Origin of the sequence: Brevibacillus sp. HB2.2 (genome assembly GCF_013284275.1) — a bacterium.
Lineage (GTDB): Bacteria > Bacillota > Bacilli > Brevibacillales > Brevibacillaceae > Brevibacillus > Brevibacillus brevis_D.
On sequence record NZ_JABSUV010000049.1, the window covers coordinates 1 to 43,358 of the forward strand.

Here is a 43,358-nt window from a genome sequence, read left to right on the forward strand (position 1 = left end):
ATGTTTACGAGAAACGAGAAACCGAAATGGTTGCTCGTTTTTTTGTGTTTTTGACAAAGCTTGTCCGACAGGTTATTTATGCAAAATCATGTCGAGTTGAGTCATTTTGCTTTCCGGGGCTACAATATAGGAGTAGAGAATGAAATGGACGAAGGAAAGGGTGGCACTTTTATGAACAAAAACATGAGCATTGTTGGTGTACCGATGGATCTAGGTGCAGACCGCCGCGGAGTTGATATGGGACCTAGCGCAATCCGTTATGCAGGTGTTGTAGCACGCCTGGAAAAGATGGGCTTCAATATTGAAGACCGCGGAGATATTTTTGTAACGCGCCCTCATCACTTCACCGAGACGGAAAACCATAAATACCTGGATGAAGTCGTGGAAGCCAATGAAAAGCTTGCCAATGTTGTAAGCGATATCATGACTGCTGGTCGATTCCCACTCGTATTGGGTGGAGATCACAGTATTGCCCTTGGAACCATTGCGGGTGTGGCTAAGCACGTAAAAAACCTGGGTGTCATTTGGTTTGACGCTCATGGTGATTTGAATACGGGTGCCACTTCTCCATCGGGAAATATTCACGGTATGCCTTTGGCAGCGAGCTTGGGTTATGGACACGAGCGTCTGACGAACATTGGGGGATATACACCAAAGGTAAAGGCAGAAAACGTGGTCATCATCGGAGCGCGTGATCTGGATCAAGGTGAGCGTGAATTGATCAAGCGTATCGGGATGAAGGTTTTCACCATGCATGAAATTGATAAGTTGGGTATGGCTCGAGTCATGGATGAAGCAATCGCGCATGTGTCCAAAAACACAGATGGCGTGCATTTGAGCCTCGACTTGGATGGACTTGATCCACACGATGCTCCGGGAGTAGGGACGCCAGTAATAGGTGGTATCTCCTATCGTGAAGGGCATGTCTCATTGGAAATGCTGGCAGATGCAGATATTCTTTGCTCGGCAGAATTCGTAGAGGTCAACCCGATTCTTGACCGAGAAAACATGACAGCTCGCGTTGCGGTCGCTTTGATGAGTTCCGTTTTTGGTGATAAATTACTATAAAATAAATGAAGAAGATCATGAAAAAAGAGAGGCTTTTGGCCCTCTTTTTTTGTTTTACCGCATCTTTACTTTGATGAGGGAAAGCTGTACATTCTAAGGATGGAGACGCAGTTTATTTAATAGCTGATCCAGTTGTACACTTAGTGTAACTAATTCTGGAGTAATGCAGGCTTGTTTTTTGTATTGATCGTTGAGTTCTTTTCGCAGCATTTCAATCTCGAGGAGAACGTTTTTTTTTGACAATCGTTGCACTCTCCTTTCCACCCGTGAGATAAATGAGCTATCATTACTTATATATAGAAGAAAGCAATACGCTTATTCCTCTATTTCCCAACAAATTATCCGCACAAACACAAGATTAAAAATGAAACCATATGTAGTATCATCCGTATATAGGATTACGGTATTGTGGGGAGGATCGCATGGATTTTGTAGAGAAACGGTTGACTCAGCGGGCTAAACGCGGAGACCGTGAAGCTTTTGCGGAGTTAATCGAGATTTATAAAGATAAGATATTTCAGCTCGCATATCGTATGGTGGGAAACCGTCAGGATGCAGAGGACATCGCGCAAGAAACATTTTTGCGTGTCTATGCCAATTTGCATTCATACGATGACAGCTATAAGTTCTCCACGTGGATCTACAGGATCGCGACCAATCTATGTATCGACCGTGGCCGGAAAAAACGACCTGACTTTTCATTGGATGAAGAAACCGAACCAGGGCAAGGCTTGGACTGGTATTCACGCCTGTCTTCTAACGAGCGAACACCGGAGGACAAAGTCGTAACGCAGGAGCTGCAAGAGACTGTGCAAGATGCTTTGTCTCACTTACAGCCCAAATATCGCTCGATTATGATCTTGCGTTATATCGAGGATTTGTCGTTGCAGGAGATCAGCGATATCGTAAAGCTTCCCATAACGACAATCAAGACGCGTATTCACCGAGGAAGGGAAGCATTACGCAGCAAGTTGCGATTGATGTGAGAAAGGAGAAAATCACGATGGAATGCCGGGATATGATTTGCCTCATCCACGAATATCTAGATGGGGACACTGATGAATTAGCCAATCTGCAATTGCAAGCACACATAAAGACTTGTGTGAGTTGTCGTCAGCATATGCATGAGTTGCAGAGAGCCATCGCTTTTGTTCAAAGCGCTTCACATATTCATGTCTCTTCTGATTTTACAGCTCGTGTACTTGCGCAATTGCCTGCGCCGACGAAAGCGAATCTGTTATCAGGATGGCTTCGTAATCATCCGTTTTTGACAGCTGCAGCGGTATTTCTCTTTTTGATGACCGGCAGCGTACTCAACAGTTGGTTTGATCAGGATGACACTCTACAGGTATCCTCTGCTAATTTGGATAAATTAAAAATAGATCGTGAACGCAATGTCGTAGTTGTACCAGCAGGAACCAATATTGATGGAGACTTGGTTGTACGCAACGGAAACGTAGATGTTCAAGGCCATGTAACAGGAAATGTTGTGGCTATTGAAGGAAAAGTGTTCGTGGCATCTACCGCCCAAGTCGTGGGAAATACCGAATCGATCGAAGCGATCGTAGATTGGATCTGGTATGAGGTGAAAAATATTGGAAATGACTTGCTTCCGATCTTGCCATAAGAGAAAATAGAGAGTACAGCTATCAGAGCACGGCAGTGGAGCCGTGCTTTTTCCGCAGGAGATAGACTGACTTCATTAGATGGAGCGAGATATGGGGGCTTCGTTATGATATCGATATCCATGGATTATGGGGATTTGCTACGGTATGCAACGGATATTTTACTCGTTACATACGTGTTCTATAAAATCATTATGCTTATTCGCGGGACGCGCGCTGTACAATTGCTGAAGGGGATTATGGTCATCGTCATCACATGGTTCCTCAGCAAATACTTCCAGCTCACGGCACTACACGCGCTGATGAATCAAGCATTTACATTCGGGGTTTTGGCCGTCGTCATCATCTTCCAGCCGGAATTGCGTCGAGCACTGGAGCAGCTTGGGCGAGGCAAGCTTTTTTCCCGTTCAAGCAGTACGCAGGATGAAGAGGTAGTTAGCCGCTTGGTTCAAGAGGTGGGCAAATCGGTTACGTACATGGCCAAGCGTCGCATTGGTGCATTGATCGTCATTGAGAGAGAGACGGGTCTGAATGACTACGTGGAAACGGGTATTGGCATTAACGGGCGAGTCAGCTCGGAGCTGCTGATTAATATTTTCATTCCAAATACACCGCTGCATGACGGTGCAGTCATTATGCGAAAAGACATGATTATGGCTGCTGCCTGTTATCTTCCACTGTCTGAAAACAATTCCATCTCCAAAGAGTTGGGGACGCGCCATCGAGCGGCAATAGGGCTAAGTGAGGTTTCCGATGGCATTGCGATCATCGTATCTGAAGAGACTGGACAGGTGTCCTTTGCCGCGCATGGAGCAATGAATCGCAATCTGACGGAGGCGCAACTGGCAGAGATGCTGACAGAACAGCTTCAGCCTCTGTCCAAAGGCAAATCCATGGGAAGTCGTTGGCAATGGAGGCGAAAACATGGATAAATGGTTAAACAGTCATTGGTTTGCACGTGCTGTTGCGTTGCTTTTGGCTATCATGACGTGGATGATTGTCAATCTGGAAGCCGAACAAACGACGACTCCTGAGGCAAGTCAGCCCACTTTTATTGACAGTGTTAATTTGCATGTGAAATACGATACCGATCGTTACCAGGTGGTCAAGCAGCAACGAACGGTAAAGGTTGCCTTGGAAAGTAATAATCCTTTTTATCGACACAATTTCTTCCCAGAAGAATCGTGGGAAGTGTATGTCGATGCGACGAGCCTAGGCAAAGGAACACATCGTGTACCTGTCCAGTACAAGGGATTCCCGGATGAAGTCAAGGTAGGGATCATCCCGAATATCGTGGAAATTACTTTGGAAGAGAAGAAGACAGTTGAGCGTGAAGTCTCTGTGGAGAAATTGGGACAGGTCGCCCCCGGTTACACGGCTGGAGAACCTATTGTAAAGCCGTTTAGAGCACTGGTAAGGGTACCTGAAAGCCAAGTGAATAAGGTAGCAGCTGTTAAGGCATCGGTTGACCTGGAAGGGGCTACTTCCGCAATCAAAACAACGGTTCCGCTCAAAGTCGTGGACAAGTCTGGCAACGTGATTCAAGGTGCCGATGTAGTGCCACTTACGGTAGAAGTGAACATTCCCGTAACGAGTCCGTTTGCCAAAGTGCCAATCAAATTAAACTTGACGAATGAATTGCCGAATGGCTATAGTTTGGCTAGTATGGGTATGAATGTGGAAGAGGTCACAGTCTATGGACCGAAGGAAGTCATTGATGGCATCAAATCCAACACTTATCCAGGGCCGGAAATCGATCTCAGCAACATTACATCAGATCGCGATATAGAGCTAAAGATACCGTTAATGGATAATATTGTGAAGGTGGAGCCGGAGTATTTGACCGTATCGCTAAAAGTCGTTCCATCAACGACCAAGCGTTTGGATAAGATTCCGATTCGCATTAGCGGGCTATCAGAAAGCATGGAAGCAAAGGTACTATCCACCGATGGCCAGGAGATGTCTACAATCGACTTCGACGTAATCGGCGCTCCAGTAGTGCTGAATCAGTTGAGGCATGAAGACTTGCAGGTCGTAGCAGATGTCAGCAATATGCCGGCGGGTGTGTACGAAGTACCATTGAATTATATTTTCAATCAGTCGGAGTATATCAAGACTTCTGCGGGCGCACCGAAAAAGGTCACAATTCAAATCACGAACAAGCAAAGGTAGACATAAGCTGTTGTGTGCACAAGGAAGGAAATGAGGGACAATCATGGGGAAGTATTTCGGAACAGACGGTGTACGTGGTGTAGCAAATACACAACTGACACCCGAACTGGCATTTAAAATCGGACGCGTTGGCGGTTACGTTCTCACCAGACACAAGCAGGAAGGGAAACCAAAAGTGGTGATTGGGCGCGATACGCGCATTTCCGGTCAAATGCTGGAAAACGCGCTTTTGGCTGGACTGTTATCGGTTGGAGCAGAAGTGGTCAGATTGGGTGTTATCTCCACCTCGGGGGTAGCGTATCTCACACGTGCACTTGGTGCAGATGCTGGAGTTATGATCTCCGCCTCTCACAATCCGTTTCCGGATAACGGAATCAAGTTCTTCGGCAGCAACGGTTTTAAACTGTCCGACGAAGTGGAAGCTGAAGTAGAACAGTATTTGGACGCGGCAGAGGATACGATGCCTCGACCAACAGGCGAACAAATCGGGACGGTTCTGGAATTCCTGGAGGGTGGACAAAAGTACCTCTCTCACTTGAAGAGCACTGTATCCGAGCGATTTGACGGTCTGAAGGTAGTTCTGGACTGTGCAAATGGTGCTGTCTCATCATTGGCAGCTCGTCTGTTTGCGGATGTGGACGCTGAAGTCATTACGATTGGTGCGAATCCGAATGGAATCAACATCAATGACCAGTGCGGTTCAACGCATCCTGAACGCTTAGTAGAAGAAGTTTTAAAGCATAAAGCTGACTTGGGTCTATCCTTTGATGGGGACGCAGATCGCTGCATTGCAGTGGATAATAATGGTGAAATCATCGACGGCGACTATATTATGGCGATCTGTGCTCGAGCGCTCAAGGCTAAAGGAAAGCTCAACAACAATACAGTTGTCACGACCGTAATGGCCAACATGGGCTTCTTCAAAGGGATGGAAGAGTGCTCCATTAATACAACGAAGACTGCTGTTGGGGATCGCTATGTAGTAGAAGAGATGCTGCGCGGCGGCTATAATCTCGGTGGCGAACAGTCGGGTCATATCGTCTTCCTGGACTACAATACGACAGGAGACGGTCTGTTAACGGGTCTGCAGCTCTTGAACATCATCAAGGAGTCTGGCAAGCCGTTGTCCGAGCTCAAACAAGTGATGGTCAAGTATCCGCAGCTTCTGATCAATGTCCGTGTAGAGGACAAGTCAAAGCTGAATGGTAATGAAGCTATTGCGCAGGCGATTCGTGAAGTAGAAGAAGATTTGGCTGGCAATGGTCGCGTTCTGGTTCGTCCGTCTGGAACAGAGCCAATCGTACGTGTCATGGCAGAAGGTCCAGATGCGGCACAATTGGAAGGGCTCGTGAATCGGATCGTTGACGTGGTCAAACAACAATTAGTGTAAAAGTAGTGTAAAAAGTTTCAGGGAGCGGTTTCGATGCCGCTCCCTTTTGCATACAACTAAAATACGACGACGACATGTTGTCGCTCTTCACAATCTGTGGTACAGTGTTCATGTGCGCTAGCACCAAGAAAGAAAAACTTGGGAGGGGTTGTGCAAAAAAGAACAAGCACGTAAACCAAATGCATACCATTGGAAAGCGCCAGCACTGAGGCTGCCCGACATGGAGCCCAGTGGACGAGGTGGAGGTTTATCGAAGGATTCGGCGGATACCTCCCGGCAGCAGTATCACTGCCGCAGAGCGCAGGGACAAAACATCAGGGTGATCTGATGGACAAAACCTTGTGTGTGATACGTTTTTTGCCATTGCCGAAATAGAAGAAACAGTATGATCATAGAAAAAACATGGAATGGCGGGGGACTCACCCCCGTACCATTGTTCGGGTGGAAGTCCCTCGCCAAATTGGAAGGGGACCATACACTTATGTGCGGAATCGTTGGATATATTGGAAATAAACAAGCGCAAGACATCGTTATCGGAGGACTACGCAAGCTGGAGTATCGCGGCTATGATTCAGCAGGGGTTGCTGTCGTGAATGAAAACGGCTTGGATTACTCAAAAGCGCAAGGCCGTCTGGCTGTTCTGGAAAGTCGTTTGGAGTCGAAGCCATTGACTGGTTCTATGGGAATCGGGCATACACGTTGGGCGACACACGGAAAACCGTCTGACGAGAACTCCCACCCACATACAGACGAGAAAGCGGCTTTTGCAGTCGTTCACAACGGGATTATCGAAAACTTCCTGCCATTGAAAGAAGAGCTGCTGGCAAAAGGCTACAAGTTTACCTCTGAGACAGATACCGAGGTTATCGCTCACTTGCTCGCTGACATGTACGATGGCGATATCGTTTCTACAGCGCGTCGTGCTGTACAACGTATGCGTGGTGCCTATGCATTGGGAATCATGACGGAACACGAGCCAGATAAGCTGGTAGCGATTCGTTTGGCTAGTCCGTTGGTAGTTGGTGTGGGTCAAGGCGAGAGCTTTATCGGCTCGGATATCCCAGCTATTTTGGAACATACACGTGACGTGTACATTTTGAACGAAGGCGAAATGGCTGTGTTGACTCGCGATGGTGTGGAACTGATGAACGCAGAGACCGGCGAGAAAATCGAGCGGGAACTGTTCCATGTCGAGTGGGATCTGGTACAAGCGGAAAAAGGCGGATATGATTCCTTCATGCTCAAGGAAATGCACGAGCAGCCTCAAGCTGTTCGCGATACCATGGGTGCCCGCATTGACGAGGAAAACAAGCGAGTGATTTTGCCTGAGCTGAAAATGAGCGATGCGGAACTGGCGACATACGATCGCATCTACATCGTGGCATGCGGTACTTCCATGCACGCGGGTCTCGTCGGTAAGGATGTTATCGAAAAATGGACACGCGTACCTGTAGAGGTAGCAGTTGCTTCCGAGTTCCGTTACCGTGATCCGATCTACACAGACAAGACACTGATGATCGTCATCAGCCAATCTGGTGAGACAGCAGATACGCTGGCTGCTCTGCGTGAGGCGAAAAAGAGTAACGTGAAGGTGTTGGCTATCACCAACGTGGTAGGCAGCTCCGTAGCTCGTGAAGCTGACGAAGTGATCTTTACGTGGGCTGGTCCAGAGGTAGCGGTAGCATCTACGAAAGCATACACCTCCCAAGTCGTTGCCCTGTACTTGTTCAGCCTGTATTTGGCTCAAGTAAAAGGCACCATGGCGGCTGCTGAGGTTGCTGAAGTGGTTGAGCACCTGAGCGAGATCCCTGGCAAAATCGCTTCCATGCTGAATGACGATGATCAAATTCGTCGCTTTGCAGAGGGCACGAAAGAGGTAAGCAGCCTGTTCTTCATCGGCCGCAGCCTCGACTATGCGGTATCGCTGGAAGGCTCTCTGAAGCTGAAAGAAATCTCTTACATTCACTCCGAAGCGTATCCAGCTGGTGAGCTGAAGCACGGTACTCTTGCGCTGATTGAAGATAATGTTCCAGTTGTAGCTTTGGCTACGCAACCAGACATCTACGAAAAAACGGTAAGCAACATCGTGGAAGTAAAAGCTCGCGGGGCTCATGTACTGGGCTTTGCGACTGAAGGCAACCACGACCTGGCGAAGAGTGTGGATGAGGTCATTTACATGCCAGCCACTCTGCCAATGCTCACACCGATTCTGACCGTCATTCCATTGCAATTGCTTGCTTACTACGCTTCTGTCGCTCGCGGCCTTGATGTGGATAAACCACGGAACTTGGCGAAGAGTGTGACGGTTGAGTAGGGGTTGAAGGGTTAATAAGTCGAGTTGTTCTGAGTAAATAAAGTTTTAGACTAGAAAATAAAGTGTTAGACTGAAAAATAAAGTTGTAGACTGTAAAATAAAGTATTAGACTGGAAGTATAAGGGTATACTGCTGGTGTGGTACTTGAAGATAGAAACTACAGGGATACTACAACTAAGAATAAAGTCTATTGATCGAGCTACCTGTTTAGGGTAGCTCTTTCTTAATTTTAGGGGATGTTGAAAAATGAAACGACTTTTATTTGAAACTGCAGACAGGTTATTAACCAGAGAAGAGCAGGTTCAGTTGAGAGAGCTAAGAATTAATATAGAAAATTTCTACGAAAATCTATTGGTGCTTGATCGTGTGATTGGTGGTATTGGCATTTTTAACATTAATAAAGGTGATATTGGTAGGTATGATGTCCGTGACCGAGAAATTTTAAGACCTTTTCAATACATAGATGCTTATTTCCAGATGGATCATCAGCATGTTTCATGGGTAACAAGAGAAATTGTTCATATGTGTGGTCTTCATTTAGAGTCAATGATAAAGAATATGTTTAGTTTTAGTAGAATGCCCTTGGGCCAGGCATTAACCCAATGGGTCGTTTCTAACAGGCTAGATAATCAATTGATGATAGATCTCAGAGTGATAGTCGGATTGTACAATGATGCAAAGCATCGTGTGAACCATCAGAAGGATACTCATCTATTTGATATATCTGATGCTCTTGTTTGTTATATTGTAACTCGTAAGATATCTATGAGGCTTATGCCAATGGTAAGGCTGTATACACCATTAGAAGTGTGGGAGGGATGCTGATTGACCAAACGAAAACGCGAAACCTCGATAAGCCAGATTGAAAAGCGTATAAAAGAAGGCCGTGGCCAGGGATACGGTCGGGAATATATACCGTGGCTTCTCATTCAAGACGTACCTTCTTCTGGTCGAGCTACTCGTATCCATGGATGGAAAACCAAGCGAATTCACCACGTACATTCAGATCTTGAACGTTCCTACCTGTATATTCTTGAATGGTCAGATAGTGTCACTGATATTCGTGAGCAGTTCCCCCTCCTCCCCATCGAAGAAACTCTCTCTATAGCTGAGGAGCTCAATATTAAGCATCCTACAGATCCTAAATCTAACCATCCAATCGTTTTAACAACTGATTTTTTGATCTCTGTCGGTAATCGTGAGATAGCCAGAACAATCAAACCTTCTTCACAGTTAGACTCTTCTAGAGTAATCGAGAAGTTTGAAATTGAAAGACGTTATTGGGCAAAACGTAATATTGACTGGGGAATTGTTACGGAAGTAGACATCCCAAAGATCTTTGTACAGAACATCGAATGGGTTCATAAAGAACGAAATAATGAAGATGTTCATCATCTTGGCCCTTACATCGTATCTGGGATAGAGAAGGTTGTTCTTGAAAGTCTTTCAGATGCTCACACATCAATGGCTACAGCGACTGCCGTAGCAGACGATAAGTTAGGTCTAGAGCCAGGAACATCATTAGCGATGGTACGGCATTTCATAGCGGCGAAGAGATGGAAAGTGAATATGAGTAAACCAATCTTACCATCACAGCCATTGGACGAAATAATTATTGAAAATGAGCAACTAAGGAACTCGGCAATGGGGGGATAAACATGTTGGAGTGGCTCGTTACAAACACTGTTGTCGAATGGAAAGATATTGATGCTGAGCCATTAGATAATGGCCACATTGAACGGATACTGTGGATCGATTCCCAACATGAAAAGGTCGTTACGATTGCTTTAGATGATGAAAAAGCATTTCCTCAAGTAAGGACTGTCGAAGAGTATGTTAAAAGTGCACTTGAAAAACATCACCGAGTGATCGAATTTATACAATTACCCAATCTGTTTATTGAGGAAGCTTCTATTCCCCAAAAACACAAGGAGATAAGGGACAAGGCTTGGGAAGTAATCTCTTCAATTGTAGAACAAGAACCCGATGTCTTTGATCCCAAGCTGCGAGGAGTCATGGTTGCAGAAGCAGTACAAACAACTCAAATACATAAAAGCACCATTTATCGATATCTAAGAAGATACTGGCAAGCTGGTAAGATGGTTAATGCTTTGCTACCCTACTATAAAAATTCAGGTGGTTTAGGAGCTGAACGCATAGGTGGTGAAGCAAAAAGAGGACGACCTAAAAAATTCTCTGATGAGCCTACAGGAGTAAATATTTCAGAAGAGATGAAGCAATCTTTTCGTTCGGGTATTCGTTTGTTTTATAACACGAAGGAAAAGGCTCCTTTAAGACGTGCCTATCAGAAAACGATGGAGGCATTTTTCAATATTGGATTTAAGAAAAGTGAAGATAATACTAGGATTCCTCTACTACCCCATAAGGATGAATTACCCACGTTTGGACAGTTCAGGTATTGGTATCAGAAGGAGCTGGATTTAGAGGAATCAATAAAGAAACGGCAAGGTAAACGGAATTTTGAACTTAAGCATAGGCCTATATTGGGTAGTTCAACGAAAGAATCATTTGGTCCTGGTTCTCGCTTTCAGATTGATGCCACCGTTGCGGATATTTACCTTGTTAGTCATTACAACAGAGAATGGATCATTGGACGCCCAATCATTTATGTCGTCATTGATGTCTTTAGTAGATATATTGCCGGTCTGTATGTAGGATTGGAAGGCCCAAGTTGGATAGGAGCAATGATGGCTCTTGCAAACACGGCATCTGACAAGAAATCATACTGTGCTGACTATGGCATTGAAATAGAGGCTGATGATTGGATAAGTAGTCATTTGCCACAGAAACTTACAGCAGACCGAGGAGAACTTGAGGGAACGATGCCCAACAACCTGATCAATACACTGGGAGTTGATGTGGAGACAGAGCCACCCTATCGTGCTGACTGGAAAGGGATTGTGGAGCAACAATTTCGTTTATTCAATCATCGAACGATCAAGTGGGTACCAGGGGCAGTTGTTGCGAGAAATAGAGAACGTGGTGAACGAGACTATCGCCTAGATGCAAAGTTAACACTTCATGAATTCACACAGATCATCATCAGAACGATTCTTTATCATAACAATCAACACTACATGGAGTGGTATGACCGAAATGAATTTTTAGTAGCTGATAATATTTCATCTATTCCGCGAGAACTATGGAATTGGGGCATTATGAATCGAACCGGAAGGCTGAAAAAGCACCCAGAAGATATCGTGAAGTTAAACTTAATGTACAAAGGTAATGCTTCCGTTACTAAGACAGGGATTTTATTTAAAGGCATGGCTTATACAAGTGAGATCGCTATTCGAGAGCAATGGTTTACGAAAGCTCGTGCTAAGGGAAGCTGGCTAATCCCGGTCGCTTACGATCCACGAACGACGAATTCAATATATATTTGGCTTGATGATGGACAAAGGTTTGAGAAATGCTATTTGTTTGAGCGAGAAGAACGATATTTCAATAAACGATTTGAAGAGGTAGAAGACTTATTAGAAATGGAGAAGCAAGGGAAGCAAGAAAAAAGTGATGATACTATGCGAGCCAAGATTGAACTGGATGCCTACATAAAGGGTGTCGTTCAAGAGGCTACACGAAAAACTAATGAGGTCTTGGAAAAAAGTGATTCTAGCGATCGTGAGAGAACAAAGCACATCCGTAAAAATCGCAAATTTGAAAAAGAACAAAATCAGTACAAAGAAGTATTAAGTTTGGGAGATCCCCAAAAAGATACACCAAGAGAAAAAACGGATAAAGTTGTTCCCTTTACGAAGAGTGATACAAAGATGGAGACTGGCTACATCCCCCCCGCAGAGAAGACCTCTCGGCTGCGGTCCATACTAGATCCATATGATGATGGTGATGAAAATGAGTAATGATATAGCACCTTCAAATTCAATATTCAGGGGTCTAGCGGTTGAAGCTTACTACCATGATCCCCAGTTAGAGGATTATGCTGGTAATCCTCTATTGGAAGCACTGCCACCAATATGGGATGAAGCATCTGCAGTTAGGAAAATGGCTTCAAGGCCTATATTCAATGCAAATGAAAGAAATTTGCCAACGCACCTACGACTACACTGTGTTCAACGTATTGCGCGAGCTTACTTTCAGCCCTTGTCTACGCATATTGAGCTAGAGCAGAGAATTTCACGACTAATCCGAGATGGATACATCGGTAGGAATCCTTTGGAACCAAACTATGCAATCCGTGCTAGAAATGATGCTCACGATCTTATTACTTATGGAGAAAGCAGACTCTATCCGATTGTTAATCCAAGTTCATCAGGCTTTGCAATTGTAGGTATTTCTGGAATCGGAAAATCGTCAGCTTTGGTACGAGTCTTGTCTATGTATCCACAGGTCATTATGCATAGTAAGTATAAGGACCGTAACCTTAGCCTTTACCAAATCGTGTGGATGAAAATGGACTGTCCGCAAGATGGCTCTATTAAGGGGCTGTGTATTAATTTCTTCCAAGCAATTGATCAGATGCTCGGAACCAATTATCACAAAAAGCATGCGGGTGGTCGCCGTTCTGTGGATGAGTTATTACCGATCATGGCGCAAATCGCGGCCGTACATTGTCTTGGAGTTTTGATTATTGACGAGATCCAAAACCTCAGTGAGGCCAAAAGTGGTGGCGGTTTACGAATGCTCAACTTTTTCGTCCAGCTTGTGAATACCATTGGACTACCAGTAGTTGTGGTTGGTACATTCAAGGCTCTCCCTATTCTGGACGGAGAATTCCGAAATGCGCGCCGTGGAACAGGACAAGGTGATCTAATCTGGGATCGGATGAAAAATGATGATGAGTGGGATTTCTTTTTGCAAGGCTTGTGGAAATTTCAGTGGACTAACAACAGAGCAGAGTTTACAGATGAAATTAAGGAAACCATGTACGAAGAATCTCAAGGAATAACAGACATTGCTATTAAACTCTTTATGTTGTCACAGTGGCGTGCAATCGATACCGACAAAGGATGTCTAACGCCCGCGATTATTAAGTCTGTAGCAAAAGATCGATTGCAGCTGCTTCAACCTGCTCTAACAGCGTTGAAATCCGGTGATAAAAGTAAAATCGCTAAATTTGGAGATGTCTATGCTAGCTTATCCGTCATGGACTACTTAGATGAATTGGAAGCAAAACATAAACAAGAGAAACGTCTCGAAATGATTAAATCGGAGCTAGGTTTTGGTCCTAATGTCCAGATCATAAAACAGATAGCCAACTGGTTAATTGATGCTGGGATTGAATCAGCAGTTGCAAATGCAGCAGCGGAGAAAACGGTTCAGGATCATCAACAGTCACTAGTAGACATTGATTTCAATCAAATAGCACTAAAAATAGCTTTAGGTAGCTCCACAGAAAAAACTGTATCATCTCCACCAAAATCTACTCGCAAAAGAAACCGTAGTATTCGTACAGCCGAGGACCTACGGGAAATCACTTCCCTAGGACAAAGCAAAAAGATTTCTGGTTATGAGTCATTGAAGTTGGCTGGATATATTAAAAATCCGAATGAGTTCTTAGCGTAAGGGAGAGACTGCCTTGCTATCCTTTTTTCCTACTCCTTACCCGGATGAGTTAATGTATAGCGTGTTTGCTCGTTACCATGCTCGAAGTGGTAATGTGAGTTTTAAATCCACCTTGCAGGACTTGTTTGGTTCTGAAGCAATAGTCTCCTCTATTGGTTTCTCTAGCCAGTTATATGCATTAATTCAGAGGCTCCCAAAGGGGGCGGTATATACTGCTGATGATTTCATCAATAAGCACAGTATATTCCCTTTCTACGCCGCATTTCTACCACCAGACCGCCCTAAAAAGATCAAAGATATGCTGAAAGGAAATCAAGGAAGAGCTGTTCAAATGGCAATTGGGATTATGGCAGGTGGTGTGTGTCAAAAGAACAGGTTGTACTTCTGTATAGAATGTCTTTCAGAGGATATCCAATCTTATGGTGAGTCGTACTGGCATCGTATTCACAATACTCCAGGAGTGTTTATTTGCCCAACTCACCACTCTCCTCTAGTAGCGTATCCCACAGCTAAGCTCAACAGACATGGTTTTACTGCTTGTCCACTGACGGGCATAGAGAAATATAAAGTGGAATCCATTTTAGCAAACTATGAAACACTTTCACCAAAAACAAAAGAGATGTTACTAAAACTAGCACGAGACATCCAAAAGCTGTATTCCATATCTGACATTCCAAATCTATATAGCGCGAAAACAGTTTTTTTGCCTGAATTACAATACTCACAATATGCCACTCCTAGCGGCAGGATTCGCCAGGGAATGTTACATCGCGATTTTGAACTTCATTATGGAAACGAATTATTAACACTTTTGGAATCAACAATAGAAGACGAATTTAGTTGGTTATCTATTGCTACCCGAAAGACAAGACGTACCCTTCACCCCATCCGTTATCTTTTATTGATCAATTTTGTATTTCATTCGGTAGAAGAATTTCTAAACAAAACTAGAGGTTACCATCCATTTGGACAGCCTCCTTGGCCCTGTCTAAACCATGCTGCAGATCATTTTTTGAAGAAAGTGATAGATCATTGTGATGTAACGATTTGCTCTGATACTCGGAGACCAGTTGGGACATTTAATTGCGAATGTGGCTTTGTCTATTCACGAAGAGGTCCGGATAGATCTGAAAATGATCAATTACGAATCGGGAGGATAAAGGAATTTGGTCCCGTCTGGTTATCCTTGCTGGCTAATAAATTACAACATCAAGCAGGTTCCTTTAGGAAAATCGCCCGTGATCTAGGGGTGGATCCGAAGACCGTTATTAAATATGCTCAGTTGTTAGAAAGAGATGTAGCTGAGAAAAATCGGCAGTCTCGGCCTAAGCTAAAAGTAACCAAGAAAGATGCGCCGATAGTTCATAGCCGATCAGATCACAGAAGAACTAAAAAGGACGTCATCCAGAGAGTCAATTGGGAGTTGCGTGATTTAGAAACGAGCGTCAAGGTTGAGGCAGAGTGCAAAAAAATACTTTCAAATGAAATGCAAAAGCCTATTAGGGTCACGATTGCTTACGTTGGCAAACAAATTGGTTTGCAGTCATTACTCGAGAAACACAAAAATAGATTGCCAGTTACCATGAGTGTATTCAAATTGTACACCGAAGACATTGAACAATTTCAAATAAGAAGAATTAGATGGGCTACACAGCTTCTTCACAACCGAAATGAACGGATTTTGCGTTGGAAAATAGAAAGAATTGCGGGCTTGAGACCAGGATATACTTCTCTGATTTCAGATGAAATCGAAGCGCAAATTCTACAATATCACTATGAAGCTCCAACAATTCAAGCGGTACGAGACGGTGGTGAATCACTTTGGATACATTAAAATTTTCAAGTTGGCCATTTACTAAAGGCGAACAGGTATCTATTCACTGGTTTCGCTCTCCCTATCGGAAAGGAAATGGGGAATGGGTTTTTGATGTAGTATTCCGTAGAACCAATGGTGCCATTGATCAGACTGCAACAATTCCTTGGGGGGCGTTGCCATGGCTTCGATTTGGACAATATGTCGTTGATGGTAAGCCAATGAAAAGCATGGGACGCGGCAAAATAGAAAAACTTTCACTTAAGCGGCTACAAAATGGACAAGTGATACCAGCTAGAAAGGCGTTTGGAAAAGAACTATATAAGCTATTTTTCAAGGAAAACTATGAGGAGCTCTGTTGGGTTATTAAGCATGAAGATAAAAATGTGGTCGTCCCTTGTATAGAAATCATAAGGGCATTTCTGACTCCCTCACGTTTTTTGGCAAACGCGATTGTTCATCCCACAGGACTTGATAGCTTGGTATTGGATACAGATGATACAAACGGTGATTACTATATTAATCTTTCCAAAGCGATACCCAAATCATATATTAACAGAGGACTAATCGCTCATCTTGTGTGGCTCTTCAATGACCGTTTAGCTAAAAAAGCATGGAATCAGGTGTATCAGTCTTTTTTTCGTAATGCGATGCAAACTAATCCATTCAACCCTGTTACGCAGTTATCTGCTAACAATAAAGTGAGTGTCCATGTTCCATTACAAGGCAATAGTAATTGGGTTTCCCGGGTTATCGAAAACGACAGAGCGATATTAGTTCTTAACATCTTAGACGCTTCGGGACTTGTACCGCCTTATCGTAATATAACTGTTGAACATGAGGGTGTGGTGATTCGAAGTGCCTCTAGTCAGAATGTCGGTAGCCGAGTTGTTAAAAGATCCAAAACTGGTGACGATCATGAGCTTGATGAATCACTTCTCCCCTCTTTTGATGCGCAAGTGCACCCACAAATTGATGTACAAGCAACTCGATTGCGATTTGATTTTAAACCAAGTGTAACAATAAATGAGACTGCATCTTCCAACAGTGTGCCTCTAAGTAAGGAGATTAAGAATGGTGAGGGTACTCTTAATAACTTGGTTACAACTACTGAATCGGTTCCAGGTGGCCATAGGAGACCAGTAGACTTTCGTAAATTGCAAGTGGAGTACGAACTGCAAGGTACAGGTCTTGAAGATTTTGTGAATGCAATTAAAATATTACAAGAGTTAATGCCTGAGGTCTCAATTGATTTGCAAATTTGTGAGTTACCAGGAGATAAGGGAATTTCTTTTATAACCCACAGTATTCGAAGAAAATATGCAGTCGTTCTTTTTAAAATTCCGAATGGTAATGATGTTATTTGTGTTGAGATTGGCAGACCAGATAATTACTCAATCTCTACAATTTTCATTAGAGCAATCACTAGTTATCATATAGAGAACAAAATAAAAGATGGCGTGGTAATTACTTTACTTAATTTGTTATTAGATAATAACGGTTCGTGGAATAAAGAGTTATTAAAACAGAACCCAAGCTTTGAATTTAAGTATCTAAAGCATATGTCACAAGATTCAATTCAAAGGTGGGCAAATAAAATAAGGATAAAAATTTTGAGCAATTGGAGTATTAATTAAAAAGAAAAAGGAGGGTCTGTCCGAAAAGTTGTATTTCCGCCCGATAACTAAAAAAAGCAAAACCCAAGAATGCCGTTAGTTCAACATTCTTGGGTTTTTAATTTCAGTGCAATTTACTCGAAAATGGACTTTTTGGACATCCTCTAGATCAAAAATAATTAAATATTTAAATTTTGCTGGAATGTATAAATCGTGTTTTTAGTTGAAACTCCTCTTTTCCTAAAATATAGTATACTTTCCCTCCCGTAAGGGAATGATAATCCTCGCCTTGTCATTTTGCGAGCTACTTTAACTTCTGAAACATCAAAACCTGTATTTTTTGCTATTTCTGCTATGATAAGATCTGTTGCAACTGGAGTAAGATTATCATTATTAACTGATCCAAATAATGAATTTGCTACTATGCAAGCTATTGTTACATCAGGAGTTGTAATATTATTCAAAAATTGAAACAAAGTGTACATATCATCGATATAACCTTTGATGGACTTGAAAAAAGGTTCAGGGCTAACTTCTGTATCAATATAACTAATCAATTCTCTTATTATTGTTGAGTCTTTTTCGAGATAATAAGTTGTTGGTTCAAATTTCACACTAGGATGTGATCGAAGAGTTTTAAATCTTAGGGAACGAAAATCGTCATAGTTGCTTACAAAGTCTAACATCCAAAGCTCTATTTTATAAACTTCTGTATAGTCAAAATGATTTAAGTAAGGTGGCGAAAAAACTACCAGATTAAATTTGTTTTCATCACTAATCGGTTGAGTACGAACATCTTGGTTAATCAAAGATAAATTACTTAATTTACTTGATTTGTTGAAATTGGAAATAGTATCTTTAATCATTTGTTTGGTTTTGTTTATAAACAATTCTTTAACGTCATAATCCTTCGCTTCTCTAACAATTTTTAAAGCCCTACCTGACTTTTTCATACAACTGACTTCTTCTAGTAAAGAGGAATAAGCCAGCATAAAAAAATCGTGTTCATAACTACTTTCATGAAAACGTTCTTTAATTAGGAATTTAAGGGAAAGCAACTGTGCTAGTGTGGATGATGAGTATGCTTTCTTTATTGTTGACAATTCTGGAATACTAAAGGATGTTAAATCAAGATTGAAATTATGAGATTTTAGAGATTCAAGAAAGTTAATTGCTATTTCTGTGTTTAGACGTGAGAAGCTTAATTTTGTCTTAGCCATGAAATGGATGTATGGGTTAACTTCAATACCTACTCCAAGATCTAAATCGATATCTAATTCCAACACTGAGGACAGTAGGGTCGTTCCGGAACCACAAAACGGATCTAAAAGTTTAATGCCCTTTTCCAATTTTGAATATTTTAATACTTCCTCTAGTAATCTTGGGGAGTATCCTTCCTTAAAACGATACCAGTTATGAATAGGGTAATTTTCAAGATCATTAGGATGCACTAGTGCACCATACTTCGGATCGTTACATATATCGATGTTCTTTTCTATTTCACGATAGAATTGTAGTAATTTTGAATTCACAGCTTTAACAACCTTTCTTAGGAACACATTTTCTCTTTAATAATAGCAAATGAATTGAAATACCGGTAGCTTAAAAAACGATAAAAAAGTACTATATTAGAGAGGGTAGATTTGTAGAAGATGAGAAATTATAGAAATTTGTTTCGGGCATACTAATATTTATAAGTGTTTTTTTAATTGACTGTAATGGCGATTATATACGTGTGAACAAAAGGAGAATTGAGAAATGGAGACAAAAAAACTACACCTCCCACGATTAAAATCACTTGAACTTAAACATTTTTCCCTATATGAGTCAAAAGATCACTTAATTTTTTTAGATTTTGAAAAGCCTGCAGCGTGTATTATTGGTGCTAATGGACTAGGAAAGTCAACATTATTGAATTGTATTAACTATGGTTTAACAGGAATAATTAATTCACCAAGAAGGAAAATTAGGTCTGTATCAGAGTTCTATAAATCCACAAAATTTGTATCAGAGTATTTTGATGGAAGGATTAATGATATAGACAGAGACTTTGCTAATGTCACGGTTACCTTTGAGTTAAATAATTGTATACTAAGTGTTTCAAGGAATTTCTTTCCTGATAATTCTGTGGTGGCCTTTGAATGTCAGGGAGCAACTTTTTCAAACTATGAAAATGCTGTTGTCGAATTAATGGGATTGAACTCATTTGATCAATTTGCATTTTTACAAGTGAAAATTATGTCATTTGATGAAGATCGTGAGTTGCTGTTCTGGGAACCAGGTATCCTTACACCAACGCTGTTCTTAACGCTCGGTATAAGCCCAGAAACTGCTGCTGAAGCTGATCGACTGGCTATTGAGGTTCAAAAGTCCAACTCACGAATCCGAAATTTACAATTTGAAATCAATAAATTAAACAAACGTATTGAAGCCTTGCAAAATGAATTTGCAAATAAGGAAGAAGAGAACACTGTTGATCAGGAATTTACTGAGGCTGCCCTAAAAGAAAAGTACGAGAGTTTATTAGATGGATTACAAACGGCAGAAAATGCTTATCTAAAGACTAAAGCAGAATTAGATATAATCACGGCTCAAATTGCTGAACTAACTGCACAACAGCATCTTACTAAAAATGAGTATGACAAACTGTATAATTCTCTCTTTTCCTCATTGGACAGTGTTGATTTGAAAAATAGCCCAATTATTTCGGAATTGTTAAAAGGCCATTGCGTGATTTGTAATACTTCAGATTCTGAAGTATGGAAAAGTGCAGAGGCTTATCTTCAACATCATCAATGCCCGTTGTGCCATACAAATTTAACCGAAAATCAGGTTGATGAATCTTCGGTGGTAGAGAAATTAAAGGAAGTTGATGAAGAGTTAGCACAAATAAACTATGGTCTAACTGATAGAGTCACAAGATCCACTCGTTTACGAAATGAATTGGAATCACTCGGCAATTATATTGAACATTCAAAAGCAGAAGTAATGGAAATTGAGCAAACCTCTACATTTATCTCATTACAGAGTAATAAAAAAGAGGTAGTAGACGATGCAGTACAAAAACGAATTCTCTCTCTTCATTCGGCAATTCTTGAAGTTGAGGTTGACAAGGATAAGGAGACAGCTAAAAAAGAAAAATTAAGAGAACAGGTTCTTGAGTTACATTCTTTGCTGAATAAAAAGTATGAGGAAGCACAAAGAATATTTTTGCCAAAATTTAAATCTTTAGCAAGGGCGTTTACCGGTTTAGATGTTGATATTACCTTTACGCAAGAGACAAATGATGCTAAGGAGTTACTCGCATTTCTATTAACACTTAAGGATACTGGAAGAACTGCTGACCATCAATTATCTGAGTCACAGAAGTTTTTTATAGATATTGCTTTGCGTATGGCAATAGTTGATTATATTGCTGACGGTACATCTGAAGGGGCAATGTTAATTGATACCCCGGAGGGCTCATTAGACATAGCTTACGAAGCAAATGCTGGTGAAATGTTTGCTGAGTTTGTTAATAGAGGTCATCAATTAGTAATCACTGCAAATTTAAACTCATCAGGCTTGGTAAAAACATTTGCAAAACAAATGGGGAAAGAACAATTCAATCTTATTAACATGTTGACATGGGCAAACCTGTCCTCAGTACAAAGAGGGCGACTGAGTCTGTTCAACATTGCATTAAAAGAAATAGAGAGTGCTATGATAAGTGGGGATCAAAAGTGAAAAATTGCCCAGAAGCAAGCTTTGATATACTGTATTTATTGATGATTTCACAAAAAAAATATGATGAGTTACATCGGACTGAGATCACTTTGTTATCTTATTTGAGTCTTTTATTAAGTATTTATGATGGGCATAAGTCAAACGAATGGGTCTATCATTTCAGCCATCATAAATTTGGAGGACCTTTTAGCTCTGAAATAAACAACGAGTTGGATTTGCTAATCAGAAAGGGTACTGTTATTTCTTCAACTGGTGAAGACTTTTATACTATTTCAAATAAAGCGGGTACAGTAATAACTACTGGCTTGTTTAATGAGTTTATGCAACTGGATAGGTTTAAATGGCGAATCAAGTATCTTGATGCAAGTATTAGTGCGTGTTTAACGAAATCTTTACCTATTGTTTCAAGAGCTATTAATGAGGAACCTGAGTTATCGTTAGCTCAAGAACATGGAATAAAAACAACTTTACATAGTAAAGATTCAAATAGTTTATATGAGCAGTTTGGTGCATTAAAAAATGCTATTGGTGACTTTAGAAATGACATTTTTATACCCGCATCTATATGGATCGACTATTTATTACTTTTATCTGAAAAGAAAACAGGTGAACCCAATGATAGACCCAACACTTCTAAATAAAGTCGTATCAGAGAATTTAGAGTTGAAAATTAGCAGGGCGTTTTCGCAAGAGCAAAGTATGCCAGATATAGTTATTTTTACTTCTTTTATTTCTGAGCTTTTTAAATATCATCCTCCCGAGAAGATTAGTTGGAATTTTGCTTGTGTAGTTACAACTGAAAAGGTGGACTTATCAATAGGAAGACTTGTGCACAGAAAAGAAGTAATGGAAAATTTTCGTGAAGAGACATGCATAATTATTTTGAACGAAAACCAATGTTTACTTTGTACGATGGGACAATTTAATTTACAAGATAAAAATGTAATAAGCTACTTGTTTGAACATAAAATAGAGTTTATTTGGGCCAATGGGATGTCGATCCCTGTTACTAACCCTGATTCAGCTTCTTACAGTATATTTGCTCAACCTACTTTTAAAGATCTACATGCCGCCTTATGGCAATACTATAATAAAAATGCAAGGTATTCGATATGTAGTAAGATTAGTGATAGTTGGATTAATTCGGACAGATTAAGATTTAAGCCAGGTCCAGAACATTCTTTAAGAGATTCATTGTGGATTTTCCTACGTAGTGTATTAAGAGGAAATCCAGAAGTTAAAAGGGAACAAAATGTCGATGATGATAATCCAGTGGATCTTAAGGTAACGTGGAAAATGTCAAAAGCTGTTGCCCTTTTAGAAGTAAAATGGCTTGGGAAATCATTCAACTTAGAAACTCGTAGAAAGACAAGCGATTATTCTGAAAGAAGAGCTATTGAAGGAGCAATACAACTACGAGATTACATTCGTACATCGCATGAGGAAAACACAGATATACATTTTATGGGGTATTTAGTTCTTTTCGATGGAAGGAGACAACGTATTGGAGAATTTGATAGTGTTCCAACTTTAGAGCAGGCAATTTTTTATCGAGATAAAAATATCGAATATCCTGAACATCTAGAAAATGACGAATCATTAAATCTAGAATATAGATTTTTCTTAGAGCCTAACCTTGCATGTTAATTAGGTTTTAGTAACTCGGTCTAAAACTTTATTTTTCAATATAGGGGCTGGTTTCTATCCTCTCTACTCTCCAGTCTAAAACCTATTTTCCGAAGGTAAATGATTATTATTCTTGAAAAGCTTGATAAACTTACACCTTCAGTCTACAACTTTATTTTCTTAGAACACGAGTGAAAAACAGGTATGCACATCTGTTTTTCCTCGGCTTATTTTTATTTTCTAGCCAAATAGAAACAAACCCCGCCACAAGCTCTATCAGAGTCGAGGCGGGGTTTAACGGTATAACGTCCTTTTTAACTTCTATGGCTCCTCATTTGCAAACATCTCCAACGTAGCTATAAGAATGTCTTTCTTTTTAGTATAGTAGTCTAAATAGGGAGAACCTATTATCGCTGCACCTTCAATCATTGAACAAAAATCATAAACAGGTATAGGGCGTCCGATTCCTAGGGCAGCACCTACTGTCGATAGTAATGCCAGTAAACGAACCGGGTTCCATTCCCATTCCAAGAGTTGAAGAAGTTGGATGGCACTAGAAGCTCTTTTCGTTTGCTCGGGCGTATATACTTCGGGGAATCGCCCTTCCGTCTTGTAGGCATGGAAAAACTCGTTGTAGTAAGCTTCTGCTGCGACATCGATATCGCGGTACATTTCTCTAAAATCCGTGTAAGGTTGACGTTCATTCTTCATTACTACCCACAGCAACCTTTCTTATAGGATGAAGTCATTGTATCAGGAAAATTGATAGTAATAGAGTAAAAACAAACCTCAACCCTCACAATTATGTGAGCGGAGAGGTTTGTTTCAGTTTTTACGAAATTAGATTATTCACTTGGAAGAGTAAGTGGACATCCTAATCAAGTGGGGTGTATGGAAAAAAGTGAAGAACATTTTTCATTAAATGCCTTTTTTGATTAATCGTATGCTCAAAATGAGCATGTTAAATAATCTTCCAAAGCAATGATGGAAAGGTCTCACTAATGTACCTTATTGTGAAATGAGCGATATCTTAGCGCTGCATGAGATAAGCTGTCATGGGGAAATCGCTTTTTAGGAAACAAACCCCTTTTGCGCCAGCAAATCTTCTGTAGCCTGCCACAATTTGTGCTGCATTGCAGCATCTCCCCCGGGATGTACCGGTTCAATTGGTTTTCCGGTCCCAACATTAAAGTACCCACCTGTCATTTTTTGATATTCCGGCTCTACAATCAATCGTGTAATAATATCGGCTCCTCTTCGCGGATCTCCAAGGCGAAGGGCTTTCAACAATCGTTCTAATGCGGATGCAAACCAAAGCTCTCGTCCTAGTCCGGTAACATTAAATCCTGGATTTAGCGCATTTGCGCTGATTCCCGTACCTGCCCACCTTCTTGCCAGTTCAGCAGTGAACATAATATTGAACAATTTGGTTTTTCCATAAATGGCGGATGAACCGCGAGCGGTAAAGGGAGTTGTATCTGTTAAATCTTCGGGGAGCTTTAAAACGCCGTGACGGCGTGAAGCTTCAGAGGCAACATTGACAACTTTGGCCTTCCCTGCGTTTTGTAGAGACGGTTTTATCGTATGTGACAACAGCCACGGCGATAAATAATTGACAGCAATCATTTCAGGAAGCCCCTCGGGAGTAATACGGGGCTCGAAGGCATGAATTCCCGCATTGTTCAACAGCACATCAATTTTAGGGTAAGCGGCTGCTATTTCACTGCCAACCCGTTTAACATCCTTTAATAGCGATAAATCTCCATAAAAAAAGTCAACCTTCGCTGATGATGTAATTGCTTCAATCTGTTTTCTAGTAGCTTCAGAACGTTCTTTACTCCTTGCAGTCAAGACAAGGTCAAAATCGCGTCTTGCCAATTCAATCGAGACAAGCTGTCCAAGACCGCTGGTGGCACCTGTTATAACAACCGTTGCTTTTTTAGTCATCATCATGTCTCCTTCATGTGATACAATTTTTTTGAATAAAAATAGGCGAGTTAGGGTGTTTAATTGACATATGTCCATCATATTGAGTTGATTGATATATGTCAATTAAAATTGAATGATTATACGATCGAAAGAAAGGTGAGTGAGGATGAACAATACTCCATCCAAAGATGAATCGAGGGAGAAACTGGAGATTGAGTTGGGCGAGCAGCTGAACGCACTCATCAGCGCTTCACATGCCCTAAATGTCAGATCTGCAGCGAAATTCGATTCCTCCTTACAGCCTGCAGCTTTCCATATTGTTCGCTGGCTGTACTCCTATGGCCCAACTAATGCTGCCACTTTAGCGGAATCAACTGCGATGGACCGAAGCTCGGTCAGTCGCCTTGTCAAACAGCTCCAGGCTCTGGGGTACGTGAGCAGAGCAGCTTCCCCTAATGATGGTCGTGAAATTGTGCTATCTCTTACCGAGCATGGACAACAAAAAATAATAGAAGCGCTTAAGGAGAAAGAGTCTGTTTTTTTTGAACGAATCTCGGATTGGAAAGATGAGGAGCTTCATGATTTCACCCAAATGCTTAAGCACTTTAATGGATATAATCGTCGGATGAGAACGTAATCTTAGCAGCAGCCCTTTTGGAAGAACCCTCAAACAGAGGTGCCAAATCCCATTATGCAAATCCTAGGGTTTCATGGGTATGAATAGACGCACAGTAACAACAGCGGTAGTCTAAGCCTTTACTTTTAGGTCTTAGGTCGCCGCTGTTTCATTCTCCAACAAACAATGACAGTGACTTTAAACGGCTTTCCCCCCGCTTGACTCCAAGGAGTAAGAGAGAGTATAATCATCGCTATAAAGGAACGATCGTTCCGAAAAGAGAGAAACAGACTTGTTTCGGAAATGATGTAGGAAGCAACCATCGAGTCTCAGGGACTCGATTTTTAAAAACCTTTTCGGAACGATCATTCCCGAATGCGTTAAAAATCTTAAACTCGGATAATATAGGAGGATCATTATTATGACTCAAAGATTAACAACAGCTTCCGGTCATTATGTACCGGTGGGAGGCAACGTAACCTTGTATGTGGAGGATATCGGCGAAGGGAAGCCGGTTGTGTTCATACATGGCCTTCCTGTCGGGCAAGCCATGTATGAATACCAAAGAAACGTTCTTCCGTTCAAAGGCATTCGTTACATCGGTATTGATTTGAGAGGTTTCGGGAAATCTGACCGTCCGTTCAACGGCTATTCGTACAATCAGTTTGCGGATGACATTCGCCAGGTGTTTGAGCAGCTGGAGATCGAAAATGCGACACTGGTCGGCTTCTCGATGGGTGGGGCCGTTGCGGTGAGATATATGGCAAGACATCAGGGTTATGGCGTTTCCAAGCTGGTGCTAGCCTCCGCCGCTACGCCTCTCTTCACGCAAAGACCGGATTATCCTTATGGCTTGCCCGTTGAGGTTGTGGAGTCTCTTGTAGAAGCTGCACAGCAGGATCGTCCACAGCTAATTGAAGGATTCAACAGCTCTTTGTTCCATCAAAAGCCGAGCCAGGCTTTTGTCGACTGGTACAACCGGATGTCGCTAGAGACCGATCCTATAGCTCTTGCAATGTCGCTCAAGAGCCTTGCTTATGAAGATTCGCGGGAAGAATTGGCCCAAATTCATGTGCCCGTTCGTATTTTCCAAGGCAAGCATGATACAATGTCTTTTGAGCCTCAGATTAACGGGCTTCCAGATGCGAAAATCATCGTGTTTGAAGAAAGCGGCCATGGACTCGTGTTTGAAGAGAAGGACAAGTTTAACGTCGAGATCCTGAAGTTTGTAGAAGCTTAAGTGAAACCGGACTTTCACGCACCTTCCTAGCCGCTTGAGGTTGTTTTGGGAAGAGGTGGGGTATGAGCAGAAATAAAAGTTTTGAAATTCCAAAAGTATTGGATCTGGCAATCGACGTGTTTTGGGATAAAGGGTACGAGGGTTGTTCTATGCAGGATTTGGTTGAGCAGCTTGGACTTAGCCGAAGCAGCATTTATGAGACGTTTGGAAGTAAAGAGGACTTGTACCTTCAGGCGCTGGAGCGTTACGACCGGCAATCCAAACAGCATCTGGCGGCTATCTTGTATGAACAAAGGCCGGCGAAAGAACTTCTGCTGCGCTATTTTCACGAGGTCATCGAATATACGCGCCGCAGAAGCTGCTTTATGGTGAATGCCTCGTTAGAGCTGGCAGCTTCCCACCCGGAGGTATTTAAGCTGGTCCAAGCCAATATGGCTGAGAACGAGGAAGCCTTTTATCAACTGTTGGAACGTGCGGTGCAGACCGGTGAGTTGAAGGGAACCTGGGATTTGAAAGCATTGGCCCAATACCTGGTTAATGTTATGCACGGGATTACGGTGACCACGGTAACCGCGGAACGTGAAATGCTGGACAACATTGTGCGGAGTTCGCTTTACTTTCTACCGTAAGGCGTAAACAGGATAAAGGGGCTGTACGACTGGAGCTGGGCTTCGGCGTGCAGCTCTTTTGGTTTATATAGATCCGCTTAGCTCGACCTTCTCCCGAGTGGTCCATAGTAACTCTGCTATGTCCCAAAAAGAATCCCAAAATTAGTAAAGCCGGTAATCCTTAGCGTACAAGATACCGGCGTTTTAGTGTTACTGAGGTGTTTTCATGTTTCTAAGTTACTTTGCGGTCTGTGTCAGCTACGCTGGTTTTTGGACATTTTGCTTTGGTACTCCGCTTTTCGTAAAAAATCAACGGCACGGTCAGGGAAGTCCGTAAACACCCCGTCAACTCCTGCTGTGAAGTAGAACTGATCGAGCAGCTCCTCGAAGCTTGCTGCATAGGCAGGGATTTGTCCTTTATCTGCTCGGAAGGTGTATGGATGCACTTCCAGGTCAGCTTCATGAGCTTCTTTGACAAGATTGGTAATGATCAGGTGGTCTCTTGTCGACTCTTCTTTGATGATCATCGGCTTCCATGGCCCTACGCCGTCTGCGTATTTCGCAATTTCTTTCATCGCCCCTTTTTCAAACATCCAATCGTAGTTGTAGGGAACGGCCTTACCGTTTTCATAGTTCATGGTTTCGTTCCAGCCCGTTTCCGCCATGAGCTGTACAAGCTTCACGTTCATATTCAATTGTGGATAGAGTTCCGTGCGAATCCGTTTTGCTTCATTGGGGTCGAAAGTCTGTATGTACGCTTTGTCATTCTTGGACACATAGCCGTACTTTTTCAACACCTGCAGCACTGCGAGGCTGATGTCCTTTCCTTCGTGTCTGTGGAACCAGGGAGCTTTGATCTCCGTATAGATCCCTACGTTACGACCCGTGCTTTTGTTCATACCCTGGATCAGCTCAATCTCTTCTTCCAGAGTGTGAACACTGAAGTTGGATTTCCAGAGTGGGAAGCGATCCGGATAATCTTGTACCTGTTTGCCGTTTTCCACTGTGAAGACCTCTGTTGTCTTCAGTTTCTTGATCTCGTCAAGAGTGAAATCAATAACGTAGTACCTGCCGTCTTTTCGTTTTCGATCAGGGTAGACCTCCGCTACATTGGTTACGCTGTCCAGATAATGGTCGTGCATGATGAGCAGTTTGTTGTCCTTTGTCATGACCACGTCTTGTTCGATGTAGTCGACTCCCATCGCGTAAGCCATCGCTTTTGCGGGCAGCGTATGTTCCGGCAAGTATGCGCTCGCTCCGCGGTGGGCGATGACAATCTTATCCGCTTCGGCAAAAGATACGCTTCCAAAGCTTGTTGTAATAGCGAGAGCGGCTGCCAGGGATGTAACTAGTTTTTTCATGTTCTGCCTCCTCCATTTGGATGAAAAAAAGATCCACAAATTCCATTGGTAGGTTAAACCATACCAAATGAAATATTGTGAATCTCCTGATCTCCATCACAAAATATTATATTGGTTACTAATGTAAGGGATAAAGAAAGCGCTGTCAATAAATTGTTGGCGGCAGCGTCTTTCCTCCCTACAAAAAAACAGCAAGGCTGATCGCAGGACCAACCTCGCTGTTTTTCCGTACATCAGAATGACAACTTACAACTTCACAGGCTCTCCTGCGTATACTTCCAATTCCATAGCTGCTGCAAAAAAGGAGGGAGCTTGCTCCACAAAAGCCTGAAAATGAGCGCTTGCATTGTGGGCTGCTACTGCGGCAGCGTCCTTCCACTTCTCTACCACGGTGTAGTGATATTCTTGCTCTGTGCTTTTCATAAGGGTGTATCCTACATTTCCTTCTTCCGCTTGGCTTGCAGCAACCAGGGCTTTGGCGGCTTGAAGGAAGGCTTCTTCCTGTGCGGGTATCACTTGCAGATGGGCATGTATAATAAGCATGGTTTTCTCCCTTTCTTCCAACGAATTTGAATTATTTCCAGGTTGTTACTGTCTCAACAGGGAGACGGTAAGAGGGGTATCCTTCCTTGGCTGCTTTCCCGATACTGATCAGCATGATCGGTTGATAGCGATCCTTGTCCAAATCCAGCGCTTCTGCTATTTGATCCTTTTCATAGCCGCCGATCGGGTTCGTGTCATAGCCGAATGAACGGGCAACCAGCATCAATTGCATGGATACGAGCCCGGCATCGATAAAATTGACATCGCGCAGGTCAGAAGCTGGTAGATTGGCGTAGTAAGGCTTTACGGCTTTCAGCTGCATGTCCTTCACGTCCTGCGGCATGTATCCGAGCTCGACAGCTTTTCCAAATATCTCGTCCATATATTCCGCATTATTCATGTCGACGAATACGGCAATGACGGCGGAAGAGGTGAGTACCTGCGTTTTGTTGAAGCGTGCCAGCTCTGCAAGCTTTTCTTTCCCTTCTTGACTTTCGATCACCACAAAGCGCCAAGGCTGCATGTTGACTGAAGATGGGGCACGCGTGGCTCCCGCTAAAATTTCAATCATTTCCTCGCGACTGATTTTTATTTCGGGATCATAAAGTTTGACAGAACGACGACCAAACGTGATTTCACGAAAATCATTTGTTCTTTGTACGGTGTTTTTCATGTAAAAAGACTCCTTTCTGGAACAATCAAATGTTGTTTTGCATCCGTTTGAGAAAATCAGTTAAGACCTGCGTTTCATCCTCGCTGAAGCCTTCCAGAATCTGCTGGATAAAATTTCGTTTCTCGCTTTTGTACCCTTCAATCCGATGATGGCCTTCTTCGGATAGACGAACGAAGGTTTCGCGGTTATCATTTGGATTTTTGTGTCGGGTCACCATGCCATCCGCTTCCAGTTGCTTCAGATGGCGTGTAATGGCAGCACTGTCGATATTGATGTGCTTTTGTAGCTGGGACTGATTGATTTCGTTGCATTCGCAAAGGATTTGCAAGATCGCGAGACGAGTAGAGCTGATTCCGGTACAGCGTTCGAACTTGGGACTTATTTTATTGGTTAATCCGATGAGCAGATTCAGTATTTGCTCCTCTTCCAATTCCTTTCGTGTCATGAAAAATGCCTCCCGGGGGCAATATGAATAGGAACTCAGTCATATATCCACAAGCAATGACAACATACGGTCAGTTGAGCATGATACCTTGATGATAATTGACGCATCAATGATTGATACGTCAATTAATATAACACCTTATTTCAGCGTTTGCAACATATGGTCTGCAAAAGTCGCTGGACGGTATGGTCATAGCAGAAGTTAAGTGATTCATACGAAGAGGGAATGGAGTAAGGGAGAGGGGGCATCTTACTCCAATCGCAATTAATGGATAACAGAACGAAAGGAAGCTTCACTTGCTAGGCCCTGATGCGCCGAAATCAGTAGTGGTAAGCTTTACGAAGTAAGTGATGGGTACAGTGCTGAATGTTTGATCCCAATCTTTTTTTACTTTCTCCCACGTTTTTGGATACTCGATTCGCAAACGTTCTCCGAATCCGGCAACATCCGCATGGAAATGGTTTTGCATTTTTGCTGTGACACTCTTGACCAGTTTCCGTACTTCCAATTCAGCCGCTTTTTCCACCCTTTTCAGGAATTCATTTTCAAAAGGATTTGCGTTCAACACCCAATTTTCAGACAAGCGTCCCTTCGAATTGATATGCACATCAAAGGAAATCTTGTTTCCGTCAACAAGGGGAGTGATTTTGCTCTCCATGGTCTCGATCTCATAGATGATGAGTTGACCTGTCTCCTTGTCAAGGCTTCTCACTAGCCCTCCTTTACCTTTTCCGGTTATCCACGTTATGCCCTCCAAATCCAATTCGTTTAAAAATCCCGCCCATTTTTTTGTCTTTCCATTGATCACGGCTGCCCCCTCAAACTTCACTTCCTTGTTAGAAGCGGCAACATTTTGCAAGAGAAAGCTTGATTCGGAATTCAACTTGGCCGTTAATTTGGCGAGTGACACAGGAGGTAAAATTTTGGCTGTTCGGTTTCGGTTATCTACGATTCCAAGCAAATTGAGTGCTGGCAATTCTCCCGGTTTTTTGGTTTCCAAGACATCGCGGGCATTCCCGTTACTAACCAATAACAAGCAACTTGGACGTATTTCATTATCTCGCAGAAATAGATCCAGCAAAGATTCCAAACGATGTGTGTGTAACAGAGCCTCGCTAATCACAATGACTTTTAAGTGTGGGCTGAACAAGGGGGTATCATGACTCAATGAAAATTCACGGATGATTGGAAGGATAGATTCACCAGTTTGGGACGCATTCAAATATGCTTTTTGTTGTGGTCCTGCCGAACTGCTTTCTTTGCTTGTTGCTTTTGGGTTAATAAATTGATAGGTCATGGTGATTGTGTCAACGTGAGGAGGGCCCTTTCCCTGCTTTTCCAGCTTTTTTTCAACATTTGATTTGTTGCTGGCATCCAATGCCAAACCGATGCCCATACCCATCTTGTCGATATCGTTGCTGCTCCAGCATCCGGTCAGTAAGAAGAGCAGGAAAACAGATAACGATGTCAAGAGGAGGAGCCACTCACGATGATGACTTTGCTTCATGCTTACCCACCTTCCAGCCAGAAATAATAAGAAGGAGAAGGGGCATTACACCAAATAAGAAAAAGGCTGCATCGCCCACAAAATCTCCAAGTGCAAATACACTATTGATTTCTTTTGGAGTCATCGTAATGATGTAGATCACAGGCAGCAATCCGAATAGAAACGGCTCCATATTTTTCTTGAAGAGCTGGGCGAGGCCTAGAGCGGCTGAGTAGTAAGCCAACGTGAAAGTAGAAAAGATTTGCATAATCCATAATACGAGCAGCAACGATTCAAACCGTTCAAAGAGTAAACCGGTAATTTCAAAGCTTCGTATGAGATCAATGGTCGGCCATGTCCTTGTGACGACTCCATCTATTGAAAACGCCCCAATGACCATCACGACTGTCATCAGGTAAAAGATCAACGAGGCGCTGATTCCCACCACAACGGCTTTCACGCCTTTGTTTGGCTGTCTCATGTATACCACCAGAATCATCATTATTTCAAAACCGGTATAGGCGAGCGCAGTTGGTTTAATCCCATCGAACACCGGTTTCCACCCCAGCCCCAATACGGGACGAAGATGATCGATTTCAAAAATTTTTATGCTCATCAAGGAAACCACCAAAAAAAAGAGGACAGTAATTGGCAAGATAATCTCAAGCATACGGGCGAGACAATTGATGCCACCTATGACAAGATAAAGAGCAACCCACAAAAATACCATAACAATGGCCCACATTGGGGTTTTCTCCAGCAAGTAAAAGGTTGTTACTTCAGCCATAGATCGGACTTGAAGAGATGAGGTCATACAAAAATAACAGATGATCAAAAGGCTGAGCATCCTTCCAACCCATTCCCCTGCAATTTCCTGGCTGTATTCAAAAAACGTTTTCTCAGGGAACCGCTGGCTTAATTTTACAATGATTATCCCAGCGAGCATCGCGAGTAAACCGCCAATGATGACACTTATCCAAACATCCGGTGTCTTTGCTTTTTCCACTGAGATTCTAGGCAGGGTAAGGATTCCCGCTCCCAATATAAAGTTGATGATGATCACTGCTGTTTGCGAGGTGGTGATCCGATCATTTCGGGTGGGTAACATTTTGGGCTTCACCTACTATACTGAGTGGCTATCCTTTGCGAGTCGGCTCTTTCGTATGCAGCATTTTTGGCCGGCGTTTCATCATCATGAGTGGCATGCGCACCATAAAATCTTTCCAATCCCTTAACCGATAGGGAACAGCAGGAGTAACATAAGGTACACCAAAACTTTTTAGTTTTACCAAATGACTCGTAAGCAAGAGAAAAAACAAAATCACCCCGTACAATCCAAACATGGCTGCGGAGAACATGACCAAAAACCGAATGAGACGTAAGGAAATACCTAGGTTGTATGACGGAATGGCAAAGGAGGAAATAGCAGTGACAGCTACGACGATTACCATAATTGGGCTGACAATACCTGCTTGTACTGCAGCTTGACCAATAATCAGTCCACCGACAATCCCGATGGCAGGGCCGATTGGTTTCGGCAATCGAAGACCGGCTTCTCTCATAATCTCGATAGAAACTTCCATGATCAGTGCCTCCAACAGAGCGGGAAATGGAACTCCTTGTCGAGTGCTGATGATGGAAATAGCCAATTCGGTAGGAATTAACCCTTGATGAAAAGAGATAAAGGAAATATAGAGGGCCGGTATAAGTAAGGAAGAAAAGGCAGTGAAAAAGCGCAACAAGCGAATGAATGTGCTTGGAATCCAGCGCTCATAATAGTCTTCAGGCGATTGCAGGAGCATGCTGAACGTCACTGGAACGATTAAGGCAAAAGGAGTACCATCCAGCAAGATGGCCACTCGTCCTTCCATTAATGCACTGATGACGCGGTCAGGCCGTTCTGTGCTCTGCGCCTGCGGGAATGGGCTGAGATAATTATCTTCAATAAGTTGCTCCACATAACCGGATTCCGGCACATGGTCAATTTTAATTTTCGTAATTCGGTTTTTTACTTCTTCAACCAACGCGGGATTCGCAATCTCTTTCATATAGGCGATAATCAGCTCTTTTTTTGCACGCTCGCCCACCTGAAATTTTAGGAAGAGAAGATCTCCATTTTCACCGTGTCTGCGCAAGAGGGCGGTATTTTCGCTTAACGTTTCCGTGAAGCCTACTCTAGGGCCTCTGACCAAAGATTCTGAGACAGGTTCATCTATATTTCTTGTTTTTACTTTTACGGTATTAAGAAGGAGAGCATTTGCGGTCCCTTCAATCAACAGTGCCGTGAAGCCAGTCAATACTTTTGTCCTCAGATCGTATACATCCCGGCATTCCAGTATTTCATGGATGGAAAGCACATGATTGATGAAAAAATCTTTGGATACAGAAACGTCCCCCGAAGAATTCTCCTGTACCAACACTGCCACAGAATCATCCATGAGTGTTTTCAGAATAGTATTATCGATGAGATCGCGATCGGATAACCCATCTACAAAAATAATGGAAGCACGACTGGCAGTCTGTCCGAAAGAAAATTCGCGGATATGCACATCTGCGTTTTGGGCGATTTCCTGACGGATAAGATTCAAATTCGATAGGTAATCGTCTGTAAATGGAGCGATACTTTCCATCTATATCACTCTTCCTCCGTTGTACGAATCCAATGAAATAATCTTGAAATCGCATAAGGAACAAGAAAAACGACTGCGGCTTGAATAAAAACTGGCCAGGCAGGAAGATTTGAAACAATTGTTTTCCACATGGTTTTCCTCCTTTGCAGCTTCATTACAGTCGTAAAAAGAACTTGTCCTATTTTGTTCTAGCATGACAATTCTTATTCCAATCAGCTGGAAAATGTGGTATTCAATGTTCAGGTTAGGCCATGCTAAAACCACGCAGGTTATTCATTCCATAAAAAAGAAGGATAAAAATCATAACGATTTTCATCCTTCTTTTTGCTATTTTAATGATTTTTAACGACTTCCTGCCCACGCACATTCCACGTAAGGGCATAAGCATTTGAATGCCGCATCGGGCATCATCTGGCTAAAGGATCATTACCTTTCCATGGCGGCAAGGCACTTTATTGAGCAAGTCAGGCAGTAGAACGAGCAGGCCTTCACGATTAATGGTATAATCAGATTGTTCATATAAAATTGTATTCTTACAGTATCGAGGGGGACTCTAGCCCCAACGTGCTTCGCTGTGTTCGGAGGGAATCTTTGTGAAGAAAAAACCGGTAAATGCGATGGAAGTAGCGAGATTGGCAAAAGTCTCTCAGTCTACCGTTTCGCGTGTATTTACCCCCGGCTCAAATGTATCCGAAAAAACAAAGAAAAAAGTGCTGGAAGTAGCGAAGGAGCTAGGCTACCGACCGAATGCCCTCGCTCGTGGCTTGATCATGAACAAGACCAACATCATTGGGCTGGCTATGCGTGATATCGAAAACCCGTTCTACCATGAAGTATTGGGGAAATTCACCAAGGGACTTCGGGAAAAAGGGTATCACGTCTTATTTGTATACACGGAAAACGACGAGATCCAACAGGAAGAAATTACGCAATTTCTGGAGTACAACGTTGAGGGAGTAATCGTGACGGATGCTTATTTGTCGTCCAAAGTCGTGTCCCAGCTGCATGAGAACAACATCCCTGTAGTCCTGTTCAACCGCTACAGCAAAGACATCCCGTGCTATTCGATCAGCTGTGACAACTATGCTGCCGCTCAACAGATCGCGAAGTATCTGTACGAGCAGGAATATCGAAAAATGGCGTATATCACTGGGCGGATCAATACCTCGACGAGTCAGGATCGGCAGAGGGGCTTTTGCGATTTTCTCCAGGAAAAAGGTTTGGCTCCCATCATTGAAGAGGGCGACTACACGTACAAGCGAGCATATGAAGCGACCCTACGCCTGCTGCAGCAAGAAGAGCGACCGGATGTCATTTTTGGGGCGAATGATATCACTGCATTTGGAGCGCTCGATGCGGTAAAGGCGATGAAGCTATCGGTTCCTGAGGACATCGCGATCGTAGGATTTGACAATATCAAGATGGCGTCATGGCCTTCCTATGAGTTGACGACGTGGGAGCAGCCAGTCGACGAAATGATCGAATTAACTATCAATACGCTGCTGAATGAAATGAAAATAAATACGGTAGAACCCGTGGCAAAACTAGTTCATGGCCAATTGATCGAGCGATGTACGACAAAGAAACAAAAATAATCGCTTGACAAATGTAAGCGCGATCATTAGTATTTGCATATAGATTTGAAAATTGTCTGATTTCTTCTCGCTCCTTTTTGCATACGTATGCAAAACAAGGAAGCGAGAAAAAAATTCTGAAAAATGCATACGTATGCTAAAACGGGAGGTCAAGAAAATGGCTAGATTTTTGAAACAAGGAAAAGCAAAAAATGAAATCGCACAAAATGACGCGCAAGTAGCGGAAACCGTACGCCAAACCATTCAGAATATCGAGCAGGAAGGCGATGCAGCCGTACGCGAGCTGTCAGCGAAGTTCGATAAATGGAGCCCCGAGCAGTTTCGCCTGACGTCCGAGCAAATCGCGGAAATCATCAGTGGCGTACCGGAGCAGACCATCGAGGATATCAAGTTTGCGCAGAGCAATGTGAGACGCTTTGCGGAAGAGCAACGCAAATCCATGCTCGACATCGAGGTGGAGACGCTGCCCGGAGTCATTTTGGGTCACAAAAACATCCCGGTAGAAAGTGTAGGTTGCTACATTCCAGGTGGACGCTATCCGATGGTGGCTTCGGCTCACATGAGTGTGTTGACCGCAAAGGTAGCAGGTGTGAAACGCGTCATCGCTTGCACGCCTCCGATTAACGGTGAAATTCCGGCGGCAACGGTTGCAGCGATGCATATGGCAGGTGCCGATGAGATATACATTCTCGGCGGCATTCAAGCGATGGCAGCGATGGCGGTCGGAACGGAATCCATCGAGCCAGTAGATATGCTCGTCGGCCCGGGTAACGCCTTCGTGGCAGAGGCCAAACGTCAGCTGTACGGACGTGTTGGAATCGACCTGTTTGCCGGACCTACAGAGACGCTCGTTGTGGCTGATGAAACAGCCGATGCTGAAATGATCGCCACCGATCTTCTCGGTCAAGGCGAGCACGGTCCAACTTCACCGGGTGCGCTCATCACGACTTCGGAGCAGCTGGCACATGAAACGATCAAAGAAATCGAGCGACAGCTGGAAATTCTCCCTACTGCAGATGTGGCGCGTGTCTCCTGGCGTGACTACGGCGTGATCATTTTGGTAGAGGATCAGGAGGAAGCGCTCGTTGAAGCGAACAAACTCGCTTTTGAGCACGTAGAGATTTTGACGAAAGACCCTGACTTCTTCTTGAACAACATGACCAACTACGGCTGCCTCTTTTTAGGCCCGGAAACCAACGTTGCCTACGGTGATAAAGTGATTGGAACCAACCATACACTGCCTACCAAAGGCGCTGCCCGTTATACAGGCGGACTGTGGGTAGGCAAGTTCCTGAAAACAGTCACGTATCAAAAAGTAAGCGAAGAAGCAAGTGCATACATTGGGGAATATGCAGCTCGTCTGTGCCAGCTGGAGAATTTTGCAGGCCATGCTGAACAAGCGTTGCTGCGCGTACGCCGCTACGGCAAGAAATAAACCCCAGACAATAGAGGGAAAAGGAGCCGCTCCCTAGAGAGTGGCTTCCTCTCTCCCAGTTTGATTCTTGGCAGCTAGATCTATCACCGACAGAATGGAAGTGATTCAGATGATTAGCATGATCGGTTTAATCGGAGGCTTGGCGCTGCTCATTATTTTGACGATGAGGGGTATGAACCTACTGATTGTTGCACCTTTCTCCGCTTTGTTCGTAGCTGTTTTTAATGGATTGCCACTCTTTCCGCAGTTGGTAGGAAAGGGAGAAGCGAACTTTGTCTCCAACTACATGGGCGGCTTCACAGGATTTATCACTTCGTGGTATTTGATGTTTCTTATCGGCGCAATATTCGGAAAGCTGATGGAAGACAGCGGGGCGGCAGACAGCGTGTCCAAATGGATCGTCGAGAAGATCGGCATGAAAAACGCGGCACTCGCAATTGTGATTGCCTGCGCGGTTTTGACATATGGCGGTGTGAGCTTGTTCGTCGTTGCTTTTTCCGTTTATCCGATGGCGATCAGCTTGTTTAAGGAAGCGAACCTGCCGAGGCGTTTTATCCCGGCGGCGCTCGGCTTCGGTTCTACCACCTTTACCATGACATCGGCTGGTTCTCCTGAAATTCAGAACTGGATTCCCATTCAATATTTGCACACCACTCCCTATGCCGGTTGGGAAGTTAGCTTGCTCGTGGCTGTATTCATGATGATTTTTGGCTACTGGTGGTTAAAACGGATGATTATGAAAGCGGTTAAAAACGGGGAGCACTTCACCACACGGGAAACAGACAACCTGAAGGTGCGGGACAATTTGCCCAATCCATTCGTCAGCATGATTCCGCTCTTGGTTGTTCTCGTGATTTCGTTTGTTTTCCATGACTCGTTTAAAGAGTCCGCGCTTATTCTCGCCTTGCTTGGCGGTGTAATAGCGACTTATCTGCTACATCGGAAGTACTTTATCAACTTCTGGCATGCTGTTTCAGAAGGGACGATGGGTGCTCTGATCGCCATTGCGAATACGGCGGCTGTTGTTGGTTTTGGTGGGGTTGCCAAAGCGACGCCAGCATTTGCGACCGCCGTTGACTTTATGACGAGCATTCCTGGCAGTCCGCTGATAGGAAGCGCAGTAGCGGTTTGCGTGATTGCCGGACTCACAGGTTCTGCATCTGGCGGACAGACGATCGCTTTGCCGTTGCTGGCGCCGCACTATATGGACATGGGTGTAAATCCTGAAGCCTTGCACCGGGTTGTGGCGATTTCATCAGGATCGCTTGATTCCTTGCCTCATGGTGGCTATGTTGTTACGACCATTCGCGCGATCGCGGGAGAGACACACAAAGATGCGTATCCTGCATTCGGTGCATTAACCGTGGTTGTTCCGATTTTGGGTGTTATTTTAGCAGTGGTCCTGTTCTCGCTTGGCATGTAAAAAAAGAGGATTCATAGGGTAATCTAGTTCGTTAGCCAGAAAGGAGCGAAGCGTTTATGACTTCTTTTCAAGAGCTGAGAGGAAAACGGGTTCTCATTACCGGGGGCAGCAAAGGACTCGGAAAGGACGCGGCGATGGCATTTGCTCGGCTCGGTGCCGACGTCATGATTACGGGACGCAATACGGCGAATCTGGAAGCAGCGACGCATGAATTGCGGCAGATTCAACCGAATTCTTTCTTTTTGGCGGCGGACATGCAGGATGTTCAGAGCATCTATCAGATGGTAGACGACACAATCGCGACTCTGGGAGGACTGGACATTCTCGTCAACAATGCGGGAATCAACATCGCAAAACCGGCGTTTGAAGTGACAGAAGAGGATTGGGATCGCGTGCTGGATACCAATCTGAAAGGGACCTTTTTCTGCTCGCAGCGCGCCGGCAAGCATATGGCAGCAAATGGCGGGGGCCGCATCATCAACATGGTGTCCCAGATGGCTTTTGTCGGTTATATCAAACGGTCGGCGTATTGCTCCAGTAAAGGCGGTGCGGTTCAATTGACCAAAGCGCTGGCAGTGGAGTGGGCTCCATACGGGATAAAGGTCAACGGTGTGGCACCTACTTTTGTTGAGACTGATTTCACGAAGAAAATGTTTGAGGATCGGGACTTTTACCAGGATGTGCTGAGCCGCATCCCGTTAGGGCAGTTAGCTCAAGTGTCTGATATTACAGGAGCCGTTCTATTCCTCGCTTCTGATATGGCTAACTTTATTACAGGTGAAACGATCAAGGTGGATGGAGGGTGGACCGCGATATGAGTACGTTGCCGAAACGCGTAGCGATCATTGGGGCGGGAACGATGGGCCATTCCATCGCCCTGTCGGCAGCCATGGCAGGATTTGATGTGAACATCTGGGGAATGGATGAGCGGGATGTCCAGCGCGGGAAGGGTGGCGTCGCTGAAAAGATCGGACTGTTGTGCGATTACGAAGTCGTTCATCCTGATGAAAAGGAAACAATCCAAAATCGTATTCGGTTCACCACTGTTCTGCAAGAGTGCGTCCAAGGAACTCCCTTTATTATTGAAGGTATTCCAGAGAATCTGGAACTGAAGCAAAAGATGTTTCAAGAACTGGAGGCATTGTGTTCTCCAGACACCATTCTGGCGAGTAATACTTCTGGGCTGAGCCCAACTGCCATCGCCAGCTTGATGGAGCATCCCGAGCGGACATTAGTCACGCACTTTTGGAATCCCGGGCATCTGATTCCTCTGGTAGAGGTCATCCGCGGAGAGAAGACGTCGGACGCAGCAGTGGATCAGGCCATGGCCCTGCTGCATGCGATGGGCAAAAAGCCGATCCTCATCAAGAAAGACATTCTCGGTTCTGTGGGGAATCGTTTGCAGTATGCGCTCTTTCGAGAAGCGCAGTACATCTATGAGCAGGGAGCCGCTTCGATCGAGGATATTGATAAAGCGGTACAATACAGCATCGGCCGCCGTTTGCCAGTTACGGGTCCATTCATGAGTGCGGATATGGGAGGGCTGGATGTGTTCGACGCCATTTCCAGCTATTTGTTCCCAGACCTCGGCACGCATCAGGCATCTCTTTCCACGATGAGAAATCTGGTGGACGCAGGGAACTACGGGCAGAAGAATGGGCAAGGCTTTTACGAGTGGTCACCGGAGCAGTTGCAAAAAATGAACAAGGCTCGCGAGAAGGAACTGATTGATTGGTTGAAAAAAGATCTGCAAACGGATGAAAAAGAAGCGCGGTAAATGGTGTGATTATAAAATTTATGTTTAAACCCCCTAGGTTTTTCCGTTAACCAAGGGGGTTTTTCCAATGCCGAGATGAGGAGATTTTATCTATTTAAGATGCTTTCTTCTAATACGTCAAATTTATTTCCATACTTTTTAATGATATGTTGTTCGCCCCATGAGCAGAGTGATTCTAATATACTTTTCAATCCCCATCCGTATTCGCTTAGTTCATATTCCACTTTTGGGGGGACCGTATTGTAAGTAATTCGATTGATAATCCCGTCACTTTCTAGCTCGCGTAGTTGCTGGGTTAGCATTTTTTGTGTAATCGCAGGCATAAGACGTTTCAATTCACTGGTACGTTTTTTACCGTGAGTTAGGTGGCAAAGTATAACGCATTTCCACTTTCCGCCTAATACTTCAAGCGTAGCTTCAACCGAAATATTATATTTCTTTTTATTCATAAGGTCCCTCCTGCTAAAACTTTATAGGAACTTTTCAGTACCTATAGCACAAAAAAGTACGTACTTTTGATTAAGTTCGTTATGTATCATAATAACATTTGCCGATCGGTTATAGTAATTCCTTTTTGATAGTTTTCTCGAGGAGATTTTGTTTGTCGAAATACTTTATAGGAACTTTTCAGTACCTATAGCACAAAAAAGTACGTACTTTCGATTAGGTTTGTTCTGTATCATAATAACACTTGCCGGTCGGACAGTGTAAGGAGGATTAAAGAAATGGCCTTGGATAATAAACGAAGCGCATTAGCGCTTTTAGCATTAGCAATAAGTGCTTTTGCCATCGGTACAACAGAATTTATTAGTGTCGGATTACTGCCTCTTATTTCGCAAGACCTGAATATTTCGGTTACTACTGCCGGATTAACGGTTTCGTTATACGCACTTGGAGTAACTTTTGGAGCGCCTATCTTGACTTCACTGACATCCAGTATGTCGCGTAAATCATTATTGCTTTGGATTATGATCGTCTTTATTGCTGGTAACCTTCTCGCAGCAGGTGCAACGAGCATTGGTGTATTGCTTGTTGCCCGGATCATTTCTGCGTTTTCACACGGCGTGTTTATGTCGATTGGGTCTACCATTGCTGCTGATGTAGTCCCGGAAAATAGGAGAGCTAGTGCGATATCTATTATGTTTACGGGGCTTACTGTGGCAATCGTCACAGGGGTACCATTAGGAACATTTATTGGTCAACAACTGGGATGGAGAGCAGCCTTCATCGCGATTGTCGCAGTTGGGATCATCGCTTTTATAGCCAACAGCATTCTTGTTCCATCCGAGTTGCGAAAAGGTGCCCCTTCAACATTTCGAGATCAGATTAAAGTGATTACCAATGGTCGTTTGTTACTTTTGTTCATCATTACAGCCTTGGGGTATGGAGGAACTTTCGTCGTCTTCACTTACTTATCCCCATTGCTTCAAGATATAACTGGTTTTAAACAAGGAACAATTACGTTAATTTTGGTGGTCTATGGAATTGCCATTGCAATCGGTAACGTGGTTGGCGGTAAGGTGGCAAATCGAAATCCGATTGTTGCCCTGTTCTATATGTTTATCTTGCAAGCAGTTGTGCTGTTTCTCTTAACATTTACTGCTCCATTCAAAGTTATTGGATTAATTACGATTATTTTGATGGGATTACTTCATTTTATGAACGTGCCCGGACTGCAAGTCTACGTCGTGATGTTGGCAGAACGCTTTACTTCGGGGGCAGTTGATGTGGCATCAGCCATTAATATTGCAGCCTTTAATGCTGGCATTGCTCTCGGAGCTTACCTGGGTGGGGTGATCACTGATTCCATCGGACTTATTCATACTGCTTGGATAGGCGGATTGATGGTGGTAGGAGCCACTATCCTTACAGGCTGGAGTATGGCTTTAGAACGAAAAGATCAAAAAAATCGGGCATAAAATCCATGAGGTGATAGATATGAGTACAGCATCCTTTGATGAAATCATGAAAAAGATAATAAATGATGAGGAAACGCTGCAATTCACATCATTTACGAATGAAGACGCTCTTCAATTGGGTTTGTTGATTATTGATATGGCCAAACAAGAAGAAAAGCAGATTGCTGTAGATATAACAAAAAATGGTGTGCAATTGTTTCACTATAAAATGACAGGCACATCTCAGGTAAATACGGAATGGATCCAACGCAAAAATCGAGTTGTAGCACTGCATGATCACAGTTCCTATTATTTGCAAAGACAAAGTGAAATAACTGGAATTCCTTATCACGAATCAATTCGAGTGGATGCCTCTAAATACGCGGCATATGGGGGAGCTTTTCCCATCATAGCGAAAGGCGTTGGGATTATCGGGACCATAACGGTATCAGGCCTAACTCCCGAAGAAGATCATGAATTGGTTACAAAAGCTATCCACTCTTATTTAAACAAATAATAGAAGAGGAAGCTTCTAATTTAAGGGGGGTGGTTCATGCTTATAAAGAACATTCTTTGGTTATATTTAAGTAAGTCGCTTCTTTTTATCTAATAATCAAGGATGTGTATGAAATGCCATTCATTGTGCTAAATACATGGCCAGCTATGTCGAAGGATATGAAAAAAGACTTCATTAGACAGGCAACGGAGTTAACAACAAACGAATTGAAGATCGTACCGGATAAAATTCAAGTGTTGATACATGAACTTGAAAAAGAAAACTGGGGGAAAGCAGGCGCTTCCGCAG

40 protein-coding genes are annotated in these 43,358 nt (G+C 43.3%); 27 read left to right on the forward strand and 13 right to left on the reverse strand.

Translation table 11 applies throughout. The features are described 5' to 3' along the window. The first annotated feature begins 171 nt into the window (after positions 1-171). Positions 172-1,068 (forward strand): arginase, encoded by an 897-nt coding sequence (gene rocF / locus HP401_RS34450; RefSeq protein ID WP_012684013.1) that lies wholly within the window; start codon positions 172-174, stop codon positions 1,066-1,068. 93 nt (positions 1,069-1,161) lie between these two features. Here rocF and HP401_RS34455 read toward each other — a convergent pair whose 3' ends face one another. After that, positions 1,162-1,320, reverse strand: a complete 159-nt coding sequence (locus HP401_RS34455; RefSeq protein ID WP_064203429.1) for an aspartyl-phosphate phosphatase Spo0E family protein — start codon at positions 1,318-1,320, stop codon at positions 1,162-1,164. Between the two features lie 170 nt (positions 1,321-1,490). Here HP401_RS34455 and sigW point away from each other — a divergent pair, with 170 nt between their 5' ends. From sigW to HP401_RS34515, 12 genes are all read left to right on the forward strand, one after another. After that, positions 1,491-2,054: an RNA polymerase sigma factor SigW gene (sigW, locus tag HP401_RS34460; protein WP_016742677.1), complete on the forward strand. Its 564-nt coding sequence runs from the start codon at positions 1,491-1,493 to the stop codon at positions 2,052-2,054. A gap of 17 nt (positions 2,055-2,071) precedes the next feature. Further along, positions 2,072-2,695: a zf-HC2 domain-containing protein gene (locus tag HP401_RS34465; RefSeq protein ID WP_012684016.1), complete on the forward strand. Its 624-nt coding sequence runs from the start codon at positions 2,072-2,074 to the stop codon at positions 2,693-2,695. A gap of 105 nt (positions 2,696-2,800) precedes the next feature. Further along, complete coding sequence (cdaA, locus tag HP401_RS34470; RefSeq protein WP_016742679.1) at positions 2,801-3,625, forward strand: diadenylate cyclase CdaA; 825 nt, start codon at positions 2,801-2,803, stop codon at positions 3,623-3,625. Then, positions 3,618-4,865: a CdaR family protein gene (locus tag HP401_RS34475; protein WP_087349885.1), complete on the forward strand. Its 1,248-nt coding sequence runs from the start codon at positions 3,618-3,620 to the stop codon at positions 4,863-4,865. The genes cdaA and HP401_RS34475 overlap by 8 nt, the downstream gene beginning before the upstream one ends. A gap of 43 nt (positions 4,866-4,908) precedes the next feature. Continuing rightward, positions 4,909-6,255: a phosphoglucosamine mutase gene (glmM, locus tag HP401_RS34480; RefSeq protein ID WP_012684019.1), complete on the forward strand. Its 1,347-nt coding sequence runs from the start codon at positions 4,909-4,911 to the stop codon at positions 6,253-6,255. A 481-nt stretch (positions 6,256-6,736) separates the two neighbouring features. Continuing rightward, complete coding sequence (glmS, locus tag HP401_RS34485; protein ID WP_173607116.1) at positions 6,737-8,569, forward strand: glutamine--fructose-6-phosphate transaminase (isomerizing); 1,833 nt, start codon at positions 6,737-6,739, stop codon at positions 8,567-8,569. A 246-nt stretch (positions 8,570-8,815) separates the two neighbouring features. Beyond that, a complete protein-coding gene (locus tag HP401_RS34490; RefSeq protein WP_173607088.1) occupies positions 8,816-9,394 on the forward strand; it encodes a hypothetical protein in 579 nt (192 codons plus the stop codon). Beyond that, on the forward strand, positions 9,395-10,225 hold the full coding sequence (locus tag HP401_RS34495) for a TnsA endonuclease N-terminal domain-containing protein (RefSeq protein WP_173607089.1): 831 nt from the start codon (positions 9,395-9,397) through the stop codon (positions 10,223-10,225). Between the two features lie 2 nt (positions 10,226-10,227). Then, entirely contained in the window at positions 10,228-12,450 is a 2,223-nt protein-coding gene (locus HP401_RS34500) for a Mu transposase C-terminal domain-containing protein (RefSeq protein WP_173607090.1), read from the forward strand. Continuing rightward, on the forward strand, positions 12,437-14,113 hold the full coding sequence (locus tag HP401_RS34505; protein WP_254457192.1) for an ATP-binding protein: 1,677 nt from the start codon (positions 12,437-12,439) through the stop codon (positions 14,111-14,113). The genes HP401_RS34500 and HP401_RS34505 overlap by 14 nt, the downstream gene beginning before the upstream one ends. Positions 14,114-14,126: 13 nt before the next feature. Further along, positions 14,127-15,947, forward strand: coding sequence for a TnsD family Tn7-like transposition protein (locus HP401_RS34510; protein WP_173607091.1), 1,821 nt, complete (start codon positions 14,127-14,129; stop codon positions 15,945-15,947). Further along, positions 15,935-17,563 carry a hypothetical protein gene (locus tag HP401_RS34515; protein WP_173607092.1) on the forward strand — a complete coding sequence of 543 codons (1,629 nt, stop codon included), beginning with the start codon at positions 15,935-15,937 and terminating at the stop codon, positions 17,561-17,563. The genes HP401_RS34510 and HP401_RS34515 overlap by 13 nt, the downstream gene beginning before the upstream one ends. Before the next feature lie 158 nt (positions 17,564-17,721). Here the strand turns inward: HP401_RS34515 and HP401_RS34520 are convergent, their stop codons facing one another. Further along, on the reverse strand, positions 17,722-19,074 hold the full coding sequence (locus HP401_RS34520) for a TRM11 family methyltransferase (protein ID WP_173607093.1): 1,353 nt from the start codon (positions 19,072-19,074) through the stop codon (positions 17,722-17,724). Between the two features lie 226 nt (positions 19,075-19,300). On the opposite strand from HP401_RS34520, the gene HP401_RS34525 reads away from it, so the two are divergent. The 3 genes from HP401_RS34525 to HP401_RS34535 are packed head-to-tail and all read left to right on the forward strand — an operon-like array spanning position 19,301 to position 22,915. Then, entirely contained in the window at positions 19,301-21,268 is a 1,968-nt protein-coding gene (locus tag HP401_RS34525; protein WP_173607094.1) for an AAA family ATPase, read from the forward strand. Then, entirely contained in the window at positions 21,265-21,909 is a 645-nt protein-coding gene (locus HP401_RS34530) for a hypothetical protein (RefSeq protein ID WP_173607095.1), read from the forward strand. Before HP401_RS34525 ends, HP401_RS34530 begins: the two co-directional genes overlap by 4 nt. Continuing rightward, positions 21,884-22,915, forward strand: coding sequence for a hypothetical protein (locus HP401_RS34535; protein WP_173607096.1), 1,032 nt, complete (start codon positions 21,884-21,886; stop codon positions 22,913-22,915). Before HP401_RS34530 ends, HP401_RS34535 begins: the two co-directional genes overlap by 26 nt. 300 nt (positions 22,916-23,215) lie before the next feature. Here HP401_RS34535 and HP401_RS34540 read toward each other — a convergent pair whose 3' ends face one another. Together HP401_RS34540 and HP401_RS34545 are read right to left on the reverse strand one after the other, a co-directional pair. Beyond that, positions 23,216-23,605: a hypothetical protein gene (locus HP401_RS34540; protein WP_173607097.1), complete on the reverse strand. Its 390-nt coding sequence runs from the start codon at positions 23,603-23,605 to the stop codon at positions 23,216-23,218. A gap of 360 nt (positions 23,606-23,965) precedes the next feature. Continuing rightward, complete coding sequence (locus HP401_RS34545; RefSeq protein WP_173607098.1) at positions 23,966-24,841, reverse strand: SDR family NAD(P)-dependent oxidoreductase; 876 nt, start codon at positions 24,839-24,841, stop codon at positions 23,966-23,968. A gap of 148 nt (positions 24,842-24,989) precedes the next feature. Between HP401_RS34545 and HP401_RS34550 the strand changes: the two genes are divergently transcribed. The 3 genes from HP401_RS34550 to HP401_RS34560 all read left to right on the forward strand — a co-directional run bounded on the left by HP401_RS34550 (position 24,990) and on the right by HP401_RS34560 (position 27,308). Next, positions 24,990-25,460, forward strand: a complete 471-nt coding sequence (locus tag HP401_RS34550) for a MarR family winged helix-turn-helix transcriptional regulator (protein WP_173607099.1) — start codon at positions 24,990-24,992, stop codon at positions 25,458-25,460. 400 nt (positions 25,461-25,860) lie between these two features. After that, positions 25,861-26,679, forward strand: coding sequence for an alpha/beta fold hydrolase (locus HP401_RS34555; protein ID WP_173607100.1), 819 nt, complete (start codon positions 25,861-25,863; stop codon positions 26,677-26,679). Positions 26,680-26,741: 62 nt separating this feature from the next. After that, a complete protein-coding gene (locus tag HP401_RS34560; RefSeq protein ID WP_173607101.1) occupies positions 26,742-27,308 on the forward strand; it encodes a TetR/AcrR family transcriptional regulator in 567 nt (188 codons plus the stop codon). A 233-nt stretch (positions 27,309-27,541) separates the two neighbouring features. Here HP401_RS34560 and glpQ read toward each other — a convergent pair whose 3' ends face one another. The 8 genes from glpQ to HP401_RS34600 form a co-directional block, all read right to left on the reverse strand. Further along, positions 27,542-28,648 carry a glycerophosphodiester phosphodiesterase gene (gene glpQ, locus HP401_RS34565; RefSeq protein WP_173607102.1) on the reverse strand — a complete coding sequence of 369 codons (1,107 nt, stop codon included), beginning with the start codon at positions 28,646-28,648 and terminating at the stop codon, positions 27,542-27,544. 246 nt (positions 28,649-28,894) lie between these two features. Continuing rightward, positions 28,895-29,191 (reverse strand): putative quinol monooxygenase, encoded by a 297-nt coding sequence (locus tag HP401_RS34570; protein WP_173607103.1) that lies wholly within the window; start codon positions 29,189-29,191, stop codon positions 28,895-28,897. Positions 29,192-29,222: 31 nt separating this feature from the next. Then, a complete protein-coding gene (locus tag HP401_RS34575; protein ID WP_142498826.1) occupies positions 29,223-29,864 on the reverse strand; it encodes a nitroreductase family protein in 642 nt (213 codons plus the stop codon). Between the two features lie 25 nt (positions 29,865-29,889). Next, positions 29,890-30,309: a MarR family winged helix-turn-helix transcriptional regulator gene (locus tag HP401_RS34580; protein ID WP_173607104.1), complete on the reverse strand. Its 420-nt coding sequence runs from the start codon at positions 30,307-30,309 to the stop codon at positions 29,890-29,892. Positions 30,310-30,601: 292 nt separating this feature from the next. After that, positions 30,602-31,816 (reverse strand): Ger(x)C family spore germination protein, encoded by a 1,215-nt coding sequence (locus HP401_RS34585; RefSeq protein WP_173607105.1) that lies wholly within the window; start codon positions 31,814-31,816, stop codon positions 30,602-30,604. After that, positions 31,794-32,903 carry a spore germination protein gene (locus tag HP401_RS34590; RefSeq protein ID WP_173607106.1) on the reverse strand — a complete coding sequence of 370 codons (1,110 nt, stop codon included), beginning with the start codon at positions 32,901-32,903 and terminating at the stop codon, positions 31,794-31,796. Before HP401_RS34590 ends, HP401_RS34585 begins: the two co-directional genes overlap by 23 nt. A 28-nt stretch (positions 32,904-32,931) precedes the next feature. After that, positions 32,932-34,425 carry a spore germination protein gene (locus HP401_RS34595; protein ID WP_173607107.1) on the reverse strand — a complete coding sequence of 498 codons (1,494 nt, stop codon included), beginning with the start codon at positions 34,423-34,425 and terminating at the stop codon, positions 32,932-32,934. A 5-nt stretch (positions 34,426-34,430) separates the two neighbouring features. Then, the gene (locus tag HP401_RS34600) at positions 34,431-34,556 is read right to left on the reverse strand and encodes a hypothetical protein (RefSeq protein ID WP_012684041.1); all 126 of its coding nucleotides are present in this window, start codon (positions 34,554-34,556) and stop codon (positions 34,431-34,433) included. 462 nt (positions 34,557-35,018) lie between these two features. On the opposite strand from HP401_RS34600, the gene HP401_RS34605 reads away from it, so the two are divergent. The 5 genes from HP401_RS34605 (at position 35,019) to HP401_RS34625 (ending at position 40,655) form a co-directional block, all read left to right on the forward strand. Beyond that, entirely contained in the window at positions 35,019-36,020 is a 1,002-nt protein-coding gene (locus HP401_RS34605) for a LacI family DNA-binding transcriptional regulator (RefSeq protein WP_173607108.1), read from the forward strand. Positions 36,021-36,177: 157 nt separating this feature from the next. After that, on the forward strand, positions 36,178-37,455 hold the full coding sequence (gene hisD, locus HP401_RS34610) for a histidinol dehydrogenase (RefSeq protein ID WP_173607109.1): 1,278 nt from the start codon (positions 36,178-36,180) through the stop codon (positions 37,453-37,455). A 109-nt stretch (positions 37,456-37,564) separates the two neighbouring features. Continuing rightward, positions 37,565-38,878, forward strand: a complete 1,314-nt coding sequence (locus tag HP401_RS34615) for a GntP family permease (protein WP_173607110.1) — start codon at positions 37,565-37,567, stop codon at positions 38,876-38,878. Between the two features lie 56 nt (positions 38,879-38,934). Continuing rightward, on the forward strand, positions 38,935-39,696 hold the full coding sequence (locus HP401_RS34620; RefSeq protein WP_173607111.1) for an SDR family NAD(P)-dependent oxidoreductase: 762 nt from the start codon (positions 38,935-38,937) through the stop codon (positions 39,694-39,696). Continuing rightward, positions 39,693-40,655 carry a 3-hydroxyacyl-CoA dehydrogenase family protein gene (locus tag HP401_RS34625; protein WP_173607112.1) on the forward strand — a complete coding sequence of 321 codons (963 nt, stop codon included), beginning with the start codon at positions 39,693-39,695 and terminating at the stop codon, positions 40,653-40,655. The genes HP401_RS34620 and HP401_RS34625 overlap by 4 nt, the downstream gene beginning before the upstream one ends. A gap of 86 nt (positions 40,656-40,741) precedes the next feature. Here HP401_RS34625 and HP401_RS34630 read toward each other — a convergent pair whose 3' ends face one another. Continuing rightward, positions 40,742-41,104, reverse strand: a complete 363-nt coding sequence (locus HP401_RS34630; protein WP_137031343.1) for a winged helix-turn-helix transcriptional regulator — start codon at positions 41,102-41,104, stop codon at positions 40,742-40,744. A gap of 276 nt (positions 41,105-41,380) precedes the next feature. Between HP401_RS34630 and HP401_RS34635 the strand changes: the two genes are divergently transcribed. The 3 genes from HP401_RS34635 to HP401_RS34645 all read left to right on the forward strand — a co-directional run. After that, positions 41,381-42,574, forward strand: a complete 1,194-nt coding sequence (locus HP401_RS34635; RefSeq protein WP_173607113.1) for an MFS transporter — start codon at positions 41,381-41,383, stop codon at positions 42,572-42,574. A gap of 19 nt (positions 42,575-42,593) precedes the next feature. After that, positions 42,594-43,070 carry a heme-degrading domain-containing protein gene (locus HP401_RS34640; protein ID WP_173607114.1) on the forward strand — a complete coding sequence of 159 codons (477 nt, stop codon included), beginning with the start codon at positions 42,594-42,596 and terminating at the stop codon, positions 43,068-43,070. A 113-nt stretch (positions 43,071-43,183) separates the two neighbouring features. Beyond that, positions 43,184-43,358 (forward strand): tautomerase family protein (locus HP401_RS34645; protein WP_173607115.1); only part of this gene is annotated, 175 nt, incomplete at its 3' end.

What these genes read in the sequence shown, in the direction of transcription:
- hisD (WP_173607109.1), top strand. Translation starts at nt 36,178, where the DNA reads ATGGCTAGATTTTTGAAACAAGGAAAAGCAAAAAATGAAATCGCACAA.
- HP401_RS34620 (WP_173607111.1), top strand. Translation starts at nt 38,935, where the DNA reads ATGACTTCTTTTCAAGAGCTGAGAGGAAAACGGGTTCTCATTACCGGG.
- HP401_RS34525 (WP_173607094.1), top strand. Translation starts at nt 19,301, where the DNA reads ATGGAGACAAAAAAACTACACCTCCCACGATTAAAATCACTTGAACTT.
- HP401_RS34540 (WP_173607097.1), bottom strand. Translation starts at nt 23,605, where the DNA reads ATGAAGAATGAACGTCAACCTTACACGGATTTTAGAGAAATGTACCGC.
- HP401_RS34585 (WP_173607105.1), bottom strand. Translation starts at nt 31,816, where the DNA reads ATGAAGCAAAGTCATCATCGTGAGTGGCTCCTCCTCTTGACATCGTTA.
- HP401_RS34505 (WP_254457192.1), top strand. Translation starts at nt 12,437, where the DNA reads ATGAAAATGAGTAATGATATAGCACCTTCAAATTCAATATTCAGGGGT.
- HP401_RS34570 (WP_173607103.1), bottom strand. Translation starts at nt 29,191, where the DNA reads ATGCTTATTATACATGCCCATCTGCAAGTGATACCCGCACAGGAAGAA.
- HP401_RS34580 (WP_173607104.1), bottom strand. Translation starts at nt 30,309, where the DNA reads ATGACACGAAAGGAATTGGAAGAGGAGCAAATACTGAATCTGCTCATC.
- HP401_RS34490 (WP_173607088.1), top strand. Translation starts at nt 8,816, where the DNA reads ATGAAACGACTTTTATTTGAAACTGCAGACAGGTTATTAACCAGAGAA.
- HP401_RS34555 (WP_173607100.1), top strand. Translation starts at nt 25,861, where the DNA reads ATGACTCAAAGATTAACAACAGCTTCCGGTCATTATGTACCGGTGGGA.
- HP401_RS34635 (WP_173607113.1), top strand. Translation starts at nt 41,381, where the DNA reads ATGGCCTTGGATAATAAACGAAGCGCATTAGCGCTTTTAGCATTAGCA.
- sigW (WP_016742677.1), top strand. Translation starts at nt 1,491, where the DNA reads ATGGATTTTGTAGAGAAACGGTTGACTCAGCGGGCTAAACGCGGAGAC.
- HP401_RS34465 (WP_012684016.1), top strand. Translation starts at nt 2,072, where the DNA reads ATGGAATGCCGGGATATGATTTGCCTCATCCACGAATATCTAGATGGG.
- rocF (WP_012684013.1), top strand. Translation starts at nt 172, where the DNA reads ATGAACAAAAACATGAGCATTGTTGGTGTACCGATGGATCTAGGTGCA.
- cdaA (WP_016742679.1), top strand. Translation starts at nt 2,801, where the DNA reads ATGATATCGATATCCATGGATTATGGGGATTTGCTACGGTATGCAACG.
- HP401_RS34640 (WP_173607114.1), top strand. Translation starts at nt 42,594, where the DNA reads ATGAGTACAGCATCCTTTGATGAAATCATGAAAAAGATAATAAATGAT.
- HP401_RS34600 (WP_012684041.1), bottom strand. Translation starts at nt 34,556, where the DNA reads ATGTGGAAAACAATTGTTTCAAATCTTCCTGCCTGGCCAGTTTTTATT.
- HP401_RS34575 (WP_142498826.1), bottom strand. Translation starts at nt 29,864, where the DNA reads ATGAAAAACACCGTACAAAGAACAAATGATTTTCGTGAAATCACGTTT.
- glmM (WP_012684019.1), top strand. Translation starts at nt 4,909, where the DNA reads ATGGGGAAGTATTTCGGAACAGACGGTGTACGTGGTGTAGCAAATACA.
- glpQ (WP_173607102.1), bottom strand. Translation starts at nt 28,648, where the DNA reads ATGAAAAAACTAGTTACATCCCTGGCAGCCGCTCTCGCTATTACAACA.
- HP401_RS34500 (WP_173607090.1), top strand. Translation starts at nt 10,228, where the DNA reads ATGTTGGAGTGGCTCGTTACAAACACTGTTGTCGAATGGAAAGATATT.
- HP401_RS34550 (WP_173607099.1), top strand. Translation starts at nt 24,990, where the DNA reads ATGAACAATACTCCATCCAAAGATGAATCGAGGGAGAAACTGGAGATT.
- HP401_RS34625 (WP_173607112.1), top strand. Translation starts at nt 39,693, where the DNA reads ATGAGTACGTTGCCGAAACGCGTAGCGATCATTGGGGCGGGAACGATG.
- HP401_RS34630 (WP_137031343.1), bottom strand. Translation starts at nt 41,104, where the DNA reads ATGAATAAAAAGAAATATAATATTTCGGTTGAAGCTACGCTTGAAGTA.
- HP401_RS34535 (WP_173607096.1), top strand. Translation starts at nt 21,884, where the DNA reads ATGATAGACCCAACACTTCTAAATAAAGTCGTATCAGAGAATTTAGAG.
- HP401_RS34595 (WP_173607107.1), bottom strand. Translation starts at nt 34,425, where the DNA reads ATGGAAAGTATCGCTCCATTTACAGACGATTACCTATCGAATTTGAAT.
- HP401_RS34590 (WP_173607106.1), bottom strand. Translation starts at nt 32,903, where the DNA reads ATGTTACCCACCCGAAATGATCGGATCACCACCTCGCAAACAGCAGTG.
- HP401_RS34560 (WP_173607101.1), top strand. Translation starts at nt 26,742, where the DNA reads ATGAGCAGAAATAAAAGTTTTGAAATTCCAAAAGTATTGGATCTGGCA.
- HP401_RS34615 (WP_173607110.1), top strand. Translation starts at nt 37,565, where the DNA reads ATGATTAGCATGATCGGTTTAATCGGAGGCTTGGCGCTGCTCATTATT.
- HP401_RS34545 (WP_173607098.1), bottom strand. Translation starts at nt 24,841, where the DNA reads ATGACTAAAAAAGCAACGGTTGTTATAACAGGTGCCACCAGCGGTCTT.
- glmS (WP_173607116.1), top strand. Translation starts at nt 6,737, where the DNA reads ATGTGCGGAATCGTTGGATATATTGGAAATAAACAAGCGCAAGACATC.
- HP401_RS34475 (WP_087349885.1), top strand. Translation starts at nt 3,618, where the DNA reads ATGGATAAATGGTTAAACAGTCATTGGTTTGCACGTGCTGTTGCGTTG.